This window comes from Chryseobacterium sp. FG46, assembly GCF_057809135.1.
Window position 1 is genome coordinate 1 of sequence record NZ_JBMDJJ010000009.1, and the last position, 57671, is coordinate 57671.

Consider the following 57671-nt stretch of genomic DNA (forward strand, 5'->3'; position numbering starts at 1 on the left):
AATATTGAATATCTAAAAACAAAAAGTCGGAAGAAAAATCTTCCGACCATGACTGGATCGAAACCCGGCTTTTGTTATATGACATTTTAAAAATATTGTCTTTATGCTTTTACTCCTGATCAAGCTGTCTCTGAAACTCTTCCAGATATTTAGCAATATGAATTCCGTCTGCCAACCCATGATGTGCCTCAATAGAAACCGGAAGATATTTTCTTCCTTCACGAATATTGAACCTTCCAAAGGCTATTTTAGGAACCGATTCTGTGGTATTAAAATCAGTAGGATGCAGTATTGCACTGAAAGAATTCCAAGGAATAGCAGTATGTCTTACATGATCTTTCCCCAGCCTTTCATTGCTCAATCTCAACCCTGTACTTTCATGTACTCCTTTTATCTCCTCCTGTAGAGCAGCATTGAATGTTTCAAAATCTTCTGAAAAAGGAGTAAATGAAAAACCGAAAGTACCATCCGGTCTCCCAATTGTACTGCCGGCATGAACTCTGTCAAACTGTATTACCTGTCCATCAATGATTCTGAGTTTTAATTCATCTACTGTATTAACCGCCACCATGGATTTGTGATAATAATAGGCAAAAAATGAATATCCTTTCTCTTTTGCTGTATCGTACGCTTTTGTACAGTCTACCTCCGTTGTAAACCCAAAATAAGGACTTGCCATGTTAGAAAAAAATTCGAAGTGTTCTTTCCTGTTCCAGTTGTCTATATCTACAATCTTCATTAATTCTTATTTGATGCAAATTTCAACATTTTTATGGATTTATTCCTTAAATTCCTTTTATTCAAAGATTACACTGTGGTTTTCAGGAATAAAAAAACAAGAGACTCATTTTTCTGGTTTGGGAATACCAGTTTATGAACCTCCTGCTTTATATTTCAAAATTGTTAATACTATATCTCTTTCATCATTCTTTAATGACTTTCTGGGAAAGAATCAGGCTTTTGTTTTCTTTTACATTCAGCAGATAAGTACCCGCCGGATAGTTTTTAATATCGACCTTTATGACAGAATTATTCAATTCAAATCTGGATGGAATCATCTTTCCGGAAGCATCATAAATTTCTACATTAACATCCTTTGAAAAATCCTTTTTTCCATTGATAAAAAACTCCCCCTCTGTAGGATTCGGATAAATACTGAAACGTCGCTCCTCTGCTTTCACATCTGAAAGGTTAAGAGTTCCTTTGCTGAGTGTCCAGGTAACATTGGTAACATGAAGTGTACTGTGATTATCTACTCTCACAAGCGGACTGTTATCCACTACAGAAAACATCAAAGTATTATTACCGTTGTTGAGCTGTCCCGGAGTAATAGTAACGGAATTTCCTGTTGATCCTCCCAGCACTGTTCCGTTTAAAGTCCAGGTATTGACTAATGTATTTGGGATAGGAAGAACTTCATTCACTGTGAAAGTAACACCAGATGTAGCATCTAACGAAGTATTGTTTGCCGGTGTATATGAATCTACAGGAGATACTAAAGAGTGAATCTTCTCAATAATTGTCTCCTTACAAACGGAACAGAACTGCCGGTCAAGATACCTCATCTCGCAATTTTCATGGGGTCTGAACCATGTCGGGCTTTCGGCATGGGGATAGATTCCTACATTGTTAGTACCTACCCAGTTTTTCCATTTGATCGTTGATGGGTTAGAATTCTGTGTTTTATTTGCGGATTCAAGCGAACCGGGAAACCAATACTCATCGGCCAAATTACCAAATGAGTGCCCCAGCTCATGCACTACAAGTTCATTTGAAGAACTATTGAGTGAAGCAAAAGCATAGGTACCTCCACAACCTCCGTATTCTGTAGAATTACCCAGTACATAAGTAATATCATAGTCTGGGACATTCGCCGCCAGAACTTGTCCTACTTTATTTGGAGTATTGGTATGAATACATCTGTGCACACCAATATCAAAACTTGCACCCAAATAATTATTTGGATTTGAGATAGGTATAACAGGTTCTATAACGTCCGTTGCCGTTCCTGGATGCTTAACTCCGGATTCCTGAGAAATTACTTTTATAGCATAAGCATTAAAATAATTTTTATATTCACTATAAGGACTCTTTGTAAAAAGATAATTAACTGTCGACTGCGCTGATGAGACAAAAGAAGTTTGCTGTGCAGCGGTAAACCCATCGCCCAAAACAGCAATTACAATACGTTTATCATTGCTTCCGTTCTGCAATAAGGTAACTTTTTCAAATGTCTGTCCAAAACAATTGCTTCCTACAAGAAGAGATAATAAAATCTTTTTCATAATTATAGTTTTTGAGTGAATAATAACTGTACTCCGGAATCTGTGGCTTTTTCAATTTTTACCCACTGAATGTTGTCAGCATACGAAAATCTGATATTGAACTCTGCACTTTGAAGAGAAGCTCTGTGTCTGGAGATTCCTTCTTTTTCGTAAACTTCCAGCTCACGATTCAACGGATCTTTTACCAGCTGCCTGGCTCCTTCTTTTCCATCAGCCTCAATGACCGTAATAATAAGGTCTCCTTTCTGCACTTCATTCCTGTCAAAGAAAGGTGTTGATTTCAGTTTCCCATCCGAAATTTTAGTTTCATGAAGAGTGATTTTTTCATTCCCGGAGCTGTCTTTGTCTGCCTTAAAAAATAAATAAAGAATACGTTCACTCTTTTTTACCACATTTTCTACTCTTATAGATCTTTCTGAAGCCGATTCGCTTTTTTTTTGAAAACTGCAAAACAGAAAGACAGTAACAAATAATAAATTTTTCATTTTTCTTTTTTTTATAAAAATAATCAATTACACATTAAAATATTAATATTGTTTATTATTTAATAAATTAAATATTTTTTATTGAAATTTTAAGTAAATAATAATAGATATATTTAAAATAAATATAAAAATCAAATAAATAAAGAAAATAAAAATTAACTACTGATCCATTTTTAGACCTTAGCCAACAAAATAATCACCTGTTTTTTACATCACTGATGGCTTCCCTTATCTATAGGTAATAAAAATCGTTATTTTTCAAACTTTGGTTAAGTTTTTGAAGCATATTCTCTAAACCAGTAATACCATTGAAATTAATCACATTTACCAAAAAAGGAATTTACTGTCCGCAAGGGAAATTCTATATAGATCCCTGGAGGCCCGTTGATATGGCGGTTATTACCCATGGCCATGCCGATCATGCCCGTTGGGGAATGAAAAAATACCTTTGCCACCACTTTACAAAACCTATTCTGCATCAGAGAATCGGGCCGGATATCGAATGCCAGAGCATAGAATATGGAGAAGTAATTACCATCAATGGTGTAAAACTTTCACTTCATCCAGCAGGGCATATCATTGGTTCTGCCCAGATAAAGCTTGAGTATAAAGGATATGTAACTGTAATTTCGGGAGATTATAAAGTTCAGGAAGATGGACTGAGTACACCTTTCGAGCTGGTAAAATGCAATGAATTTGTTACAGAAAGCACCTTTGGCCTGCCTATCTACAACTGGCTGGAAGTTCAGGATTTAAATAAAAAACTCCAGAACTGGGTACTGAAAAATAAAGAAAACAATAAAACCTCTGTGTTTATTGGATATTCTTTGGGAAAAGCCCAGCGTATTATGAAGGCAGTGGAAGAATTGGGAAAAATATATGTCCATTATTCCATTGGAAAACTGAATGAAGCCTTTGAAACAGCAGGAATTGATCTTCCTGAATATACAATAGCAGATTTCAGAGAACGCCCGAAAGAAATGGAACATGAAATTGTTATTGTGCCACCCGCCTTACTCGACAGTAATATCATTAAGAAAATTCCAGATCCGGCCACAGCAATATGTTCCGGATGGATGCAGGTGCGCGGTGCAAGAAGGTGGCGGAGTGCAGATGCAGGATTTGCAATGAGTGATCATGCAGACTGGAAGGGATTGCTGCAGACTGTAAAAGCAACCGAAGCAGAGCTGGTACACGTCACCCACGGACAGACGGAAGTTTTTTCAAAATATCTGAATGAAACAGGAATTAAAGCAGATGTTGTAGAAACACTTTACGGTGATGACGAAGAAGAATCTGAAAAAGAAAACCCTGAAAATCCGGAATCATGAGACATTTTGCAGAGCTTATCAACGCGTTGGAAACCACCAATAAAACCAATGCTAAAATTGATGCCATCATTGATTATCTGGAACGCGCTACTGATGAAGATAAAGTATGGTTTATAGCCTTATTTACAGGAAAAAGGCCTAAGAGGAATGTCAACACCAATTACATGAAAGAATGGGCGCTGGAAATCACAAAACTCCCTTACTGGCTTTTTCAGGAATCATACTCTTCCGTAGGCGATCTCGGAGAGACATTATCATTAATTCTTCCGCCTCCGGAGGAAAAAATAGAACGTTCATTATCAGAATGGATGAATGATATTACCAACTTAAAAGGCAAAACAGATGCAGAAAAAAAAGAATTTGTCCTGCAAACATGGAATGGGCTGGATTATACGGAACGTTTGATTTTCAACAAATTAATTGGCGGAAGCTTCCAGATTGGAGTATCAGACAAAACATTAATCAATGCACTGACCAAATTTTCAGGGCAGGAATCCATTGCTCTGATGCACAGTTTAATGGGTAATTGGCTGCCGGATGAAGTTTCTTTCAAAGAGCTTATTGATGTGGAAAATGTAAATCCTGATAACTCAAAACCCTATCCCTTCTGCCTTGCTTATCCTTTGGAAAAAGAAACTGAAGAATTGGGAGATCCTGATGGATGGATAGTAGAATACAAATGGGACGGAATACGCGGACAGATCATTCGCAGAAACGATGAAGTCTTCATCTGGTCAAGAGGTGAAGAACTTGTGACCGAGCAATTTCCGGAAATTACAGAAGTTATAAAAGCCATGAAAGGCAACTTTGTCATAGATGGAGAAATACTTGCGGTAAAAGAGGGTAAGGTTTTAAATTTTAATGAATTGCAGAAAAGATTAAACAGGAAAACTTTAACTAAAAAAATGCTCTCGGAAATCCCCATAGAAGTCTTTGTCTACGACTTGCTGGAACTGGAAGGCAATGACCTGAGAGAAAAACCAATCTCTGCAAGAAGAGCCTTACTGGAAGAATTATTATTGAATGAAAATCCGGAACGCATCAGTATTTCCAAAAGTCTGGATTTTGAAAAATGGGATGAACTGAATTCACTTCGTGAAAACTCACGGGATGTAAACAGTGAAGGACTTATGTTAAAACAAAAAAACTCCCCTTATCATTCAGGAAGAAAAAAAGGCGACTGGTGGAAGTGGAAAATCAATCCGTTTACCATTGATGCAGTCCTGATCTATGCCCAAAAAGGAAGCGGTAGAAGAAGTGCCTACTACACCGATTATACTTTTGCAGTGAAAAACGGAGATAGTCTGGTAACTATTGCTAAGGCTTATTCCGGTTTAACAGATAAAGAAATCATGGAAGTGAGCCGGTTTGTGACCAAAAATGCTATTGAGAAATTTGGTCCTGTAAGAACCGTAAAAGCAGAACTGGTGTTCGAAATTGCTTTTGAAGGCATAGGTTTCAGCAACCGTCATAAAAGTGGTGTAGCCCTGCGGTTTCCAAGAATTGTAAGGTGGCGGAAAGACAAAACAGTAGATGAAATCGACTCTCTTGAAGAAATTAAAAAATTAATACAATAAAACCTTTGCTGAGTGAAACGCCTTTGCGGTCGAAAAAATAAATAATATCATATAAAACCCTAGCGTCTTTTGCGTTAAAAATTTAAATCAAATATAAATTGGCAGCTTTCGAACATACCAACGGATTAAAGATCATTCAGCAATGGATGACCAATAAAGGTATTGCCCCTTTTAAATTTCAGCTGGAAACCTGGAAGAAATTTGGAAACGGATACAGCGGAATGGTAGTTGCCCCGACAGGTTTTGGAAAGACTTTCTCTGTTTTTCTAGCCTTAATTTCAGATTTCCTGAATCATCCCGAGCAATACAAAAAAGGGCTGAAAATGATCTGGATAACGCCACTCCGGTCTTTGTCCAAAGATATTGCGAAAGCCATGCAGGAAGCGATTGACGAAATCGGACTCGATTGGGCGGTAGGCGTAAGAAACGGAGATACCGATCCCAAAGTAAGACAACAGCAAGTCAAGAAAATGCCCGAAATTCTTGTTGTAACTCCTGAAAGTCTCCACTTGCTTCTCGCTCAGAAAAATAATGAACGTTTTTTCACTGATATGAAATGTGTGGCTGTGGATGAATGGCATGAATTACTGGGTTCAAAGCGCGGTGTTATGGCAGAACTCGGGATTTCCCAGCTTAGAAAATATGTTCCGGAGACTAAAATATGGGGCATCACCGCCACCATTGGGAATTTGGATGAAGCTATGGATGTACTTATTCCGTATGACTGTAAAAAGACAAAAATTACAGCCAAAGAACAGAAAAAAATAGATATTCTCCCGGTTTTTCCGGATGAAATTGAGATATTGCCCTGGGCAGGACATCTTGGAAATAAACTTGCAGATAAAGTGGTTCCGATTATTCTGGAGTCAAAATCCACCATCGTATTTACCAATACCAGAAGCCAGAGTGAAATGTGGTATCAGCTTTTACTGGATGCTTATCCTGATTTTGCGGGTCAGATCGCCATCCATCACAGTTCTATTGATGCCCATTTGAGAATCTGGATTGAAGAAAATTTAAGTTCCGGAAAATTGAAAGCCGTAGTTTCCACATCATCTCTCGATCTTGGAATCGATTTTAAACCTGTTGACACCGTCATTCAGGTAGGATCAGCCAAAGGAGTTGCGCGTTTTCTTCAAAGAGCGGGACGCAGCGGCCATTCTCCTTTTGAAACCTCAAAAATCTATTGTGTTCCTACCCATTCTCTGGAACTGATTGAAGTTTCAGCTTTAAAAGAAGCCGTGAAACAGAAAGTGGTAGAGCCCAGAGAGCCACAGGTATTGTGTTTCGATGTGCTGGTTCAGTTTCTGATGACATTGGCAGTTGGAGATGGTTTTTATCCTGACGAACTATATGAAAGAATCAAAAAAGTATATGCCTTTCAGGAAATGCTGGACGAAGAATGGAAAAGCATTCTGGAATTTCTTACCATTGGTGGCAGCGTATTGAAGAACTATGAAGAGTTCCATAAAATCGTCATTATGGAAGACGGCCTTTATAAAGTAACTTCAAGAAAAATTGCTATGCTCCACCGGATGAATATGGGCGTGATTGTGAGTGATGCGATGCTGAAGGTGAAATTTATTTCCGGCGGCTATATCGGAATGATTGAAGAATATTTTATTTCAAAACTGAAAAAAGAAGAAAAATTTATTCTGGCCGGACGTACACTGGAAGTCGCCATGATTAAGGATATGACGGTCTATGTAAGAGCAGCCAAAGGAAAAGCTTTAGTTCCGAGTTATCTTGGCGGAAGGCTTCCATTAAGCAGCAATCTGGGACATTTTTTAAGAGAAAAACTCTCACATGCTTTAAATCCGAAAGCTTCGGAAAAAGAACTGAAATTTCTGCATCCTCTTCTGATCAATCAGGAAACAAACTCACATATTCCCAGAGAAGATGAATTTCTGGTGGAAATGATCAAAAACCGTGAAGGATATCATTTGTTCATGTATCCTTTTGAAGGGCGTCTTGTGCATGAAGTAATGGCCGCTTTGATTGCCTATCGGATCTCAAAACTGGCCCCTATCTCCTTTTCTATGGCGATGAATGATTATGGGTTTGAACTGTTCAGTGATAAGGAAATTCCCTTAAATGAAAATAATCTGCAAGAGATTTTAACAAGAGATAATCTAATGAACGATGTGATCGCAAGTATCAATTCAGCAGAAATGGCAAGAAGAAAATTCAGAGATATTGCAGTGATTTCAGGCATGGTGATTCAGAATTATGCAGGACAGCAACGCTCCAACAAGTCATTGCAAAGCTCTGCCGGACTGATTTTCAAAGTACTCGAAGACCATGATCCCAATCATTTTTTAATCAAACAGGCTTATACTGAAGTATTTAATATGCAGCTTCAGGAACAGCGATTAGTAGAGGCATTTAAAAGAATTGAAAAATCTGAAATTATTTTAAAACATTCCCGTTCCTTCACTCCGCTCAGTTTCCCGATCAAAGTAGACAGCTTAAGGCAGACTCTTTCCAGTGAAGGACTGGATACGAGGATTAAAAGAATGCTGAAGCTATCCAATATAAGTGATCTTTTATAATCAATTAATGTGTTTTCTGGAAGAACAGATATGCCGATAAATATTTGTTTACCGCAAAGACGCAAAAAATTAATAATAATAACGTTTTAAGGTACAAAGATTTTATCTCCGATAAAATTTAGTCCCGTTAATCTGGCTAAAATCTCACATTGAGCTAAGTCGAAATGTTCTTGCGCCATAAATAAAAATAGATAATATAAAATTTGCGCCTTTGCGAGATTCTAAAATTTATAAAATCAAATAAAAAGACCTATCGTTTTAACCTTATTCTCAGCCTTATATTCTCCGTTAATTTTCTTGATAAACTTAAATAATCATCGTAACTTAGAGTATATCTTCTTAGAATTTTAATAAAATTTAAATAATGGAAAAATTTCATGTAAGCCGGAAAGTTGGCTGATCCTATTTATTTAAATAGTTTAACTTTAAACCTTCAATTTTTCAATCTATCAAGTGTTTATAGCAACTAAAAATATTTCCATCGGAAATGAAACTTTCATTCTGACCAATCAGCGGGCAGCATTCTGGCAAAAAGAAAAAGCATTGATTCTTTCTGATCTGCACATCGGAAAAACAGCTCATTTTCGTAAAAATGGTATTGCACTGGCCAATCATATTATGAAAAATGATCTGGAAAGATTATCAGCGCTGATTGAATATTTTCAGCCTGAAAAGTTTGTAGTGGTTGGAGATTTACTTCATGCCGGAGACAATTCTGATGTGGATGAATTCTGTACCTGGAAAAATCAGTATCCTGATATACAGTTTTATCTTATTGAAGGAAACCATGACCGGATTTCAGAAACCCTGGAAAAAAAATTATGCTTTCATCACAAATCTGAATGGCTGGAAATAGATGATATTACTTTCATTCATGATTTTGATGCATCCAGATCCGGATTTCAGATTACAGGACATATTCACCCGGGAATTGTGCTGAATTCTGCGGTGAAAAAAATCAGGCTTCCGTGCTTTGCTCTCAGCAGCAATCAATTATTATTACCTGCCTTCAGTGAATTCACAGGACTGGATACGAAAAATCTGCCCCAAAAAAGTACGTTTTTTGTGTTTACAGACGCAGAAATCTATGAAATTTTATAGTTTAAGGGTTTATTTAAGAAGCTGTTCTCTGTTTTCCAAAAAGATATAATACCTTACAAAAGAAGCCAGATGTTTAGGAGGCGAAATCTGCATCCATCAAATTTACGTAAAACTTATTTATTGAAAAGAAATCAAGCCCAGGTACCACAATTTATTCCCTTTTGGTCAGGTATTTGAATGTTTTAATGAATACCAATAACTAAAATATTATATTATGTCAACACAAAATCTTACCCACCTGGAAGCAATCAAAAAGATCAAAGAACTCTCGGAAAGTGCAAGAATATGTATGTTCTGTACAGAATTGGAAACTACTCCTATTAATTCAAGACCTATGACTTTACAGGAAACAGACGACAGCGGAAATCTCTGGTTTATCAGCAGCGGAACCAGCAATAAGAATTTTGAAATAAAAGAAGACCGAAGAGTACAATTGTTTTTTATGAACAATAGTGATTCCCAATATCTTTCTGTTTATGGAAAAGCTTCTATTTATAAAGATAAAGCAACTATAGAAGATAAATGGTCTCCTCTTGCTAAAGCCTGGTTTGACGGAAAAGACGATCCAAATGTTACCATTATCCGTGTAGAGCCTAAAGAAACCTATTACTGGGATACCAAAGCAGGAAAACTGGTAAGCCTGTTTAGTTTTGTAACGGCCGCAATCACAGGAAACAAAACCGATAATTCCGACGGTGTGGAAGGAAATGCAACGATTTAAAAATATTAAATAAAGAACACACCTTCTCACAGATTAAGCAGATTTGCACTTAATTGTCAGAGCAGTTTTTGTGATCTGCGAGAGAAAAAAATGAAGCTGTCTCACAATTGAGACAGCTTTTTTTATATTTCATTGTTTGGAGGGAATTGTTTTCAAAGTAAGGGAAAGCAAATATTCTTATGCAATTCAATCCTAACGAAAATAGTGTGATGAACTTACTGTATTTTTTGAATTTCCTCTTGAAATCCGAAGAATCAGTGTATCTCGCTTTAAAAGAAACTACAAAAATGGACAATGTTTATCCAAAATTTATTGTTCTTAACCGATTTATGCGTATTTAAAAAAGGCTCAGATTATAAAATCCAAGCCTAACTTTTTTACTCACACGCTTCGCGGGAAAGTGTCCAGAAAATAATTCTGCGCTTTTTTATTCTTTATCCTGAAGATACTTTTTGAAAGAATGAAGTAAGCTGGAAATGTGAATCTGTCATTCATCATTGATAACGCTTAAATCATCATTATTCTAAAGCATTTTAAGGTTGTTTACTTCCAGTTCTGTAAGGATTCTCCAGTGTCCTCTCTTGATATTCTTCTTCGTTAATCCCGCAAACATCACTCTGTCTAAAGATTCTACTTCGTATCCTAATCTTTGGAAAATTCTTCTGATAACACGGTTCCATCCGATGTGAATCTCAATTCCGATTTCATTCTTAGGCTTTCCTTCAATATATGAAATCTGATCAACCACAGCTACTCCTTCATCAAGACGTATTCCTTCAGCAATAAGGCGTAAATCTTCACCGGTAAGCTTTTTATCCAATGTAACATGATAAATCTTCTTAGCATCAAAAGATGGATGTGTCAGCTTTTTAGTCATGTGACCATCATTGGTCAATAAGATCACTCCTGTTGTGGAACGATCCAGTCTTCCAACCGGGAAAAGCCTGTAAGGAGAAGCATTAGCCACAAGATCCATTACGGTTTTTCTTGCTTTATCATCTTTTGTTGTAGAAATATAACCTTTTGGTTTATTCAAAAGTACATATACAGGTTTTTCAGGAGTAATGCTTTGTCCGTCAAAAACTACTCTGTCTGTTTTCTGTACCTGATAGCCCATTTCAGTTACCACCTTTCCGTTTACTTCTACCAATCCCTGAGTAATCAAATCATCAGCCTCTCTTCTGCTGCAGATTCCGGAATTAGCAATATACTTGTTAAGACGGATGCTGTCTTTATGAACGTCTTTTTCAATTTTGTTCAGCCTTCTTTTCTGTACAAAAGATCTTGTTTTGTCATCATTTCTTTCCTCTCCGTTAGAAGGTCTTCTTCCGTATTTCAGGCTGCCTCTTTCGTACTTATCTCTTGTATCGAAGTTTTTCCCGCCTCTCTTAGGTTTTCCAAAAGATTTCTTCTCATAGCTCTCACTTTTGTTCGTGATATAAGGTTTTCTTTCAGATTTTGATCCTGATTCATCGTTGGAATTCTCGAAACTGTCGGTATTTCTTTTGAAAGGTTTCTTTTCAAATCTTGAATTGGATCCTTTATGTTCCGGGCCTTTTTTTCCTCCATCTTTAGAGAAAGGCTTGTTAAAAAGTTTTGATCCTGAAGAATTTCCAGATCTGGAAGCACGAGAATCATCAGAACTTTTCTTGGTTGAAATTCTTGGTCTCTTTGGTCTGTCTGAATTATTATTATCTCTGCTCATTCTAAAAATTTCTGCAAAGATAGTAATTTAGTTACGAGTTAAAAATTAAGAATCATAACTTTGCACTATAGTTTACATTTTAACTTTATATAAAATAGAAGATGATAACAATATTAAACGATAATTTCTCTCAGCTCAACGAGTTTCTTCACGAAAAAACTTTCAGTAAAATTTTCATTCTTGTAGATGAAAACACTCATGAATACTGCCTTCCTGTTCTTTTAGGAAATATGGTAACGGATCTTGGGTTTGAAATTTTAGAGATTGAGGCTGGAGAGGAAATGAAAAATATTCAGACAGCCAATCAGCTTTGGGAAATTCTTACAGAAATGCAGGCAGACAGAAAAGCACTGGTTATTAACCTTGGCGGCGGTGTGATTACGGATATGGGAGGATTTGTTGCATCTACTTATAAAAGAGGAATACAGTTTATCAATATCCCTACTACCCTTTTATCAATGTGTGATGCTTCCATAGGCGGAAAAACCGGGATCGATCTGATGCACTATAAAAATATGGTGGGAACTTTTGCTTTTCCTGAGCAAATTTTTATTTTTCCAAAATTCTTAGAAACACTGCCTTTTAAAGAATTAAGAAGTGGCTTTGCAGAAATGCTGAAACATGGATTAATTGCTGATAAAAATCATTGGGATAAGCTGATTCAGATCCGCAAACTGGAAGTGGAAACAGTGTTTCCTCATATTCAGACCTCTATGAATATTAAACATAATGTTGTAGATCAGGATTTCCATGAGCAGAACATCAGAAAAACACTTAATTTCGGGCATACAATAGGACATGCGGTAGAAAGTTTATGTCTTCAGCAGGAAAATCCAATCCTTCACGGTGAAGCTGTGGCTATGGGAATGATTGCTGAAGCTCATCTTGCTTATCTTGAAAACCTTATTTCTGAAGAAGATTCAAAAATAATCATTGAAAACATTCAGAGATACTATCCTTACCTTGATATCAGTGATTTTAAAGATGAAGATATTACGGCTTTATTACTCAATGATAAAAAGAATACAGACCGTAAAATCAACTTTTCCCTGCTTTCAGGAATAGGTTCATGCCACTATGATCATCAGTGCAGCCAGGAAAACATTCTTGAAGCTATATCTTTTTATAGAAAATTGAATGATGCTTAATAATTTTCACACAATAGTTTCATTTCTTAATACAACTTTTGACAAAATTGTCAATTTAGACAACATCTAAACAAATGTTTATTTAAAAACACAACAAATTGACAATCAATTACATAAAACAAAAATCACTTAAACACTAAGTGATTTTTTTATTGATTTTAATCATAAAAAAAATTTTTGGCAAGCAATTTGAAAGATACTCTGCGTTCAACTGAAAATGCTGAACAGTAGTAAAATTTAAAATTAAGAAAGAGTAAAATTAAAAAATTAAAGTTATGAAAAAGTTAATTTTAGGATTAGCGTTAACTGCAGGAACATTCGCATTCGCTCAACAGACAGGAAATACATCTTCTAATCCGGTAACATTCGGGGTAAAAGGAGGAATGAACGTTTCTTCACTTTCTAACGGTGCAGATTTAAGTGATTCTAAATCAAAAATTGGTTTTAATGCAGGAGTTTTCGCCAACATCCCATTAGCAAGTTCTTTCAGTGTGCAGCCGGAAGTTCTTTATAATGACTTAGGTTCAAAAGTAACAAGAGAATATTCAGTACTTGGTAATAATTATAAGAGCGAATATTCAAGAAATTTAGGATACGTTGCTGTACCGGTAATGTTCCAGTATAATGCAACACCTGAGTTCTTCCTTGAAGCGGGTCCTGAATTTGGATTTCTTGTAAGCGCTAAAGATAAGTTAAAAAGTTCAACAAACAACAGTAATAATACACAAGTTGCCACTCTTGACAAAGATGATTTCCAGACTTTTAACTTTGGTATAGGTATTGGTGCAGGGTATTACTTCATTCCTAATTTAGGAATTACAGCAAGATATACTGCAGGTCTTACTGACATTTACAAGAATAATTCTGGTGATGCTGTAAAAAACAATGTATTCCAGGTAGGATTAGCTTATAAATTCAAATAAGCTACACATTCACTAACAAATTTTATATTCAATAGAAAAGATCAGATTAATTTTTTAATCTGGTCTTTTTTTATGTTAAAATAATATGGAGTTAATAATTCACTATAAATACATCCCAAATAGTTGATTTTTCCATTCGTTAAAAACACATAAAGTCTTTATTCATGAGGGTTTACGGCATGTTGTTTGTTGCTTTTCGAACGTTAAACAACATAAAAATTAAACTAATCTATGAAAAAGATTTTTCTAGGCCTGGCCATTATCGCAGGTACTTTCACTTTTGCTCAGAGCACTTCTGAAGCTACTACTCCATCCACATCTTCTAAAATCAAATTCGGTTTGAAAGCAGGTCTGAACATTTCTACCCTTTCCAATATGGATATGAAGTCAAAAGCTGGATTCTATGGTGGTGCTTTTGTAAACATTCCTGTTTCTAAGGATTTCTCTGTTCAACCGGAAGTATTATATAGTGCTGCGGGAGCAAAGGAGAAAGGCGGCAATAATGCAAAACTTAATTTAGAATATCTTTCTGTACCTGTAATGTTCCAATATAAAGCACTTCCAAATCTCTATGTGGAAGCAGGACCACAATTTAACTTTTTAATTGATGCCAGATTAAAGAAAAGTGCTTCTACCGGTGCTTTAAAAAATGCAACTCAATCATTTGATTTTGGAATCGGATTGGGAGCTGGCTACTATTTTACCAAAAATATTGGGATAAATGTGAGATATAATGCAGGTCTGTCTGATATTGTAAAAACAAAATATCAATATGGATATGACAGAGAAGGATCTGTAAAAAATGGGGTATTCCAGGTAGGAGTAAACTACAAATTCTAAGATTTTATAAAGCTTTTCTCAGTAATTTTTTATAATTAAAGTGGAGTCGGATTAATTTTAATCCGGCTTTTTTTAATACAATAGAAATATTGTTCTTCAAGAAAACACAGTAAATTCAGAGTATATTTTAACTTTGGCACGCAGTTTGATCCTTAATGAAATGTTAAATAAAACTTAAAAACTATTAAAATATAAAACTTATGAAAAAGATTTTTTTAGGTCTTGCGTTAGTAGCAGGTACTTTCGCTTTCTCTCAGAAGACTTCTACTGCTTCATCTTCTCCAGTTAGATTTGGTGTAAAAGCAGGTCTTAATATCTCTACTATTTCTGATAATGACTTCAACTCTAAAGCTGGATTTTACGGAGGAGTATTTGCTAATATTCCAGTGGCTAAGGACTTCTCTTTCCAACCAGAAGTAATGTATAGCGGAATGGGCGCAAAGTTTAAAGCAGACAGCGATGCTAAAGCAAACCTAGATTATATCTCTGTTCCTTTAATGCTTCAGTACAATGCTCTGCCTAATCTATACCTGGAAGCTGGTCCACAGTTCAGTTTTCTTGTGAATTCAAAATTAAAATATAAATCAAGCTCTACAGATGCCAAAGATGTTTTCAAATCATTTGACTTCGGAATTGGTCTTGGAGCTGGATACTATTTCACCCAAAACATTGGAGTTACGGCAAGATATGTTGCAGGTTTAACAGATGTAGCGAAAAACAGACCAGACCTATCTGAAGACAAAGCTAAAAATGGTGTATTCCAATTTGGTTTAGCTTATAAATTCTAATAAATCAATTTAGCTTTTAAAGCAAACCACTAATCAATACAAGCCGGATTTAATATAATTCGGCTTTTTTATTGGTCTTGATATTTTTGGCAAGAAATTTGCCTGTAAATTATTTGATTGTACTCTATCCCGGAAATTTCCAACTTATGGTTCATGTTTTCACAATGAGTATACTTTGATCCAGTTGATATTCGATTGAATATCAAAATTAAATCTAACTATTACCATTAAACTTTAACGTGAACTATGCCAGCCAGAATGGCAATTAGAGTATACAACAGAATACTGAATATATTTTGTTTATCAATAAGATACATTTTGATTTCAATAGAAAAAGTCAGGTTAATTAATTTAAGCCTGACTTTTTCGCTTACCGCATGATTTTTATCACTTCTCCCCTTTATGGCAGATAATTTGCCACAAACAAAACAAAACAAAAAAATTAAACTTCAATCATGAAAAAAAATTTTGCAGTACTAGCAATTATGGTTGGCCTCTCTGCCAATGCACAGGAAAAACAACAGCCAAAATCTTCTTCTCCTATCTCTTTTGGTGTCAAAACAGGCTTTAATGGTTCTACACTTACCAGAGGAGATGGTTATGAGTATGATAATAATGAAAAAATGAAAGCGGGTTTTCACGCCGGAGTGTTTGCGAATATTCCTGTTTCTGATAAATTCAGCATCCAGCCGGAACTTCTTTTCAGCCAGCTGGGATCAAAAACAGACTACAATTACAGAACAAGTTCAGGAAACTACAGAATAACACAACACTATGATTACAGTACGACATTAAATTACCTTTCTCTTCCTGTAATGGTTCAATATAATATTCTTCCTCAGCTTTATGTAGAAGCAGGACCTGAATTCGGATATCTGCTGGGAGGAAAAACAAAAGGAGATTTAACAACTATTGAGACTACCGGAAATTCAGTTACAGTTGATCGTACGGAACATATTTCAAAGAATATTTCAACAGGGCTTTTTAACCGCTTTAATATGGGATTAGGTATTGGTGCCGGATATTATTTTACTGAAAACTTTGGCGTAACGGCAAGATTTACGGCTGGTCTTACTGAAGTTTACAGATACAACGACGGTGATAAAGTACGAAATAATGCACTTCAGATTGGAGTTGCATATCGATTTAAATAGAGATATTTATTATTTTCAAAACCGATGCCGGGCTTTAATAGCCCGGTATTTTTATTTTTTTTGAAAGGAACAGCGTGGATAGCTTATTATTTTTCAAAGAAAAATATTTCGTGATTTATTTTTTATCAATTCAATTATCAACAAAAAAGCATTTTCAACATTAAACTCTTTTCAAAAATATTGATTTTGGCGACATATTTATTCATCAAAAAGAGATAAATGATTAAAAAAAACCTTTCCAGAAACGATGCAAAACCCTTTATAAATAAGCATTTTTCAACTTTGGCAAGCAATTTGCAAAATAATTCGGGTCTGATTGAGAGATCATCCGACACACAAATAGTAAAATTAAAAAATAAAATTATGAAGAAGTTATTTTTAGGATTAGCATTAACTGCAGGTACACTAGCTTTTGCTCAGGAAACAGAAACAAAGACAGAAACTAAAACAGTCAATGCATCACCACTAAAAAAAGATGTTCAACCCATTAGATTCGGAATTAAGGCTGGAGGAAACTCAGCTTATTTCAGTGAGCAAAAGTTTGGAATCAACACGCAACAACTAGGTTTCCACGCAGGTGCATTCGTTAATATTCCACTTTCAAAACATTTCAGCTTACAGCCAGAGGTATTATACAACCAAATGGGAGCGAAAGATGTAATTTCATCTACAGAAACTGATAATGGAGTTACGAATGTAAAAACTAAAGAAGAAGGTAGAGTAAAAATGAACTATATTTCAGTTCCATTAATGCTTCAGATGAGACCTACTGAGAAATTTTACGTTGAAGCCGGACCTGAATTCAGTTATTTCATCAACGGAAAAACTAAAGGAGAAACAAGTGTAGCAAGCACTACAGGAGGTGTTACTACAACCACTACAAGTTCTAATACTGAAGATATCGACAAAGATCAGATCAATAAATTCAATTTCGGATTGGGTCTTGGTTTAGGATATGATATTACATCCAACATCGGTATCAGCGCAAGATATGTAAATAGCTTGACAAAAATTGATAAAAGCAGACCTGCTGCTGAAAATAACAATAGAGTATTTCAGTTAGGCCTGAACTATAAATTCTAATTAAGAACCAATTTTTTTAACCGAAGTGCACTAACCTTGCACGCATAAAATAGCCGGAAGATTTTCTTCCGGCTATTTATATTGCAATATTACCGCAATAAGTTTTATTCGAATATTCTCGGATCATCGCTGATGATGCCATCTATTCCCATCTCTTTTAATTCCTTTAATCTTTCTTTGGCATTCACGGTCCATGGGATTACTTTCATGCCCAATGAATGGCATTCTTGCACTAATTGCGGGGTCACAAGACTATGTTCAGGACTGTAAATAGTAGGGGTAAAGCTCAGGAACTTCATATCTCCGGCTACTCCATTCAGGTGATTGGGATACATTTTGAACTTTTCTGCCGGAATATTTTTAAAATAAGCCTGCTGCTGAGCCAGCTTTTTATCATCTACCTTTTCCACAAGTAAAGCAGTCATTATTTTAGGATATTCTTTATGAAGGATTTCCAGTGTTCTTGGATCAAAAGACTGGATGATCACTCTGTCCTGTATCTTTTTTTCTACAATAATCTTCATCATCAGATCCACAAATTCTTTTGGTTCCGGATGAAGAATGTTATCAGAAAAAGGACGTGTCTTTGTTTCTATATTGTAAAAAGGCAGTGGTCTTTTCAATTCACGGGCATAGGTTTCACAAGTGTCTATTACATCTGAAAAGAGAGGTTTCTGAGCTTTCATTTTCTTTTGATCAGGATAGTTATTCAATCTTTTCAATCCGACATCAAAGGTTTTGATCTTTGCGTAAGGCATTTCATAAATTTTGTAATAAAAACCTGAATCTTTGGGAATGTAAGTTCCATCCGGCTTTGTAGCCAGTTCCGGTGAGAGAAAAGCATCATGAGAAAGAATGACTTTTTTGTCCTTCGTTATGGCCAGATCCATTTCCAGGGTTGTTACATTCATTTTCAGAGCATTTTTCATAGCCGGGATTGTATTTTCGGGGTAAAGGGATTTTCCTCCACGGTGTGCCTGATTATCAAAAGTTTGTGAAGAATAAAGGTGGGTAAATACCAGAAAAATACCTGTAAAAAGTACGTGTTTCATATCCTGAAGTTTTAATCTGACAAAATTAAAGCTCCATTGTATCCTGAATAATACAGGAATATTAATCTTTTGCTACATTTATAAAGCAAAAGAACCAGGTTGTACACCCGGTTCTTTTAGTATTTCAATAAAGAAATTAGTTGAATAAATCCACCTCTTCTCCTTTTCCTACAGGATATTCTTCTGTAAAGCACCCGAAGCAGTGGTTGGCTGATCCTAAAATGTCTTTCAGATTGTCTATACTTAAAAACTCTAAGGAATCTACTCCCAGATAATTCTTAAGTTCTTCCGTAGTCATATTCGCTGAGATAAGATCATCTTTAGACGGAGTATCAATTCCCAGATAACATGGAGCAATAATTGGAGGAGAAACACTTCTGAAGTGGATCTCTTTTACGCCTGCATCTTTTAAAATTTTAACCAGTCTTTTGGATGTTGTTCCACGAACAATAGAATCGTCAATAATGACTACTCTCTTGTCTTTCATTTCAGAAATGATCGGGTTCAGCTTAAGGTTCACTACTCTTTCTCTCATTTCCTGTGTAGGAACGATGAAACTTCTTCCGATATATCTGTTTTTGATTAAAACAGGGCGGAAAGGTATTCCTGAAGCCTTTGAGAAACCAATAGCAGCCGGAACTCCGGAATCCGGAACTCCAATCACCAGATCAGCTTCTACAGGAGCCTGTTCCCAGATTTTCTCTCCGGATTTTTCTCTGATCTCGTATACATTGATGTTTTCTAAAGTAGAGTCAGGTCTTGCGAAATAAATATATTCGAAAGAACAGATTCTCTGCTTACCTTTTGTTTCATCCATCATATAAGAATGAAGCTTTCCAGGTTCGTTTTCATTGGTATAAATGATCTCACCCGGAAGAATATCACGTACATACTGAGCGCCTACAGCATCTAAAGCTACAGATTCTGAAGCCACTACATAGGATTTCTCATCAATAGCTCCCAACACTAACGGACGGATACCGTTGAAGTCTCTGAAGGCAAAGAATTTATTCCTGGTCATCCCAACTACGGAATAAGCACCTTCAATCTTTTCCATGGTTGCTTTGATCGCTCCACGAAGACCCAAATCAAGGTTTTTCTGGATCAGTCTCAGGATTACTTCAGAATCGGAAGTAGCTCTGAAAACTACGCCTTCAGCTTCTAATTCTGCTTTTAATTCTTTGGCATTGGTAAGGTTACCGTTGTGTGCTATAGAAAGTATAATCTGGTCATATTCGTTTTTCGCGAAAAATGGCTGGAAGTTATATTTCTTTTTATCTCCTGCAGTGGTATAACGGGTATGCCCAATTGCAGAATTTCCCATAAAAGTTTCAGGTTCCTGAATTTCTTTATAAACATCCAAAACCAGTCCTTCGTCTTTCATGTTTGTGATTCTTCCATCCTTTAAAACGGAAATACCACAAGCTTCCTGTCCTCTGTGCTGTAATGCAAAAAGACCAAACTGTGAAAGAGAGAAAGTATCCAGATCATTATCCGAATACATTCCGAAGATCCCACATTCTTCATTAGGAGCATCCAGTCTTTCCTCTTCCTGAGTTCTGAAAAGATTCCTTCCGTAAGTCTGGGTTTCAAACTGTTTTAAATATTCACTTTTATGAATGTCTAAACTTTTCATTTCTATTTTTTCTAAATTAAAAGATTAAAAAATTTAATGATTAAAAAGATTACAGCCTGTTTAATTTTTAAATGGTTTAATCTTTAAATAAATTAAATCTTATTTCTGTAAAAGATTTTTAAGACGGTTGTAGATTTCAACATAAGCCTCAGTAACTTCTCCCAAGTCTCTTCTGAATCTGTCTTTGTCTAATTTCTTCATGGTATCTTTATCCCAAAGTCTGCAGGTATCAGGAGAGATTTCGTCTGCTAAGATGATTTCACCGTCTGAAGTTTTACCTAATTCGATTTTAAAATCTACCAGGATGATATTGATCTTGTCGAACAGATCGATAAGGATGTCATTGATATCTGAAGATAGCTCATACATCTCGTCAAGTTCTTCGTAAGTAGCTGCTCCTAAGAAAACGGCATGGTGGTCATTGATAAGCGGATCTCCCAACTCATCTTTTTTATAGCAGATATCGAAGATCGTTACCGGAGATTTAATTCCTTCTTCTACTCCTAATCTTTGTGCCATACTTCCTGCAGAGTAGTTTCTTACTACCATTTCCAGAGGAATGATAGAAACCTTTCTTACCAGCTGCTCTCTTTCGTCTAATTTTTGGATGAAATGAGTTTTGATCCCTTTTTCATTTAAATATTCAAAAATAAGAGTTGTGATCGCGTTGTTCATTTCCCCTTTAAGATCTACCTGACCTCTTTTTTGAGCATTAAATGCTGTAGCATCGTCTTTGAAACGTACTACTACTTCATCAGGATTATCGGTTGCAAATACTTGTTTTGCTTTCCCCTCGTACAACATTTCTTTCTTTTGACTCATAATTTTACTTTCTAAATTGTAGTTAGATTTATTGATTTATTTTATTATTATTCCTGTTAAGACAGCCAGTCCGAAACTCAGCAGCGTACCAATTAATACATATTCTGTAAGCTTTCTCTGTTTTGCCTGTGCAAGGTCGCTGAATCTGAAAACAGATTTGGCAGCCACCATGAAACCTACGCCTTCCCAGTGATTCACCATGATAAAAGTGAAAACCAGCAGACGTTCTAAAATTCCGATATATTTTCCGGCACTTGATAAAGATTCGGTTTGAATAGTATTGGGGCCATCCGGAGCGGGTGTCCATGATGACAATAAGATTTTGATAAAAATAGAAGCAGGTGTCGTAAGAAATAATGCGGCCATGATTATCTTTAAAAATTCCTGATTCTGTAAAAAATCAAAGCTGAATTCCTGGAAATAAAAAGAAACTCCGGCAATCACCAGAACATGCAGCAGCTGATCAATGAAAAACCATCTTTTCTTAGTCTTTACATTCTGGAAAGTAAGCTTGGCTGCATCAATAATAAAGTGTGTGATTCCCACCAATACAGCAACCCACCAAAGCTTCAGATCCCAAAGAAAAATAAGACTTAAAATAATGTGAATCAGAACATGAATATATAAAAGTTTACTTTTCAGTTTAGAGTTCTCCTTATCTGCAACCCATGAATTTGGCTGAAGTATAAAATCTCCGAGTAAATGTGCCAATATGAGTTTGATAAAGATCATGCCTATAATTCTGAAATTTTCTTTCTGAAATACTGATTGGTTTCCACGATGAGCTCATAGTTGGCTCGTTTCAGCCTCTGGCTTACAGAAGACTGTGAAATAGCAAATCTTTTGGCAAGATCTTCCTGAGTGATATCCTGATTCATGATCATTTCATGAATGATCTCCGCCGTCGCCATTGTCCAGTTATCAAAATCCTTGGACGACCATTTCAACAGGATATTAAGGTCCCTGTCTACCGGATCACTGGATGTTTTGATAGCAACGGTATGACCGTCATTTTTAAGATCATTAAGCAGTCTCCCGGAATTCACGTAAGCTGTACCGTTGGATTCAGTGATTTTCTCAGAAGAGAAACTTTCCTCACCAATACCTATAGCCATTCTTACATCCAGATTTTCGACACTTTTAATAAGAGATTTTATGGCTAGAAAACGCCAGAAAACTTCATCAATATTGCACTTGAACTGAAACTCATCCCCTCTGTAGATTTCCCATGTGTGAGGAGCTCTTCCCCATTTTTCGAGAAGATGTTTAAGCCTGGTGATCCAAACTTCAGTGTCCGCATGCTGTGAATTTATAATATCACCGGTAATAACCGCTATCATACTGCAAATATAAGCATAATTACTTATATATAAAAAATATAAGCAGAAACACTTATAGATATTCATTATTAGCGAATCAGCTTATATCAATGATGCAGTAAACATAAGGTTTGTAAGGCTTTATACAGAAGCGCAAAATAAGAAAAAAGCAAAAAAATATTCAATCTTTTGTTATTGCATCGACTTTAACTCTAGTTTTTTATAGTAAGAAGCTGTTCCTGCTATCCGCTCATACTCCTCGCTCCATCGCTCTCCCAACTCAAACCCATACACGCTCAAACCCAACTGCGGGGTAACCGCTGCTATCAGGGCTAGAACAGTCATTGCGAGCAAGGCGAAGCAATTTATTGAATCTTTTCTACATCATATTAAAAATAAACCTAACAGGTTTTAAAAACCTGTTAGGTTTGGCTTGTCATAAAAATTATGGTATTTAAATCCGGTTTTATTTACTTTTTAATAAACTGATACGCTTTCTCATCAAGCTTTAAGAAATATATTCCTGTAGGAATTCCCATCACCGGAATACTTTTCTTATTTCTAAACGGATCTTTCTCCGTATAAATCACTTTTGCTGAGAGATCTATGATTTCGGCTGTTTTTACTTTTGCTGTTTCTCCGTTTACATAGAGATTGTCATCAACCGGGTTCGGATATATTTTCCGTAAATTGTCTGTAGAAGTGATAAGCTCTGAAGTTGACAAAGTTCCGCCAATGTTCTGGCAATAATCCATTGGATAAACATCCCATTCATTAAGATTGAAAGTATTTGTTGGCTGACTGACAGAAGTTTTTCTATATAAAGAAACATCTTTTAAAGCAGTGGAATTATTCTGTCCTACAATACCCAATGCATCTACTGTAGTAGATTTATATCTTAATTCAAGATAATTATATCCATAAAATGTCATTTGAGGAGCTGCCGTGATAAATTTTGCCTGATCTTTGGTAAAACATGAGAAATTAGCAGATGGGTTCAACACTACAAATGTTTCATTATTTTGAATGATTCCTTCCATTTCAAAGGGAGCAGGAAAATAAAGACTGTTATTTTGTCCCTGCAACTGAATAGATAATCTGTAATTATTTAAATCTACCGAGTGTCCTGTTTTATTGGTGATTTCAAGAGCTCTGTTCTCATTGGTTGATCCTTCCAGATATTTTGAAATAAAAAGATCTTTAGCATAAGTATCAGTAGCTAGTGTTGTTACGGATACTGGATTACTGTCAGTAGATTGAAGATATCCATTATCATATGCTTTTACAGTGTAATTATAGATTGTAGATGGAGTAAGATGATCTATACTGATAGAAGTCTCTTTTGTAGAAGCCACTAAAGTGCCGTTCTGATACACTTTATATCCGATAACATCAGCATCAGAACTTGGAGTCCAGCTAAAGCTTACAAAATAGGCACTCGTTTGCGTAGAAGTAAGATTGGCAGGAGCCTGTGGAGCAATTGTATCTGGTGTCTGGCTCCAGATTGCATTTACCCACCCTGGATTATCTATAAAAGGGTTTCTGTTTTTCTGAAGAGCATACACTGCATTATTCCTATTGGTTTCTCTTGAAGAAACGGGATCCTGCTGATGCCATTGGATTAACATAGCAAGATAAGCTGGTTCAAGCGCTCTTTCTTCAGTTCCATCAAAAGGATTGGTATCTGAAACAGGGTTAGTATTGGCATTGTACTTAAATGTCCCTAATTTTCCTTCATATCTTAAAGCAAAATATAATATGGATCTTGCTACATCTCCCTTAAATTCATCAATAGGTTCGTATACATATCCTGTATAAGAAAGGTTAGGAATAGCACTCTTCCCTATTTTAGAAGTATTTGTAAATGTAGCCAAAATGTTAGCAGGAACTGTACTGGAAATTCCATAAGGATAATTACTCCTTGACTGATTAATTTTAGCATCAGCAGGAATCACACAGAACAGATCCGAATACATTGGATAGTTACTGTAAAATGTACTTTGAGGCATCATGTGTTCCCTGTTGTATCCTGTGCCCTCTGCACTACCTCCTCCCAACTGACCACTTGTATATTCATAAGCATCTGGTCCATTAGGGATTTCGGAATAAATATCTAAAAGAATAGTTGTGTTATTAGCAGGAGTATGACCGTCATAGTATACATCAAGATCAGTTTGGCTATAAAGATTTGGAAGGTGAGTATTATAATTCCAGCTTATAGCCTTTTTAGAGATAATGTCGTGAAGCTTGGATTTCAGTGCATATCCCGTCAGCCCGGCTGCCCCATCATAATATCCCGCAGGTACCTGTGCAGAAATGCAAGAAGAAATTAAAATGATAGGAAGGAGATTTTTTTTCATACCGCAAAAATTGGGGAACTAAATTAGTGAAATAAAAACCGCAAAAGACTGAATATTTTATTAAGAAAGTATTAATTATCTAAATATAAAATTTTGATAATTAAAGGGATTACCCTTTACATAGTATGAATGAAATAATTTATTTTAGCATTCCATCAATTTGGTTATCTTTGGGAATTAACTATTATTATATGAATACAGAGACTATCGACAACATCAAAATGATAGCGGAAACAGCTAGAGAATTCGCAGAAAAGAACATCAGACCCAATATTATGGAATGGGATGAAAGCCAAACATTTCCAAAAGACTTATTCCACCAATTAGGTGAAATGGGTTTTATGGGAATTGTAATTCCTGAACAATATGGAGGTTCTGGCTTAGGTTATCATGAGTATGTTACTATTCTGGACGAAATTTCTCAGGTTGACCCTTCTATTGGTCTTTCTGTAGCTGCACACAACTCACTTTGCACCAACCATATTTATGAATTTGGAAATGAAGAACAGAGACACAGATGGCTTCCTCAACTGGCTTCAGGAAAAGTAATCGGAGCTTGGGGACTTACTGAACACAACACAGGTTCAGATTCAGGAGGTATGTCTACTACCGCTGTAAAAGATGGCGATGATTGGATCATCAACGGAGCTAAAAACTTTATCACCCACGCTATTTCAGGAGATATTGCCGTGGTAATGACAAGAACAGGAGAAATAGGAGCTAAAAATAACTCTACAGCTTTTGTTTTGGAAAAAGGAATGCCTGGTTTTACTTCCGGGAAAAAAGAAAATAAATTAGGAATGCGTGCTTCCGAAACAGCAGAATTAATTTTTGATAATGTACGCGTACCGGATTCTCACCGTTTAGGTGAAGTAGGTGATGGCTTCAAGCAGGCAATGAAAATATTGGATGGCGGTAGAATTTCTATTGCAGCATTAAGTCTTGGTACAGCTAGAGGTGCTTACAAAGCTGCTTTAAAATACGCAAAAGAAAGACATCAGTTCGGGAAACCTATTGCAGATTTCCAGGCGATCAACTTTATGTTAGCGGATATGGCAACAGAAATTGATGCTGCTGAACTTCTTATTCAAAGAGCATCTACTCTTAAGAACGCAAAACAAAAAATGACAAAAGAAGGAGCTATGGCAAAACTATATGCTTCTGAAGCTTGCGTTAGAATTTCAAACAATGCGGTTCAGATCTTCGGAGGATATGGATATACAAAAGACTTCCCTGCTGAAAAATTCTATAGAGACTCTAAGCTTTGTACTATAGGTGAAGGGACTTCTGAGATCCAGAGACTGGTAATCGGAAGAGATATCACGAAATAACATTTTAAAATCCCAATACAAATGATTAAACAGGCACTTTTAGGTGAATTTCTGCATGAAGCTGAAAACACCAGAAAAATTTTACAGGCAATCCCCGACAGCGCACTGGATTGGAAACCGTCCGAAAAAAATTGGACCACCGGTCAGCTTGCCTCTCATATTGCTGAAGTATACAATTGGTATGAATCCACTTTCAATAAGGATATTTTTGATATGGGTACGTACAGGTATGACAAAGGAGACATTTCCAAAGCGGAAAATATCCTTGCAAAATTTGAAGAAAATGTTGCCAACGCACAGAAAGTTCTTGAAAACTCTGATGAAAGCACTTATTTCAATGAGTGGAAAATGGAAATGGACGGAAATGTACTTTTTCCTCCTATGCCAAAAATTCAGGTGATAAGAGCTTTTCTTTACAATCATTTGTACCATCACAGAGGTGAGCTGGTTGTTTATTTAAGATCAACCGGAAATAAAGTTCCCGGACTTTACGGCCCTACTGCTGATGATAAAATGTAAGTAAGAATTACATCAATATAGTAAGCTGTTTCATTTAGAAACAGCTTTTTTTGTAGACCAATACAGAGCAATACAGTAAACTTGATTTATCAACACTATTTATATATCATTAAATAATTTAAAGATTGTATTGTCTCATTTTAATCTAAAGAATTCCTCGAGGCTCTGCCTCGGGGTAAAAAGAGGAAAAGTTTGAAAAACGGATGGTTTTTCAAAAGAATAAAAAAGATGTAGCTTTGATTTATGGACGACCATATTTTGAAAAGACATAATAAAACCTTACTTCTTTACCATATTGTTTTTCCTATTAAATACAGGAATTCGGTTATTAGTGAAGAAGTTGGAATTGGTTTGAAAGAAATATGTATTGAATTGTCTCATCGCTATGAAATTCATTTTTTAGAAATTGGTTATGAAGATAACCATGTTCATTTTTTGATACAAAGTGTTCCAAATTTGTCAATTAGTGAAATTTGTATGAAAGTAAAAAGTATCACAGCTAAAGAAATTTTCAAACGTTTTCCTGAAGTTAAAGCAAAGCTTTGGGGTGGAAATTTTTGGACAAGTGGTTATTACGCAAATACAGTAGGTCAATATGGAAACAAAGATGTCATTAAAAAATATATAGAAAATCAAGGAAAAGAAAAAGAATATCAAAAAGTGCATGAGGCTCAACTTACACTTTTTGACTTTTAATACTTCGGGGCTCTGCCCCGGGGTAGTTTATTAAATAACCAATTAAATCACCAGTATTTTATTTTTTTAAGAATAAAACACATTTAACCAATTTCACTTTTCTTTTATTAATGAGCTTTTTCAATTACATATAATGCATTACATAATATATTACATGTAAAGTCCAAATATCTCTTAAAAAATTTTGTTTTTCGTAATATATTTTTTATTACATTTGATATTCCACAATCAAATTTAATATTTAATATGAAAAAACAATTAACGCTGATTGGAATGCTCCTTATTTCGGGTATTTCTTTCGCACAGACTGACCGTCTTTGGTCTGAAGGTTCAAAAAAAACTTCATCAGAGATTTTTGAAAACAAAACCAGCATCAGCAATCCTAAGGTATACAACCTGGATATCAACGGATTGAAAAACATCCTGGCAAAAGCTCCCAAAAGACTGGCTGCAGGCGAAAAATCAGAACTCATTATCTCTTTTCCGAATTCTGAAGGCAGAATGGAAAATTTTAAAGTGAGGGAGAATTCCAATTTTGCCCCTGAGCTGGCAGCAAAATATCCGGATATCAAATCCTATGTAGGACAAGGTCTGGATGATCCTAATTCCACAGTCTATTTCAGTGTTTCTCCACTAGGACTGTCATCCATGGAAATTTATGGTGATAAATCGGCTGTTTTCATCGAGCCTTACACCAAAGATCTTTCTTCTTATATAGTATACAGAAAGTCTGACAAAAAAGATGATCTTAATAAGTTTGAATGTACCGTGGTGGATGCCGCACAGAAGGGAGTTTCCAATTCCGCTCTTGCAGCAAGGCCTAATGCTGATGATGCCAAACTGAGAACGTTCAGACTGGCACTTTCCTGCACAGGAGAATACACCACTTATTTCGGAGGAACAAAAGCTCAGGCTTTAGCAGCAATGAATACCACCATGACCCGTGTAAATGGTGTTTTTGAAAAAGATTTCGCTGCAAGAATGGTTCTTATCGCCAACAATGACGCTGTTATCTACACCAATGCTTCTACGGACCCTTATTCTGCTGCTTCAGGAATGAGCAGCTGGAACTCTCAGCTACAAAGTACTTTAACGTCTGTAATTGGTGAAGCTAATTATGATATCGGACACTTGTTCGGAGCTTCAGGAGGCGGAGGAAATGCTGGGTGTATCGGCTGTATCTGTACAAACGGATCAAAAGGAAGTGGATACACTTCTCCGGCAGATGCCATTCCTTCAGGAGACAATTTCGATATCGACTACGTGGCTCACGAAATGGGACATCAATTTGGTGGAAATCACACTTTTTCTCATGGAAATGAAGGCACAGGCGTTAATATGGAACCAGGTTCCGGATCAACAATCATGGGATATGCGGGAATTACCGGCCAAGATATCCAGCCTCATTCTGATGCGTTCTTCCATGCAGTAAGTATCCAGCAGATCACCAATAATATTAAAGCGAAAACCTGCTCTGTCAATACCAATACAGGGAATGCAATTCCTACCGCCAATGCAGGTCTGGACTATACAATTCCAAAAGGAACGCCATTCGTACTGACAGGAACAGGAACGGATGCAGACGGAGATTCTTTAACCTATATCTGGGAACAAATGGACAATGCTTCTTCTTCCCAGACAGGAGCAAGTTCAGCCGCAAGCGCTACAAAAGCTTCAGGACCAAACTTCAGATCATGGACTCCAACCACTTCTCCGGCAAGATATTTCCCAAGAATGGCTTCAGTTCTGGCAGGAGCTACCACTACTGCAGGTTCTGAAATCACTGTAGAAGCACTTTCTTCAGTTGCCAGAACATTAAACTTCAGATTTACCGTTCGCGATAACAAAGCAGGAGGCTCAGGAAATAATTCCGATGATGCTGTTATCACTGTTAACGGAACTGCAGGACCATTCAATATCACTTCACAGAATTCTGCAACAACCTACGCTGGAGGAAGTTCTCAAACAGTAACATGGAATGTGGCAGGAACTACAGCCAACGGAGTAAACACAGCCAATGTTGATATCCTTTGGTCAACAGACAGTGGAAATACATGGACTACCCTATTGGCAGGAACTCCAAATGATGGTTCACAGGCAGTAACCATTCCTAATGCCAATACAACAACAGGAAGAATTATGGTAAAAGGATCAAACCATATTTTCTTTGATGTTAACAATGCTAACATCTCTGTAAATGCAGGTTCCGGAACTCCTGACACTGTTGCACCTACAGCTCCTACCCTTGCTGCCTCAGGAACTACAGCTACCACAACAAATCTTTCATGGTCAGGGGCTACAGATAACGTAGGAGTTACAGGATATGACGTTTACCAGGGAGCTTCACTAATTGGTTCTACAGCTTCTACTACGTATACTGTAACAGGACTTACTCCTGCTACTACATACTCTTTCTCTGTTAAAGCAAAAGATGCAGCAGGAAACGCTTCTGTTTCCAGCAACACCGTAAGTGTTACAACTCTTTCAGGCGGAACTGTTACTTACTGTTCTTCCTCAGCATCGAATACTGCGGATGAAAGAATTGGAAATGTAACATTCGGATCTATTAACAATACATCTACAGGAACTGCAGGTTACGAAAACTTCACTTCAGTTTCTACCAATGTTACCAGAGGAAACGCTTATACAATTTCAATTACTCCGGTGTGGACTTCTACAAAATATAGCGAAGCCTACGCAGTGTATATAGATTACAACGGAGATGGGGACTTCACAGACAGCGGCGAACTGGCATGGACAAAAGCAGGCTCTACAACCAGTCCGGTTACCGGATCTATCACTATTCCATCTACAGCTACGGTTGGATCAACAAGAATGAGAGTAATGATGAAATACAGCTCAATCCCTACTTCCTCATGTGAAGCATTTACTTATGGACAGGTTGAGGATTATACTCTTAATATTGTTTCATCAGGAAAAGGAGATCTTCATAATACAAAAGATCTGATTACAGATGTGAAGCTTTATCCAAACCCTGTGAGAGATATACTTAATATTTCCAATACAACTACAGAAGATTATAAAATCTTCGATATGGGTGGAAAACTAATTGACTCAGGAAAACTTCAAAGAGGTTCTGTGAACGTAAGCAATCTTATCAAAGGTGCTTATATGATCCAAATTGGAGAATCTTCTAAGAGATTTATTAAAAATTAATACCTAATAAACTTTTTAAAATTAAACGATGTGAAAAACCGTTCTGCACAGAACGGTTTTTCTTTTTTTAAAAAATTTTATATAAACTTTCAGTTTATCATCTTTTTTCTTGTTGGGATGGAAGGAAAAAAAACATGAGCTTGTTTAAACTTTTATATTCATTTTTAACCACAAAAGGCACAAAAGTTTTAAACACTTAAGTTTTTTCAGAACCAAGCCTTATGTGTAATAAGTATACCCAAGTTTTATAAAAATCTTTGATTTTCGTCTTATGTGAACTTTTCTGTGGTATCATATTAAACTTACTTTAAGTGAACTCAAGTGTTTTCAAATGAAACCTTGTGTGACTTTTGTATTTTTGTAAAGTTTAAATAATTTTCACATATAAAGAATACATTTTCAGTAAGTTTTTTACTATTTTTGCCGAAAATACATGTAAGTGAAAAAAAAATTATTGATAACGGGAATGCTCGCATTGTCGGGTATTTCTTTTGCACAGACCAATTGTTTATGGACTTCCAGCTCCATCAAAATATCCTCTCCTGTTTTTGAAAACATGTCAGCTTTTGAAAATCCGCAGCTTTTTCATCTGAATATAACCGGATTAAAAAATGTATTAGCAAAAGCTCCAAAAAGATTAGCGGAGAAATCTGAAGTCATTATCTCTTTTCCCAATTCAACAGGTAAAATGGAAAATTTCAAGGTAACGGAAAACTCTAATTTTGAGCCGGAACTGGCCTCTAAATATCCGGATATCAAATCTTATATTGGTGAAGGTGTGGAAGATCCAACTTCAAAAGTTTATTTCAGTATTTCTTCTTTAGGGTTATCTTCTACGGAAATTTATGGAGATAAATCTGCCGTTTTTATTCAGCCTTATACTAAAGACCTTTCCACTTATATCATTTATAAAAGGTCTGACAGAAAAGACCATCTGAACCAACTTGAATGTACAGTTTTAGATGTTGCTCAAAAAGGCAATTCAAATGTCTTAACTCATAAAAATGCAGATGATTCTACATTAAGAACGTTCCGGCTTGCTCTTTCCTGCACAGGAGAATACACCTCTTATTTTGGGGGAACAAAAGCTCAGGCTTTAGCAGCTATGAATAATACGATGACCCGTGTGAATGCTATTTTTGAAAATGATTTTGCAGCAAGAATGGTCCTGATTGCCAATAACGATAACCTTATTTATACCGATGCCGCTACAGACCCTTATTCTCCCTCTTCACAAATGAAGAGCTGGAATCTGGAGCTGATGAACAATTTGAGTTCTTCCATTGGAAATAATAATTTTGATATAGGACACCTTTTCGGCAGAGACGGCGGTGGCGGCAATGCTGGATGTATCGGATGTATTTGTGACAATGATATGTCTACTTACCAAAGTCAGGGTATAACCTACCCAAGCAGCTATAAAGGAAGCGGATACACTTCTCCGGCAAACGGTAATCCTTCGGGCGATACTTTTGATATAGATTTTGTAGCTCATGAAATGGGACATCAGTTCGGTGGAAATCATACCTCTTCTTACCGCGATGAACCAGGCTTAAAACCTGTAGAACCAGGTTCAGGATCTACCATTATGGGATATGCCGGCATCACCAATTATGATGTTCAGAATAACTCAGATCCGTTTTTTCATGCCATAAGTATTGAGCAGATCACCAATAATATCAAAATAAAAAACTGCTCTGTAAATACCAATACCGGAAACTCAATTCCTACAGCCAATGCAGGTCTTGATTATATTATTCCTAAAAGTACTCCTTTTATGCTTACCGGATCTGGAACTGATGCAGATGGTGACCAGCTTAGTTATATCTGGGAACAGATGGATAAAGGAACTTCTTCTGAAACGGAAGCTAACTCTGCAGCACAGGAATCAAAAATTCCAGGACCAATATTCAGATCGTGGACGCCTTCAGCTTCCCCGGTAAGGTATTTTCCGAGAATGTCTTCCATTTTGACAGGTGCTCTCAAAACCGCAGGAACAGAAATAGATGTTGAAGCACTTCCTTCTGTAGCCAGAACATTAAATTTCAGACTCACTGTTCGTGATAATAAAGCCGGAGGTGGAGGCAACAATTCCGATGACATAAGACTAACTGTGGATCCAGCAGCCGGGCCATTTATGATAACGTCACAGAACACAGCCGTTTCCTATATAAAAGGAAGTTCACAAACGGTTACATGGGATGTAGCAGGCACCACAGCAAATGGTGTAAATACAGCCAATGTAGACATTCTGTGGTCAACAGATAACGGTAACACATGGACGACACTTTTGACCGGAACTCCTAATGACGGTTCGGAGAGTATTATAGTTCCCGACACTTTAACCAACTCCGGAAGAATAATGATCAAAGGAAGCCATCATATTTTCTTTGATATCAATAATGCCAATATTTCTGTAAAAAATTCTAATGAAGATGCTGCTCCTTCCTCTACAGAAATCAAACTGTATCCCAATCCTGTAAAAAATATTCTTACCCTTACGAATACCGGTAATGAAGAGTATAAAATCTACGACATGTCCGGCAGGCTTGTAAGTGGAGGAAACCTTCAAAGCGGAACGGTCAATGTAAATAAACTAACCAATGGAACTTACGTAATCCAAATCGCAGGATTTACAAAACAATTCATTAAAAAATAAAAAAATAGAATTTAACCAATAAGCTGCTCATTCGGGCAGCTTTTTTGTTTATCTGAATGTAAAATATTAGCTTAAATATATTTATTAATAAAATTAATTTCAAAATAATAATTTATTTTAGACAAAATAACTAGTATTTAAGTTTTTTGATTTAAATTTATTGCATAAAAATATTTTATTGTACCGTTTACCCAGATTGTATTTAAGGGAGCTTCAAAGCCGTTTTTGACATCTCATGCAGCCGCTTCTTTTGATTCTATTTTGACGTAAATTTATATTTCTACACTTTACTGCCAGAAAAGTGTATTATTAAAACAAATTCCAGCCTCAAAAAGTCCTCTTACTGAACAGAGAATCATTACGAATCCTCATTTCAGTAATTCATTCAAGATCTTCGTGAATAATATGATGTTTCAAAAAGGTAATTCCCTCTAATACCTCTACAATTTTAAAACAATTTAAAATTTTTATATGAAACATTTATTTAAGTACCTCTTTTTTTTAGCTATTACTTCGTTCTCGGTTGCCTGTAATTCAGACAGAGATGATGAACCAGACACCAATCCTGATGTCACCACTGTATTCTACAAAAATGCGGATGAACTGGCCGTAACTTATGACTCTAATAATTCGGTAAGTCAAGCAGTCAGAAATCAAGCTTACGATCTGTATAAAAGAGGTCAATGGAGTGAACTGGAAGCACTTTTTAAGGCTAATAATTTAAATGGAGGCTGGCCGCCTGCCAACGGAGGTTACAATATCGTTGACGATGTTCCTTTACAGGTTGGACAAAAGTTCGACAGATACAGCGGAGCTGTGGGCAGTTATAACGGAACCGGAGTTCCGACACTGGGAGGAAGTTTCACAAGTCCTATCATTAATGGATACACCTACACCTTTACACAAAGAGCTTTAAACCAACCGGAAGACAAATACGATTTTTATTATGAAATTGATGTTTTGAATAATTCCATGCAGTTTAAAACACAGACAGCAGACATTATTCCTTGGTTCAGCCAGGCAGGAAAAGGAAAACAAACTATGTGGAAAATCCCAATTGATATCAATACAGGATACCAGAAAACATGGAATAAGCTGGCAGAAGAAGGTTATATTAAAATTACCATTAAGAAAAGTCCCAGCGGAAAATATCCTAACTTAGTAGGCACGGTTATCCAGCCATAAATCAACTCAAATGTATTCAATTTCAGAAAAAATAAACATTACCGGAAAAGCTCGTGTTGAAAAAAGTTCCTTTATCAATGATGAGGCGCTCCCATCAGCAGCAACAATTTTCACCTGCTCTCATTGCGGAAACAAAAATAGAATTACAATAGCTCCTTACGAATCAGGATTTCCTGTTCTGCAATTATATCATGAAGATAAGGTGTTACCTAAAAGTGAATTGCTAAAACATGGAATGGTCAGCGAAACCTCTCAAAGAATGTTTCATTTCGGCGAATTGACCGTTAATGATCTGCCAACATTATACTTTGGTACCCATTGCACTTCCTGTCAATCAAAATATATAGCCATATTCAGCTATGGGGAAAAGCAGCCCGGATTGATGATACTGACCATCTCCGGAGTCTGGAAATATGAGTAATTAAAAATATACCCAAAGATTCATCACAAAACCACAATTTTCAAGTTGTGGTTTTTGATTTTTATAGATTAAATTTTTCCCACAGACAAGGCAGATTTTCACAGATGTTTGGGTTTAAATAATTTTATTCTGAAAATGAAATGCTGCAATTTATTATCTGTGATACTGTAATCATTATATGCTCTCTTCCTCTTTATTCATAGATTTCTCCCTGTACATTTCACATTTTACAAATCCTTTTCTATCTTTGTGGGAAATAAAAAAATTCATGGATAAAATTGATAGTCTGAACCAAGTAGCAGAATTCCATACTACTTTCAAAGCCCCTATTTTAGATACCCCACAAATTCCTTCTCCTGAAAGATGCAGCCTGAGAGTAGAGCTTTTACAGGAAGAATTAAACGAACTGAAGCAAGCGATTGCAGATAATAATATCGTAGAAATTGCAGATGCATTATGTGATCTTCAGTATGTTTTGAGTGGTGCGGTACTGGAATTCGGACTTGGCAACAAATTTGTAGAACTATTCAACGAAGTTCAGCGCTCCAATATGTCGAAAGCATGTGATAATGAAGAGCAGGCAAAGGAAACCGTAGAATTTTACAAAGAAAAGGAAGTAGAATCTTTTTATGAAAAGTCCGGAGAAAAATTCAATGTTTACAGACAGGCAGATCATAAAGTATTAAAAAACAAATACTACTCTCCTGCTGATTTAAAATCAATTATCGAAAAATAAAATATGAAAAAATTTATTACCAATATTGTTGCCTTTTCAAGCTTGTTTTTGGCTGCACAACAGCTTACTGCACAAAAAGTTGTGGTAAACCGTGAAGTTGAAACTCAGAATGACGGCAAAATGCTTTTGGGAAACCAGTTGAAAGAGCAGTTTTTGAAAGCTCCTTATGCAGATTGGTATGTGAAAGAACATGATGAGTATGTTCTTGACCAAAAAGCAGTCAGTGATTTAAAAAAAGAAAAAATCGGAACTTATGATATTATTGTTTTCATAGGAACCTGGTGTGAAGACAGCCACAGAGATTTTCCAAGACTGATGAAAATATTGGAAGCCGTAAGTTATCCGGACAGTAAATTGAATATTATTGCTGTTAACCGTAAGAAAGAGTCTCCTACCGGAGATGAAAGTCTTTACAATCTTCAGAAAGTCCCTACTATTATCCTGAAAAGATATGGAAAAGAAGTAGGCAGAATTATCGAAATGCCTACTACAGGATATATTGAAATGGATTTGGTTCAAATTCTAAAAAAGAATGATTCGTCTGTTATCAAAGAAATTTTTAAATAGATTTTGAGAAATTATAGAACAATATTATCCTTTGCAGCGGGTGCCGGCGCGATGGTGGTGCTGTTTTTTGGTCTGAAATCCTGCCTGAATCTTGGAAGTAAAACTGAAAAGTCAGATTATTATATTCTGACCAATCAAATCTCCAAGATGAATAAAATGGTGGTGATGGAACAGAATACATCCAGCATGCAGAAAACCAAAATGGGTTATGAGGTTTTTGGGAAAGAAGTTTCCAGCAACAGCATCATTACGTATACAAAGACTAATGCACAGGTTTCTTATGATCTCAACAAAATGAAGATCGAAGTAGATTCCATCAACAAAAAGCTTATTATTACTGAGCTTCCTGATGCTGAGATAAGAATTACTCCAAGCGTTGAGATTCAGTCTTTGGACGATTCTTTCTTTAACAGAATCTCGGAAAAAGACATTAAAAACGTTACCGCTAAAGCTAAGGAAACCGCAGAAAAATCAATTGACCAGAATCAGTTGAGAACCGAAGGCCGCAAACAGCTGATGGAAAACCTGAATAATGTTTTTGTTCTGGCGAAGGCTTTAAATTATGAAATAGAGGATAAAACCGGAAAAATTGGTATTCTGGGACTTTAGAAGAAAATATTTCTGTTTGGCAAACCCTTTGAATGATATGATCCATATTGTTGACATTTAAAATTCAAACTCATGGATACAAAAGGAAAAAACCATAAGAAAGAATCTGCCAATACCGCAGAAAACCAAAAGCAAAATCAGGATTTCCAGAATATTCCTGCAGCATCAAAAAAGACCAATCCGCCTGATATTGATAAAGAAGATGTTCAGAAGTCTTCAAAAAACCAATCAGGAAAAACGGATAATACAAAAAGATAAAAAAGCTCTAAAGGCTTTATTTATAATGAAAAACGAAAAGTTCCGCATCGTATGAGGCGGAACTTCTCTTTCTAACTATCTAACTGAACTTTTGTTTCTACACAATGGTGGATTTTCCGATCTTGATATTTTCAAAATTGTAATAGGACTTTTCGGAATATCTGATATGATCAGCAATAAAGCTACCCACTTCACTTGTGGAGTAATACTGCTTGGTATTAAGATCAATCGTTACATACTTATTCTCAATAGCATGTTCTACAGACTGTCTTAATTTATCTGCAGCATTCTGTAAGTTAAGATGATCCAGCATCATGGCAACGCTTAAAATAGATGCAACAGGATTGGCAATTCCTTTTCCTTTTGCCTGTGGATAAGAACCATGAATAGGCTCAAACAAAGCATTTTTCTCTCCTACTGAAGCAGAAGGCAATAATCCGATAGAACCTCCTATTACACTTGCTTCATCAGAAATAATATCACCAAACATATTTTCCGTTACAATAACATCAAAATGCTTAGGATTAAGAATCAGCTGCATGGCTGCATTGTCTACAAACATATAATCAAGCTGTACATCAGGATATTCCGGTGCAATTTCCTGGCAGGTTTTTCTCCACAATCTTGAGGTATCCAGAACATTGGCTTTATCAATAAGGGTAAGCTTTTTCTTTCTTTTCTGAGCTTCCTGGAATGCCATGTGGGCAATCGGAATAATATCTTCGCGGCTGTATTTGCAGACATCATAAGCGTAATTACCTTCCGGATCTGTAAATTTTTCACCAAAATAAATCCCGCTCACCAGTTCTCTGAAAATCTGGATATCGGCACCCTCAATAATTTCTCTTTTGAGCGGACTCTTATCAATCAGAGATGCATAGGTTTTCAAGGGACGGATATTGGCAAACAATCCTAACTCCTTACGAAGTCTTAATAATCCCTGTTCAGGTCTTACTTTCGCTTCCGGATTATTATCAAAAACCGGATCGCCTATAGCTCCGAAAAGTACTGCATCAGACTCTTTACAGATTTTCAGTGTTTCTTCAGGCAAAGGATTTCCTGTTTTAAAAATAGCCTCTGCACCAATTAATCCATAATCAAAATGGAATTTACATTGAAAAACTTCAGCAATAACATCTAATATTTTAATGCTTTCACTGATGATTTCAGGGCCAATCCCATCTCCGGGAAGAACCGCGATTTTAAAATAACTGTCGCTCATTTGCTTTTTGTGTTTTTAATTCAAATTCTGTGATGGTCTGCTTTCTGCTGATTAAAAAATCAATATCATCATAACCGTTCAGCAGGCATATTTTTTTATAGGAATCAAGTTCAAAGGTTTCCGTGGTATCTTTAAAGCTGACAGACTGCAGCTCTACATCAATGGCAATTTCATTATCAGGATTTTCATTAATTCCTTCCAGGATCTCTTTTAAAAATTCTTCTGAAACTTTTACAGGAAGAAGCCCGTTATTCAGGGCATTTCCTTTAAAGATATCTGCAAAATAACTTGAAACAATTACCTTGAAACCATAATCCGTCAATGCCCACGCTGCATGTTCACGGCTGCTTCCACAACCGAAATTATTTCCCGCCACTAAAATTTCACCCTCGAATTTTGGATTGTTTAAAACAAAGTCCGGATTAGGTTCTCCCGTATGGATATTGAACCTCCAGTCTCTGAACAGATTTTCTCCGAACCCTTTTCTGTCTATACTTTTCAGGAATCTAGCCGGAATAATCTGGTCTGTATCTATATTTTCTGCCGGCAATGGAACTGCGCGGGATTTTAAAACAACTAATTTTTGCATGTGTTCTACATTGTTAGACTTTAACCACAAAAGTTTTTTTACTTTATTAAAAGAATCCACATAAGAAGTTCGCATAAGAATGAAAATCAAAGATTTTCAAAAAAGCTTAAGTGTTCTTTTCATGTAAGTAAATAATAACTTCTTCTTACATTAGCATTGCCTTCTTTTGTGTCTTTGTGGTTAAAACATAATTTAAAATACTTTTAATTTAAACTTTCAAAAGCTGATATCTTACCTTCTATGGCTGCTTTTGCTGCAGTAAGCGGACTGGCAAGAATTGTTCTTGAACCTTGTCCCTGCCTGCCTTCAAAGTTTCTGTTGGAGGTGGAGACACAATATTCTCCTTCCGGGATTTTATCATCATTCATGGCCAGACAAGCTGAACATCCCGGCTGACGGATCTGAAATCCTGCATCACTGAATATTTTATCCAAACCTTCCTCATAAATTTGTTTAACCACCTGTTGAGATCCGGGAACAATCAGTGCTTTTACAGCATCAGATTTACTTTTCCCTTTAATATATTGGGCCGCAGAGCGGAAATCTTCTATTCTTGCATTGGTACAGCTTCCTATGAACACATAGTTAACCTTGATACTGTTAACTGTCTGTCCGGCTTCCAGCCCCATATATTTCAAAGCTTTCTCTTCTGATTCATTTTGCGGTGCCGGAATAACTTCGCGGATTGAAATACCCATTCCCGGATTGGTACCATAAGTAATCATTGGATAAATATCCGAAGCATCAAAGCTGAGTTCTTGATCAAAAACAGCTCCTTCATCTGTTTTCAGAGTTCTCCAATACGCTACTTTTTCATTCCAGTCTTCTCCTTCCGGAGCAAATTTCCTTCCCTTTACGTATTCAAAAGTAGTTTCATCCGGAGCAATCATTCCGCCTCTGGCACCCATTTCAATACTCATGTTGCAGACCGTCATTCTTCCTTCCATTGACATTTCTTCAAATACATTCCCTGCATATTCACAGAAATATCCTGTTCCTCCGTCTGTTCCTATTTTTGAAATGATGTAAAGAATCACATCTTTAGGCTGAACATTTTCATTTAATTTGCCATTGACTGTAATTCTCATTGATTTCGGCTTATTCAGCAATAAACACTGGCTGGCAAATACCTGAGCCACCTGGCTGGTTCCAATCCCAAAGGCAATAGATCCAAATGCGCCATGGGTAGAGGTATGACTGTCACCACATACAATGCTCATTCCCGGCTGGGTAATCCCTAATTCCGGAGCGATAATATGAACAATTCCCTGATATTGATGTCCCAATCCGAAAAGTTCAATATTATTTTTCTTACAGTTTTCCGTAAGCTGTTCTACCTGATTTCTTGAAAGATCATCTTTAATAGGCTGATCCTGATCCAAAGTAGGTACGTTGTGATCTGCAGTGGCTACAATCTGTTCCGGCCTGAAGATTTCCAGATTTCTGGATTCAAGTTCTGCAAAAGCCTGAGGACTGGTTACCTCATGAATAAGATGTTTGTCTATATAAATGATCTGAGGTCCGTCAGGAATGGTTTCTACCACATGGGCGTCCCATACTTTATCAAAAAGTGTCTTTTTACTGTTGTTCATTTTTTACTTTATCTTGATTTTAAATCAAACCTATCCTATTTTTCTGGTGAAAGAATCCATCATAACACTCAGATCATCGTTGTCTATTTCTTTTTTAAGATCAGCGATCTTCAAAAATTCCTGATATAAGTAATCAAGCTCATTCTTAGTTACTTCATAGCCTATATGTTTGAAACGGTAAGCCAATGCTGAACGTCCGCTTCTCGCAGTAAGAATGATTGAAGAGGCATTCACACCTACTTCTGCAGGATCTATGATTTCATATGTTTCCCTGTTTTTAATCACACCATCCTGATGAATTCCTGAGCTGTGAGCAAAGGCATTAGCACCTACAATGGCTTTGTTAGGCTGTACGGACATTCCCATCAGATCAGAAACCATCGCACTCATTTCATTCAGCATTCTGGAATTCACATCGGTATGCAGATTCAAATCCTTATGCTGTTTTAAAATCATGACAACTTCCTCCAATGCTGTGTTGCCAGCTCTTTCTCCTAATCCGTTGATGGTACATTCTATCTGGCGCGCTCCGTTGATTGCTCCTGCAATAGAATTTGCTGTAGCCAGTCCGAGATCATTATGGCAATGACATGAAAGCACTGCTTTTTCAATTCCTTTTACGTTTTCTCTCAGGTACTTTATTTTCTGACCATACTCTTCCGGAAGACAGTATCCTGTGGTATCAGGAATATTCAGTACAGTTGCTCCGGCTTTAATGACCGCTTCACACACTCTTGCCAGATATTCATTATCCGTTCTTCCTGCATCTTCAGCATAAAATTCTACGTCTTCCACATATGTTTTTGCATATCTTACCGCATCAGCTGCCCTTTCAATAATATCTTCTCTTGTGGAGTTGAATTTGTATTTAATATGAGAATCCGAAGTCCCGATTCCTGTGTGGATTCTTGGTTTCTTTGCAAACTTCAGTGCTTCTGCCGCAGTATCAATATCTTTTTTATTGGCTCTTGTGAGTCCGCATACCTTCGCATTTTTCACCAGTTTTGAAATTTCTGAAACAGATTCAAAATCTCCGGGGCTGGAAATTGGAAATCCCGCCTCGATAATATCAATTCCTAACGTATCAAGCCTTTCAGCAATAATCAGTTTTTGTTCCGTATTCAGTTTGCATCCCGGAACCTGCTCCCCATCTCTCAGTGTCGTGTCAAAAATTTCAATTTTTTCGGAATTCATAAGTGAAGTTTTTTACTTAATTTTGGCTCAAAACTACAGCTTGCGTTATTTTTTCATTTTCACTTTTTCTGAAAATTACAATATTCAATAGCTTAGAAAACAATTGTATTTATTTATTAATCAGTAATTTAATTCCCAAAAATTTACAATGGCAGAATTGCAGAAAGATTTTTTGTTTGTATTGGTAAAGTCATTGACGACCTCTGAAAAAAGACAGTTTAAACTCTACGTAAACCGGCTCGGAATTAACGTAGATGCCAAATTTCTGCTGTTATTTTCTGAGATGGACAAAATGAAAGAATACGATGAAAGTATTATTATTGAGAAAAAAATATCTACAAAACAACAGCTTTCCAACCTTAAAGCCCATCTTTACAAACAGATTCTTGTAAGTCTCCGTATGAACCCGAGTCATCAGAACTACAGAATCCAGCTTCGTGAACAGTTGGATTTCGCCAACATTCTGTATCAGAAAGGGCTTTATAAACAGGCTTTAAAAATATTAGACAAGACCAAGCAGACGGCACTGGAACTGGATGAAAAAAGTATTGCATCGGAGATCATAGACCTTGAAAAAGTAATTGAATCACAATTTATTACACGAAGTATTGAAGGCCGTGCGGAAGAGCTTATCAAACAGTCCCGGGAGATCAGTAAACAAAACCGTTATACCACAAAATTATCTAATCTTTCTCTGAAATTATACAGCGAAATGCTTACCCATGGTTATGTAAAAAACGATGCAGACCGACAGGAAGTGATGGATATCTTTAATGCTGAGATTAAAAATATTAACCCTGAGAAACTGAATTTCACAGAAAAATTATGGTATTACAAAGCCCATGTCTGGAAAAACCAGCTCTTACAGGATTATAAATACACCTTAAAATATGCCTATCAGTGGGTAGATCTTTTTCATAAAAAGCCTGAAATGATCTACAGCCATCCTGTTTGGTATATCAAGGGGAATACTTATTTGCTGAAAATCCTGTTTTTATATGGAAATATTGATATTCTGGAAGAGCATTTTCAGAATTTCAATACAATGGTACATACGGAGAATTTTGTTCAGAATGAAAATCTCCAGTCTCTTATTTTCCTTACCCATTACAATACCCTTATGAATATTCACTTTGTAAAGGGAGAATTTTTTACAGGAACCAAGCTTATTCCTGAAGTGGAATTAAAAATGGAAAAACTCAGAGAAAGGATTGATGAACACCATTTTATGATTCTCTACCTTAAAATGGCAGCCATGTGCTTCGGCAGCAAAATGTTTGAAAAATCCATTGGATATTCCATGAGGGTCATCGAATCCAAAGGAAATGTGCAGGAAGACCTGTTGTTCCATACCCGGATTCTGATCTTAATGGCAAAATATGAGTCTGGTAATGATGAAGATTATGATGAATTTATTGCTTCTACTTTGAAGTTTGCTAAGAAAATGAAGAAGCCGGAAGAATTCCATTTTGAAAGCATTCAGTTCTTCAAGAACCTTAATAATCAGGTACCGGATCAGAGACAGAAAGCATTTGAAAGTTTTGATAAAAAGCTGGAAGAGTTTTCCAACAATGAGTATTACCGACGCTCCTTATTCTATATTGATATCCATGGATGGATCAAATCTAAAGTTCAGCATGTGGATGTGATTGAGATTATCAAGCATAAAGTAAAGTACAAAAGAAAACATTAAATAATAATGTGTAAAATTCTATTTTACAATATTTTAAAATAATTTATTTCATGTAAAATAAAACACAAAAACTGTTTTGTTTTTAATATAGTCTCACAGACTTAGGTATTAACAGGTCGCTCCTACGGAGCTTTATCTCTATGGGGATTTTTTTCTACCAACAGTAGATCCCGATGGGAGCGACCTGTTTAATTATGCTTTGATTTAATCAGACAGAAATGTTTTTTATTGATACATATTCTCTATGAAATCCAATGCATTTTTATGACTGATCTTTTCTACCAATTCTGAAGAGAAGCGCTTTTCAATTTCTTTATTGATGGCATTAAAAACGGATGCATCATCATATCCTTCGAAGAAAATAGGATATCGGGATTTATCCGGGTGGTTTTTCCAAAAGAAAAAATCAGCTCCATATGCAATTGCATCTTCTGCTCCTAAATCAAGACCGTACTGAATATGTTCATACAACATTTCCGGGTTGGTATCATCAACACAATTGCGGATAAAGTTGAGTCCTATTAACCCTTTTCTTTTAATGACTTCTTTTGCCAGTTCATCAGGAAGATTTCTTTTTTTGTCGTGGACCTGTCTATAGTTAGAATGACTTGCTAAAACAGGAATCTTATAATTTCTCTGATCGATATAATTAAGAATTCCATAAGCAAGCTGATCACTGGTATGAGCCAGATCAATAGCAATATTTTTTTCTGAAAAATAGTCAAGCAGGACTTTTCCGTCATCTTTCAGTCCGACTTCAGAATTGTTTCCTCCTCCAAATCGGTTTTCAGTATGATGGGTTATTCCAAGATAAAGAACTTTCTGTGTTTTTTCAATGATCGCTTCCAAATTTTTAAAGCCAGCATCCAGGGTATCATTTTCACCACAAAAGCCAGATGCATTTTCAATGGAAGCAATAACCCCTACCTTATCTGTGTTCTCAGGATTCTTATAGTTGTCACCATCAAATAAGAAAAAGCTTTCATTTTGAAGGAGATCTGAAAATATTTCGCTCTGCTTTGCTCCATAAACAGTGCTATTTTCATCTGTTGCTGAGTATATAGCCATCACCTGAAGCTTTACATTTCCTTCCTGTAAATATGGAAGTGAACAGCCAAGCTCTTTGTCATCTGTTAATGACCCCGGCCGCAGTAAATAGCATAATAAATCGCAATGCAGATCAATATTAATAGGATTCATATTATTGTAATTTTAAAGTTTTTATTTCTTTTCTTTTTTAAGTTCATCATTGATAAATTCTACAGAACTGTTTTCAAAAGCTTCAAGCAGTCTAGGCACGAAATCTCCGAATGTTTTATATTTTTTTCTGTTAGAATTGTATTCTTTTAATTTTTCTTCTAATAGGGGTATAAAAATGAAATTATTTTTCAAATGATATTCCTGAAGTCTTTTTACTCTTTCTTCATCTTTCTGAATTCTGGCAGTTTCAATCTCACCCAATCTCACCAGATGTTCCGCAACACAGGTTTGATAATCCCCATAACCTCCTGTTTTAATCATCACTTCTTTTAATTTTGACTTTTCAAATAAATCTTTAAACCTGGCTAGCTGATCTTTATTTTTATATATTTCTTTATTCACAAAAGAGTGTCCGAATTCATGAACACTTAAAAAACGTGCCTGAAACTGATTGTCATAGCCAAATTCTGCAGGTTTCTGTACTCTCACGAACGGACTTGCAATCTCATAAATATTTTTTGCTCCTGATTTCAAAACGACTTCTGCAGCAATTCCTCTTCCTTCATTATCTTCAATAGGCCACATCATCATAGGAGAAATAATAATGGTATAGGCATTAAAGCTTTCGCCATAAAACCGCTCCATAGCAGCCGTAAATCCGGCAGGAATCTGTTTGTTGTATTCCTCTATCCCACCATTATAGAAGCTTTCATTCTCTTTAAAAAACTGCCCTATATTCTCCTGAATATAGAATCTTGAAAGATCAGAAATATAATTTTTAATTAAATCTGTAGCTTCTTTATTTTGTTCCCTGGTCAGATTATTGTTTTCAAAATGATAATCATTGAGCCAGTCTACTGCCGGAAATTCCTTATGATACATAAGAGGTTTCATGAGGACATCATTTCCGGAACCATATTTTTCCATTAAAATATCATTCAGTTCTGCTGTAGAAACAGCAATTTTTGAATTCTTCAGCCGGCTATATTTCTGTAAAGCTTTTTTTACAACAGGCTGGTAAACAGAGCACTCTTTTATCTTATAAAGTTCAAAGTCTTTATTGTTCCTTCTATGCTCTGCGGAAAGAATTTCTGCAAGAAAATAGGTTTCAATATTTTTGTTATAAGTAACAGAAAATGGAGTGTTTTTTTTCTGTGAAAAGCTACAAACTGAACTCAGTAATAGAAATACAACCAGTATCTTTTTCATTTTAAATATTAATTCTCATTCTAATTATAGGCTAATATAGTATTTTATCTAAAAATTCCGTATTTTTGCCTCTTAAAATTTCTTAGTAAACAATGATAAAAATTACACTTCCAGACAATAGTGTCAAAGAATTCGAGGGAGCAGTGACTCCTCTAGATGTGGCAAAATCTATAAGCGAGGGATTGGCTAGAAACACCATTTCCGCAATTGTTAATGACAAACAAGTAGAAACGACCACACCTATAACCACGGATTCTACGGTACAGCTTTTGACCTGGAATGATGATCTTGGAAAGAAGGCTTTCTGGCACTCTTCTGCCCACCTTCTGGCGCAGGCAATCCTTGAGTTTTATCCTGATGCTAAGTTGACCATCGGTCCTGCAATTGAAAGCGGATTCTACTATGATGTAGATTTCGGGGATGAAAGCTTATCTGAAAAAGATTTTGAAAAGATTGAGAAAAAGATCTTAGAAAATGCAAAGAAAGGTTCTACCTTCTCTTTGTATCCGGTTTCCAAAGAAGATGCTTTAAAAACGTATGCAGACAATCCTTACAAAGTGGAACTGATCTCTAATCTTAATGATGGAGAAATCACTTTTGTAACACACGATAACTTCACAGATTTATGTCGTGGCGGTCACATTCCAAATACAGGAATCGTAAAAGCGGTTAAAATATTAAATGCTGCAGGAGCTTATTGGAGAGGAAATGAAAAAAATCCTCAATTGACAAGAGTATATGGTATTTCTTTCCCTAAGCAGAAAGATCTTACTGAATATCTTGAAAGACTGGAAGAAGCTAAAAGAAGAGACCACAGAAAACTAGGTAAAGAACTTGGAATTTTCGCATTTTCTGAAAAAGTAGGTGCCGGGTTACCACTTTGGCTGCCAAAAGGTACTGCTTTAAGAAGAAAACTGGAAAATTTCCTTTCTGATGCCCAGAAAAAAGGAGGTTACGAATTTGTAATGTCTCCACACATCGGGGCAAAAGAATTATATGTAACTTCAGGACACTGGGATAAATACGGAGAAGACAGCTTCCAGCCGATTAAAACTCCGAATGAAGGAGAAGAATTCCTGCTAAAGCCAATGAACTGTCCTCACCACTGTGAAATTTACAAAACTTCACAATGGAGCTACAGAGATTTGCCTAAGAGATATGCAGAATTCGGGACTGTTTACAGATATGAGCAAAGTGGAGAACTTCACGGATTAACGAGAGTTCGTGGATTTACTCAGGATGATGCTCACCTTTTCTGTACTCCGGATCAGCTTTCTGAAGAATTTGAAAAAGTAATTGATTTAACGCTTTATGTATTCAAATCTTTAGGTTTTGAAGATTTTGTAACTCAGGTTTCATTAAGAGATCCTGAAAACAAGCAAAAGTACATTGGTTCTGATGAGAATTGGGAGAAAGCAGAAAGTGCAATCATCAATGCAGCTCAAAAGAAAGGTTTAAAAACAGTAATAGAATATGGAGAAGCTGCATTCTACGGTCCTAAGCTTGACTTCATGGTGAAAGATGCTTTAGGAAGAAAATGGCAGCTTGGAACCATCCAGGTGGATTATAACCTTCCGGAAAGATTCGATCTTCATTATATCGGAAATGATAATGAAAAGCACAGACCCGTGATGATCCACAGAGCACCATTCGGTTCTATGGAGCGTTTTATTGCTATTTTGCTGGAGAATACTGCAGGTGATTTCCCACTATGGCTAAGCCCGGATCAGTTTATTATTCTACCGATCAGTGAAAAATATGTAGATTATTCAAAAAAAGTTTCACAATTTTTGGAAAATCACGATATTAGCGGTCAGATTGATGACAGAAATGAGAAGACCGGTAAAAAGATCCGTGATGCTGAATTGAATAAAATTCCTTTTATGCTTGTCGTAGGAGAAAATGAAGAAAAAGAAGGCACGATCTCTGTAAGAAGACGCGGAGAAGGAGATCTTGGAGTGATGAAGATGGAAGATTTTGTAGCTTACTTCAAAAAAGAAGCAGCAATATAAATTAAAGATTGAAGGATTCAAAGATTAAAAAAATTAACAGAATCTTTAAAATTTGAATCAATTAAATTAAGTAATTAACCAATAAAATTATAATACAATAGCACAAAGATTTAACAACAGGGGCCCACAAAGACGTCCGGTACAAGAGGACTTACACTTGATCAACGATAAAATTCGTGTGAGAGAGCTTCGTTTGGTGGGCGATAACGTAGAGCCAGGAATTTATCCAATTGACAAAGCAAGACAGATTGCTGCGGAACAGGAATTGGATTTAGTAGTAATTTCTGACAAGGCAGAACCTTTTATTGCAAGAGTATTGGAATATAAGAAATTCTTATACGAGCAAAAGAAAAAACAGAAGGAACTTAAAGCTAAGCAGGTAAAAGTGGTTGTAAAAGAGATCCGTTTCGGACCTCAGACTGATGATCACGATTATGAATTCAAAAAGAAGCATGCTGAAAAATTTCTTGAAGAAGGTTCTAAATTAAAAACCTACGTTTTTTTTAAAGGACGTTCGATTATCTTTAAAGACCAGGGAGAAATCTTGCTTTTAAAACTTGCTCAGGAATTAGAGCACGTGGGAAAAGTAGACCAGCTTCCTAAACTTGAAGGAAAAAGGATGATTATGATGATGAGTCCTAAAAAACCAGCAAAATAATTAAGTCATTATTTTACATATAAACCTCAAAGCAATTTGAGGTTTTTTATTGCCGGATTTCAGAAAACTTAAGATTGTTGATCCGGACTACTCTATCATCCGGATCAATGATCCAACTTTTATAAAAGGTTTATACAATCTTACTAACCTTCAAAATCACCGCAATCGTGCTCTGTAAAAAGGGGTAAAGCTTTTTGCGTGGTAAAATATCTGGATATCCTTTTGTTTTTTAATTCCGGTTTTTTGCCTTCTATCACGAGTTCGTAAACGGGCGCTTTATCTATCTGGATTAAAATATAGGTTCTTTCCGGTGTCTTCAAGATGGTTTTGTTTCCTTCATTAGAGTATGAAAAATCATCAGTTTCGAAAGTATCTTTTTCATCACAGACATTGGTCCATCTGATCTGCTTTTTTGTTATAGAAAGGCTTGCCAAGTCACATGAATAACAGTTTCCGGAGAACTCTATCCCATATTTATCATGTACATTAGTGCTTTTACTATTCAACACATCAATAGGAACTAACGTTGAAAAATCATCTGGTATTTCTACGGGTTCCGGATCGTTCTTCACAGGTTTCGGTTTAGATGCTGCAACTTCTTTTAGAGTATCCTGAGAGGTATTTGTTACTGCTTTTTTGTCTGCAGAAGGTGAACAGGATGCTAATAAAGCAGTCATCACTGAAAGGCTGATTATTAAGTTTTTCATTTTATAAAGTAAATTATAATATTGGGGTTATCGTTTTGTAAAATTCTCCAAAATCCATCGTTCAATACATCCCCGTTTTCAGCCATTTATTCCCTGTATCAGGGAGTTTTGTTGGCTACTGGCCTTAATACTGATACATTTGCTCAAAAATATAAAAAATGAAAGTCTTCAACCAGCTCTTCATATCATCTATGATTTTTCTTACAGGATGCAAACAGGAGAATAAAAAATCAGAAACTAACAAAACACAAACTGAGGTTAAGCAGAAAACAATAACCCTTGCTGATTTCAATAAAATAAAAGGGGTGGATAATATTCAGGAGGTACCGTTTCAATTATTTACAAAGCTTGATTCTGTACAGTTTTTTGTAACACCTGGTAAAGATGCCGCTCATTTGAAAATGCCTTACAATAAACTTGATAATTATTATGGATTTGAAGAGTTTGAGGACTTCTATTCTATTCACTACAGCATTAATAATGACATTTCAAATAGTATTGAAGCTTTTGTTCTGAAGTCGGAATTCACACCAGCATACGAACTTACTTTAAAGGGGGTTGATCTTTATGAGATCAGAAGCAGTACCTTTAAGGAATCGAGTGATTTTAAGAATAAATCTTTCAAAAAATTTGGGAGTATTGATGAAATATCAGAACATGAATTTAATTCAAGCTCAAAAAAGCAAATGGGTGAAAAGCTGGTAAAAAATCCCAGTATACAACTGCAGGCAGATAACTGGGTATACAAAGAAAATGGCAGAGAAGAAGTGATTACACAACATGAAAGCGTCTCTACGGAGACCGGACCGTTAGCCAATGAATATGTAGGAAGGTCATCTTACTTAAATCTGGAAGTATTCAAAGAAAATTCTGATGAAGTTGTAGATTCCTATTATTCTTTTTTCAGTGTAAAAAATGCAGTGATGTTTGAGCTGAGTACCGAAGGCTACCCACAAATTCTTCCTTCTAAAGGCTGGGTTACCTTTGTTTCATCCCATAATGATGTGGGGAGTAATTTTGTCATTTCTAAATACTTTCCTCAAACCAAAAAACAGGACAATCTTTTATATGTGAATTTCACCAACTTCAAAATAGCAGATGATAAAAAAGCATTCTGGACAGATAATGATACTTTCTACGCAGAAGTTTACCCTCTTAATTCTGCTTCATCCAATGGTAAAAAACAGAAAACGGCTTATATAAAAATCCAGTTGAAAGCTAATTTATTTTAAAAAAGAATAGTTGAGAATACAATTAAAAACCCCTGAAATCAGCCAGTGTATATGGGGATAAAGTCCAATATCTTTGCTGCAATTATTTAAAGAGATACAATGAAAAAATTAAGTTTGACCCTTCTTTTTTGTTTGCTAAGTTTTATGGCTTTCTCACAATCGTTAAAAGTTGTTATTAAACAGGATGGAAAAGTAATTGAACCCGTGAATGATGTTTATGAACTGAAAAAATCTCCTTTTTTGTTTGAAATTACGTCTGCCAATCTGGAAGGATTTCTAGTGGGTGCCACAACAAATAAAGACATCTACGCAGGAGCTTTGGGCGTCTTGAATACTGAAGTTCAATGGTTCCAGAATACAGGTATGGCCGAAGAGCTTTATAACAAGGATAAAGAAATGTTTCTGATGGATTCTGCGCCTTCATACTGGTATTATACAGATGCAAAAGATCACAGATTTGATAAAAATCCTAAAGGCAATGCTAAGCAATGGACCGCTACCCGTACGATTACAAGGTTTTATGATATTATGGCAGATCAACCCATCAATGTAAAAGATTTTGACGGCAGCGTTTTTATGCTGATGTACCAGCCGGTTTATAATGATGAATATGATTTAGTAGACAAAAAAAACCTGTTTCAGGCTGCGTTGAAATTCAAGGATTAGCCATACACACCCAAATTATTTGATTATATAAGAAAAAGGCTGCTCACATCATGTAAGCAGCCTTTTTCCGGATGACTATTTTATTCGATAATCAAGCCGTATTCTATGGCTAATTTTATAGCTGAACTCAGGTTGGATGTCTGAAATTTTTCAATAAGATTTTTTCTGTGGCTTTCTACCGTGTGCGGACTTATAAAAAGTTTTTCTGCCATTTGATTGGTGGTGAGTCCCTTCGCTGCTTCACCCAGAATTTCCTTTTCTCTTCGGGTTAATTTTGGAACCCGGTTCAGTCCGTCTGTTGATTTTTTATCCAGAACAGCCTTGGTTTGAGAGCATAAAAACCTGTTACCGGCATATACGGTGGTGATTCCTTCCAGGATTTCGGAAACCGAAGCATTTTTTTGAATGTATCCCAGAGCACCTTCTGCCAGAGTACTGTTGATGACGGGCATTTCATTGTGAACGCTCAGGATAATAATCTGAAGGCTGCTGTACTTTTTCTTTAATGGTTTGATGAGTTCAATGCTGTTGGTTTCTGCCAGATTGATGTCCAGAAGCAAAATGTCAACCTCTTGTTTTGCAAGACCTGCATTCATTTCTGAGACGTTTTTGAAACAATCTACCACATCTATTGTTTCACTATGTCCTAAAATATTCTTAAGTCCTTCCAATAGAAGCGGATGATCGTCTGTTATGGCTACTTTTATCATGTTTAATTAATAGGGATTTGAAGTTCTATACTTGTACCAATATTTAATTCGGAGGTAATATTCATGGTTCCTTTTAAAAACTGGACTCTAAGTTCAATGTTATGAAAACCTGCTGTTTTTCTAACGTCTAAGCCTGTATGATCAAAGCCTTTACCATTATCCTCTACGGTAAGGTTTAACAGATTTTCTCCTTCGCTTATCTGAATAATAATTTCGGAAGTATCAGCATGTTTTATAGCATTATTAACCAATTCCTGAATAATCCTATAAATAATCAATTGCTTTTCCTTCGCTATGGAATTGCTGTAATTGATAAACTCAGTATGGATTTCCAGGGCATAATTGGAAATTCGGGAAGCAAACTCCTGAATAGCCACTTCCAGACCGTATTTTGTTAATAAATCAGGCATTAAGTTATGCGCCACGCGTCTCAGCTCTTCTACAGCATCATCTATTTGTTCAATTGATTTTGAAATTCCTTCTTCTATATTTTCGGATTGATGAGGATTTAAATAAGACAGTTGATGTTTCGTTCCGGAAAGCAAGCCTCCCAATCCGTCATGGAGATCACGGGCGAGACGGCCACGCTCCTGCTCCTGCCCCTCCAGCAAGGCTGTAAGGGTAGAAATTTTCGAATTTTGTTTCTCTTGTTCCATGGCTAAAGCATGCAATTCATCTCTTCGCTTAATAGACTTGGCACGCTGTTTATAGGCATACAACAATAAGAGGATCAAAACAATGAAGAATACAATAAAAAAGATATAGTATGTATTAATCTTTTCTTTAAATGCCAACAGCTTTTTGTAGTTGTGGATATCATTATTTTTCTGTTGAGTTTCCAGTTTTGCCAGACGAAGCTGCTGTTCTTTTTTTTCGGACTCAAGTTCTGAAAATTTTAGTCGCTCCCTCTGGTTTTCTTCCACCAGTTTCAAGTTGTTGTAAACCTGTTCACGCTGTGCGCGCAAAATATTGATCAGTTTAATTTCCTGTGCTTTCTTGTCACTTTCAAGCTGTAGCTTGATGTATTTCTGTTCCTGCCGTTCTTTATCAAACTGAGATTCTAATCTTTTGGTAATATCCAGCTTTTCCTGATCGTAAACATTTTTGTATTGATCAACATAACTTTTATAATAGGTCAGGGCTTCTTTATAATTCCCCTGCTCTTCGCTGATCCTTGATAAAGATTCAAGAATGGATAATTCTATATTATGATCTCTCACCGAACTTTTTCCAATTTCCATGGAAGCTTTCAAAAAATAAGATTTGGCTAAATCATAGTTTTTATCCTGCAATGCAAGCTCTGCCAAAATTCCGAATGAAGAAGCAATATGAATAGGATCACCAATTTCCAGACTCACTGTATTGGCTAAATTTGCATATTGTATGGCCTTATCTCTGTCAAACCCGGTGTACAAATTCGCCAGATTGATGGCGGCATACGATAGGCTGCTCCTGTTGAGCATCACATTTTTATTTTTATTGAAAGTAGCAATAGCCTGTAAATAATATTGTTCAGCCTTATTTCTAAACTCCGTATCAGATGGGGTTTGGGTGTATTTTTGTTCATACACATAACCCATTCGCATATACGCATCAAAGGTAAGGTTTGGATCATTTTGTTTGGATGCCAACAATAAGAACTGCTTGCTGTATTTTTCTTCCAGCTGGTATTCATTGAGGTTAGAATAGATAGCTGACAGCTCTTTCGCTGCGTTGCCAAACCTTCCATACAATGTGGAAGTGGTTGGCGAGTTTTCATAATATTCAATCGCTTTTAAATAAGCAGCAACGGCTTCGGTCGTTTTATTATTACGTGCCAGAATCCAGCCTTTGGCATAGTAAAAGTAGCCTTTAGCTTCATTACTGTTTGTTTTTAAACTGTATCCTTTCGCCATATCAAGGCTTTTAAAAGATTCATGTGTTTTATTCTCAAGACGATAATTCATAGCCTGCACCGCATACAAAATTGCAGCATACTTCCCATCGCTCTGTTTTGCAGCGATGGAAATATTGATATTTAAAATCTGATACGATTTAGGTTTATGGTTATGGAAAAATAAAGCAGTGGCATACTTGGGAGCCAGATTCAGCTGCTCCGCTGTATTGTTTGAAGCATGGTTATATTCTCTTTCTAATCTGTTCAGAACATCCTGTGCCTGAGCAAAAAAAGGACAAACCAACAAAGAAAACGTGAATAATAACCTGTAAATCAAACCCTTATCTCTATAAAATTTTACTGCATTTAAGAATGTAAATATAAGTAAAATACCTGCTAATCGATTTTAGCTTGTATTCTTACCCCGAAAAATAATTTATATCTGTGCTTGATGTTGGATTCACATTTTTATTGCAAAATAATTTTCTCATACTACTTTTACAGCTTCTTCCTCACTCCATTTTATTTGGCTAGTGTTTTTACCCATAGTTTTTTAGTGTTTATTCGAAATAAGGATTTATCGTTAAATCGGGTGTGAAAAAGAAAGCTATAAAAGTTATAAATGAAAGATTTTAATCGTTTTATCTTTAGTGAATTTTGAGTCAAAGATAAAAATAGAACTGGTACAAAAACATCCCTGATAACAGGGGTTTTTAGTTTCCTTTTTTTTAGGATATACCGCATCATATGTTCTTTTAAGGCATATAGACTTCAGCCTGTTCAAATAGTATCATGTAACAATAGAATGCGGTTAAGACTACTCCGACAAGACCCGAAATAATAAATGTAAGAAGATAATACGTATCATTCTTATCCTTTTTTTGTAGAAAATTGATAATAAAAGTAATCAATGTGCACAAAAATCCAACTCCCAAAAATATAATTAAGACAGCAAGGAATAAGACTCTTTCAAGCTGTAAATCTGCAGATGAAAGCATAATGATTTTAATTTATAGGTTGAAATAAATTCAGAAGTCTGGCAGCTGAAGAAATCATCAGGCATAACTGAATTGTATGTATTACATTAATCTTCAATATTAGAGAGAATCTGAAAATACAGCAATTCCGATTATCAGCTATATTTGACAACATACAGAGTTTTTTCAAAGACCATGTAAAACTTATTTTGATCTTTTTTATGGGAGTTCTTCATAATATAAAGATTTTCAGCATATTTCAGTTTTAAAAACAGTATTTATATATCATTATTGTTCATAATTTTTTAATGAATTATTATCTTAGATCAAGATATTGTGAATATTTTCTATCTACATTTGTGATTATAAAAAATCAAATACACTTTTATTAATTATTAAAAAAAAGAAACAATGAGCACACTTACATTAAAAGACGGAACAGAAATTTATTACAAAGATTGGGGAAAAGGACAGCCGGTTTTCTTTCATCACGGATGGCCATTATCCAGTGATGACTGGGATGCACAAATGTTCTTCTTCTTAGAACAGGGGTACAGAGTAATTGCTCATGACAGAAGAGGGCACGGAAGGTCTGAACAGACTCCTTACGGACATGATATGGATACGTATGCTTCTGACGTAGCAGAAATTGTAGAAGCTTTAGACTTAAAAGATGTGATCCATGTAGGACATTCTACAGGTGGTGGTGAAGTTATCCGATATGTAGCGAAGCATGGTAACGGAAGAGTTGCAAAAGCTGTTCTTGTAAGCGCAGTAACTCCTATTATGGTTCAGAATGAGAATAATCCTAATGGAGTTCCAATTTCTGTTTTTGATGATATCCGAAACAATACGGCAAAACACAGACAACAATTCTTCATTGATATTACCTTCCCTTTCTACGGATACAACAGAGAAGGAGCCAAAGTTTCTGAAGGAATTCAGAGAAACTGGTGGAGACAGGGAATGAGCGGTTCTATTAAAGCACATTATGATTGTGTAAAAGCATTTTCTGAGACCGATTTTACAGAAGACCTTAAGAGCGTAGAAGTACCGGTATTGGTAATGCATGGTGAAGATGATCAGATTGTCCCTTTTGAAACCACAGGTAAAATAGCTGCTACTCTTCTTAAAAACGGGAAATTGATTTCCTATCCCGGATTCCCTCACGGAATGCCGACAACAGAAGCAGAAACAATCAACAAAGATCTTCTGGAGTTTTTCAAATCCTAAATTTACAGATATCAGATCAATTCTATTAAAAAATTACTGATAAAAGGCAGACCTGTTTGTATGCAGGTTTGCCTTTTCCTTTTTAGTGTTATTATTACCTCTGTTCATGCTTATTAAAAAAACTTTCGTGTATCACTTTTTTTCCGTACTTTTGCACACTATTATTCCTAATGTCTTTAGGAGTAGCCAAAACAGATATTGATAACAAAAACAATAAAAAAGCAAAACAATGCCAAAATTAAAAACGAAATCAGGTGCTAAGAAACGTTTTGCTCTTACCGGAACAGGTAAGATCAAAAGAAAAAACGCTTACAAAAGCCACATCTTAACTAAGAAAGAAACTAAGCAGAAGAGAAATCTTACGTCTACTTCTTACGTAGCTAAAGTGGATGAGAAAAGCGTTCAACGTCAATTAGCAATTAAGTAGTTTTTATAAATCTATATTCGGTTTATAAGAATTCAAACAAATTCACAATTTTAACCCTGAAACGGTGCCAATAAGAGCAGTAACCCTGCCGCCCTTTTCAAAAAAACAATTTAAATTATGCCAAGATCAGTAAATGCCGTAGCTTCAAGAGCTCGCAGAAAGAAAATTTTTAAGCACGCTAAAGGTTATTTCGGAAGAAGAAAGAACGTTTGGACTGTAGCTAAAAACGCGGTAGAAAAAGCAATGCAATATGCTTACCGTGGTAGAAAAGAGAAAAAGAGAAATTTCAGAGCACTTTGGATCACTCGTATCAACGCGGGAACCAGAGAGCACGGAATGTCTTACTCTCAATTTATGGGAGCTCTTAAAAAGAACAACATCGAACTTAACAGAAAAGTTTTAGCAGATTTAGCAATGAATCACCCTGAAGCTTTCAAAGCTGTTGTAGATCAAGTAAAATAATGTAGAATAGATTTTGTTATCAATATAAGTCCCGGGTTTTCCCGGGATTTTTTTGTTATATACTTTTTCATCTTTATTACCTTTCAAATCCTATTGTAATTGCTATATTAACAGTAAACCTTATTATACGAAACTGATAAAACATGAATTTCCTATTAAAAACTATCCATAATAAAGAAAAATTTACCTATATTTTATTCATTTATCGAGTTTTAATCTAAAGCAGCAATAAATTCAACAAAAGACACATTATTATTAATAAATCAAGCAAATAAGTACTATTCCAGTTTAAAATTAACAATAGATGATGATTTATTGCTATATTAGCAATCTCTAAAGAAAGTATCAAAAATGAAAAAAGTTGCCGCTTTTTTGCTCACTTCCATTGCACTGCAAAATATGAGTGCGCAAAGTTTTATTCAGGCTTACAAGGACAGAGCAGATATGGTTACCCAAACCAATATTAGTACAAACCTTCAGGAATTTGCAGGATTTGGGATTAAGAAAACAGGTACAACAGCCAATAACAATGCTCTGGGATGGCTTAAAAACAAATATCTGTCCTACGGATATACCGTAAGTAACATGTCTGAAGATTCTTTTACTTACGGAAGCAGCACTTCAAAAAATTTAATTATTACCAAGACCGGAACTGTATATCCTAACAAATATGTTATTATCTGCGGGCATTATGATACAATTGTAGGTCCCGGAGTAAGTGACAACGGCAGCGGAACTTCCATTATCCTGGAAGCAGCAAGAATATTGAAAAACGTTCCTACAGAATATTCTATCAAGTTTATTCATTTTTCCGGGGAAGAACAGGGCCTTGTGGGAAGTACTCATTATGTCAATAATGTAGCTTATCAGAATGGCAGTCAGGTTCTGGATATAAAACTGGTTTTAAATATTGATCAGGTAGGCGGACTTATCGGAAATAACAACAATACCATTACCTGCGAAAGAGATACC

The 57671-nt window shown here is 35.9% G+C and carries 50 protein-coding genes (1 of these 50 running past the window's edge); 31 read left to right on the forward strand and 19 right to left on the reverse strand.

Annotated elements, in window-relative coordinates; translation table 11 throughout:
* Window positions 1–109 precede the first annotated feature (109 nt).
* The 3 genes from ACODR7_RS08525 to ACODR7_RS08535 form a co-directional block, all read right to left on the reverse strand.
* On the reverse strand, window positions 110–739 hold the full coding sequence (locus tag ACODR7_RS08525; RefSeq protein ID WP_488838649.1) for a CatA-like O-acetyltransferase: 630 nt from the start codon (window positions 737–739) through the stop codon (window positions 110–112).
* Window positions 740–923: 184 nt separating this feature from the next.
* On the reverse strand, window positions 924–2285 hold the full coding sequence (locus tag ACODR7_RS08530) for a T9SS type A sorting domain-containing protein (protein WP_488838650.1): 1362 nt from the start codon (window positions 2283–2285) through the stop codon (window positions 924–926).
* Between the two features lie 2 nt (window positions 2286–2287).
* On the reverse strand, window positions 2288–2770 hold the full coding sequence (locus tag ACODR7_RS08535; protein ID WP_488838651.1) for a hypothetical protein: 483 nt from the start codon (window positions 2768–2770) through the stop codon (window positions 2288–2290).
* Window positions 2771–3078: 308 nt separating this feature from the next.
* Between ACODR7_RS08535 and ACODR7_RS08540 the strand changes: the two genes are divergently transcribed.
* The 5 genes from ACODR7_RS08540 (at window position 3079) to ACODR7_RS08560 (ending at window position 10052) form a co-directional block, all read left to right on the forward strand.
* Window positions 3079–4101 (forward strand): ligase-associated DNA damage response exonuclease, encoded by a 1023-nt coding sequence (locus ACODR7_RS08540; RefSeq protein ID WP_488838652.1) that lies wholly within the window; start codon window positions 3079–3081, stop codon window positions 4099–4101.
* Entirely contained in the window at window positions 4098–5678 is a 1581-nt protein-coding gene (locus ACODR7_RS08545) for an ATP-dependent DNA ligase (RefSeq protein WP_488838653.1), read from the forward strand. Before ACODR7_RS08540 ends, ACODR7_RS08545 begins: the two co-directional genes overlap by 4 nt.
* A 98-nt stretch (window positions 5679–5776) precedes the next feature.
* Window positions 5777–8230, forward strand: coding sequence for a ligase-associated DNA damage response DEXH box helicase (locus tag ACODR7_RS08550; protein WP_488838654.1), 2454 nt, complete (start codon window positions 5777–5779; stop codon window positions 8228–8230).
* A 453-nt stretch (window positions 8231–8683) separates the two neighbouring features.
* Window positions 8684–9331 (forward strand): ligase-associated DNA damage response endonuclease PdeM, encoded by a 648-nt coding sequence (pdeM, locus tag ACODR7_RS08555; protein ID WP_488838655.1) that lies wholly within the window; start codon window positions 8684–8686, stop codon window positions 9329–9331.
* A gap of 214 nt (window positions 9332–9545) precedes the next feature.
* The gene (locus ACODR7_RS08560) at window positions 9546–10052 is read left to right on the forward strand and encodes a pyridoxamine 5'-phosphate oxidase family protein (RefSeq protein ID WP_076594777.1); all 507 of its coding nucleotides are present in this window, start codon (window positions 9546–9548) and stop codon (window positions 10050–10052) included.
* Between the two features lie 523 nt (window positions 10053–10575).
* Here the strand turns inward: ACODR7_RS08560 and ACODR7_RS08565 are convergent.
* Entirely contained in the window at window positions 10576–11757 is a 1182-nt protein-coding gene (locus ACODR7_RS08565) for a pseudouridine synthase (protein WP_488838656.1), read from the reverse strand.
* A gap of 101 nt (window positions 11758–11858) precedes the next feature.
* Here ACODR7_RS08565 and aroB point away from each other — a divergent pair, with 101 nt between their 5' ends.
* The 6 genes from aroB to ACODR7_RS08595 all read left to right on the forward strand — a co-directional run bounded on the left by aroB (window position 11859) and on the right by ACODR7_RS08595 (window position 17693).
* The gene (gene aroB / locus ACODR7_RS08570) at window positions 11859–12905 is read left to right on the forward strand and encodes a 3-dehydroquinate synthase (RefSeq protein WP_488838657.1); all 1047 of its coding nucleotides are present in this window, start codon (window positions 11859–11861) and stop codon (window positions 12903–12905) included.
* Window positions 12906–13180: 275 nt separating this feature from the next.
* Window positions 13181–13828, forward strand: coding sequence for a porin family protein (locus ACODR7_RS08575; RefSeq protein ID WP_110008847.1), 648 nt, complete (start codon window positions 13181–13183; stop codon window positions 13826–13828).
* A 231-nt stretch (window positions 13829–14059) separates the two neighbouring features.
* A complete protein-coding gene (locus ACODR7_RS08580) occupies window positions 14060–14668 on the forward strand; it encodes a porin family protein (RefSeq protein WP_488838658.1) in 609 nt (202 codons plus the stop codon).
* A 200-nt stretch (window positions 14669–14868) separates the two neighbouring features.
* Entirely contained in the window at window positions 14869–15456 is a 588-nt protein-coding gene (locus ACODR7_RS08585; RefSeq protein ID WP_076594782.1) for a porin family protein, read from the forward strand.
* A gap of 455 nt (window positions 15457–15911) precedes the next feature.
* Window positions 15912–16610 (forward strand): porin family protein, encoded by a 699-nt coding sequence (locus ACODR7_RS08590; RefSeq protein ID WP_488838659.1) that lies wholly within the window; start codon window positions 15912–15914, stop codon window positions 16608–16610.
* Window positions 16611–16973: 363 nt separating this feature from the next.
* On the forward strand, window positions 16974–17693 hold the full coding sequence (locus ACODR7_RS08595) for a porin family protein (RefSeq protein WP_114820090.1): 720 nt from the start codon (window positions 16974–16976) through the stop codon (window positions 17691–17693).
* Between the two features lie 104 nt (window positions 17694–17797).
* Here the strand turns inward: ACODR7_RS08595 and ACODR7_RS08600 are convergent, their stop codons facing one another.
* From ACODR7_RS08600 to ACODR7_RS08625, 6 genes are all read right to left on the reverse strand, one after another.
* Window positions 17798–18745 (reverse strand): glycerophosphodiester phosphodiesterase family protein, encoded by a 948-nt coding sequence (locus ACODR7_RS08600; RefSeq protein WP_488838660.1) that lies wholly within the window; start codon window positions 18743–18745, stop codon window positions 17798–17800.
* A gap of 136 nt (window positions 18746–18881) precedes the next feature.
* Window positions 18882–20381 (reverse strand): amidophosphoribosyltransferase, encoded by a 1500-nt coding sequence (purF, locus tag ACODR7_RS08605; RefSeq protein ID WP_488838661.1) that lies wholly within the window; start codon window positions 20379–20381, stop codon window positions 18882–18884.
* A gap of 99 nt (window positions 20382–20480) precedes the next feature.
* On the reverse strand, window positions 20481–21203 hold the full coding sequence (purC, locus tag ACODR7_RS08610) for a phosphoribosylaminoimidazolesuccinocarboxamide synthase (RefSeq protein WP_047430685.1): 723 nt from the start codon (window positions 21201–21203) through the stop codon (window positions 20481–20483).
* Window positions 21204–21239: 36 nt separating this feature from the next.
* Complete coding sequence (locus ACODR7_RS08615) at window positions 21240–21935, reverse strand: DUF3307 domain-containing protein (protein WP_488838662.1); 696 nt, start codon at window positions 21933–21935, stop codon at window positions 21240–21242.
* A gap of 2 nt (window positions 21936–21937) precedes the next feature.
* Window positions 21938–22543, reverse strand: a complete 606-nt coding sequence (locus ACODR7_RS08620; protein WP_488838663.1) for a SatD family protein — start codon at window positions 22541–22543, stop codon at window positions 21938–21940.
* Between the two features lie 449 nt (window positions 22544–22992).
* Window positions 22993–24882, reverse strand: coding sequence for an endonuclease (locus tag ACODR7_RS08625; RefSeq protein ID WP_488838664.1), 1890 nt, complete (start codon window positions 24880–24882; stop codon window positions 22993–22995).
* A 191-nt stretch (window positions 24883–25073) separates the two neighbouring features.
* Here ACODR7_RS08625 and ACODR7_RS08630 point away from each other — a divergent pair, with 191 nt between their 5' ends.
* The 11 genes from ACODR7_RS08630 to ACODR7_RS08680 all read left to right on the forward strand — a co-directional run bounded on the left by ACODR7_RS08630 (window position 25074) and on the right by ACODR7_RS08680 (window position 37040).
* The gene (locus ACODR7_RS08630; protein WP_488838665.1) at window positions 25074–26213 is read left to right on the forward strand and encodes an acyl-CoA dehydrogenase family protein; all 1140 of its coding nucleotides are present in this window, start codon (window positions 25074–25076) and stop codon (window positions 26211–26213) included.
* 21 nt (window positions 26214–26234) lie between these two features.
* Window positions 26235–26732, forward strand: a complete 498-nt coding sequence (locus tag ACODR7_RS08635; protein WP_488838666.1) for a DinB family protein — start codon at window positions 26235–26237, stop codon at window positions 26730–26732.
* Window positions 26733–26975: 243 nt separating this feature from the next.
* Complete coding sequence (gene tnpA / locus ACODR7_RS08640) at window positions 26976–27428, forward strand: IS200/IS605 family transposase (protein ID WP_488838667.1); 453 nt, start codon at window positions 26976–26978, stop codon at window positions 27426–27428.
* A gap of 246 nt (window positions 27429–27674) precedes the next feature.
* Window positions 27675–30605, forward strand: coding sequence for a reprolysin-like metallopeptidase (locus ACODR7_RS08645; RefSeq protein ID WP_488838668.1), 2931 nt, complete (start codon window positions 27675–27677; stop codon window positions 30603–30605).
* A gap of 439 nt (window positions 30606–31044) precedes the next feature.
* The gene (locus ACODR7_RS08650; RefSeq protein ID WP_488838669.1) at window positions 31045–33264 is read left to right on the forward strand and encodes a zinc-dependent metalloprotease; all 2220 of its coding nucleotides are present in this window, start codon (window positions 31045–31047) and stop codon (window positions 33262–33264) included.
* Between the two features lie 471 nt (window positions 33265–33735).
* Entirely contained in the window at window positions 33736–34449 is a 714-nt protein-coding gene (locus ACODR7_RS08655) for a hypothetical protein (RefSeq protein ID WP_488838670.1), read from the forward strand.
* Window positions 34450–34459: 10 nt separating this feature from the next.
* Window positions 34460–34870, forward strand: coding sequence for a hypothetical protein (locus ACODR7_RS08660; protein WP_488838671.1), 411 nt, complete (start codon window positions 34460–34462; stop codon window positions 34868–34870).
* 268 nt (window positions 34871–35138) lie between these two features.
* Complete coding sequence (locus tag ACODR7_RS08665) at window positions 35139–35606, forward strand: pyrophosphohydrolase domain-containing protein (RefSeq protein WP_076594795.1); 468 nt, start codon at window positions 35139–35141, stop codon at window positions 35604–35606.
* A gap of 3 nt (window positions 35607–35609) precedes the next feature.
* On the forward strand, window positions 35610–36173 hold the full coding sequence (locus ACODR7_RS08670; protein WP_488838672.1) for a TlpA family protein disulfide reductase: 564 nt from the start codon (window positions 35610–35612) through the stop codon (window positions 36171–36173).
* 3 nt (window positions 36174–36176) lie between these two features.
* Window positions 36177–36782 carry a DUF4230 domain-containing protein gene (locus tag ACODR7_RS08675; protein WP_488838673.1) on the forward strand — a complete coding sequence of 202 codons (606 nt, stop codon included), beginning with the start codon at window positions 36177–36179 and terminating at the stop codon, window positions 36780–36782.
* A 72-nt stretch (window positions 36783–36854) separates the two neighbouring features.
* On the forward strand, window positions 36855–37040 hold the full coding sequence (locus ACODR7_RS08680; protein WP_488838674.1) for a hypothetical protein: 186 nt from the start codon (window positions 36855–36857) through the stop codon (window positions 37038–37040).
* A gap of 97 nt (window positions 37041–37137) precedes the next feature.
* Here the strand turns inward: ACODR7_RS08680 and leuB are convergent, their stop codons facing one another.
* The 4 genes from leuB to ACODR7_RS08700 form a co-directional block, all read right to left on the reverse strand.
* Window positions 37138–38262, reverse strand: coding sequence for a 3-isopropylmalate dehydrogenase (leuB, locus tag ACODR7_RS08685; RefSeq protein WP_488838675.1), 1125 nt, complete (start codon window positions 38260–38262; stop codon window positions 37138–37140).
* Complete coding sequence (leuD, locus tag ACODR7_RS08690; RefSeq protein WP_488838676.1) at window positions 38243–38851, reverse strand: 3-isopropylmalate dehydratase small subunit; 609 nt, start codon at window positions 38849–38851, stop codon at window positions 38243–38245. Before leuD ends, leuB begins: the two co-directional genes overlap by 20 nt.
* A gap of 203 nt (window positions 38852–39054) precedes the next feature.
* A complete protein-coding gene (gene leuC, locus ACODR7_RS08695) occupies window positions 39055–40443 on the reverse strand; it encodes a 3-isopropylmalate dehydratase large subunit (RefSeq protein WP_488838677.1) in 1389 nt (462 codons plus the stop codon).
* Window positions 40444–40473: 30 nt separating this feature from the next.
* The gene (locus tag ACODR7_RS08700) at window positions 40474–41637 is read right to left on the reverse strand and encodes a 2-isopropylmalate synthase (protein ID WP_488838678.1); all 1164 of its coding nucleotides are present in this window, start codon (window positions 41635–41637) and stop codon (window positions 40474–40476) included.
* A 148-nt stretch (window positions 41638–41785) separates the two neighbouring features.
* On the opposite strand from ACODR7_RS08700, the gene ACODR7_RS08705 reads away from it, so the two are divergent.
* The gene (locus ACODR7_RS08705) at window positions 41786–43330 is read left to right on the forward strand and encodes a hypothetical protein (RefSeq protein ID WP_488838679.1); all 1545 of its coding nucleotides are present in this window, start codon (window positions 41786–41788) and stop codon (window positions 43328–43330) included.
* A 225-nt stretch (window positions 43331–43555) separates the two neighbouring features.
* On the opposite strand, the gene ACODR7_RS08710 is transcribed toward ACODR7_RS08705, so the two are convergent.
* Both ACODR7_RS08710 and ACODR7_RS08715 read right to left on the reverse strand, forming a co-directional pair.
* Window positions 43556–44530, reverse strand: a complete 975-nt coding sequence (locus tag ACODR7_RS08710) for a dipeptidase (protein ID WP_488838680.1) — start codon at window positions 44528–44530, stop codon at window positions 43556–43558.
* Between the two features lie 21 nt (window positions 44531–44551).
* Window positions 44552–45739, reverse strand: a complete 1188-nt coding sequence (locus tag ACODR7_RS08715; protein ID WP_488838681.1) for a DUF4932 domain-containing protein — start codon at window positions 45737–45739, stop codon at window positions 44552–44554.
* Window positions 45740–45831: 92 nt separating this feature from the next.
* On the opposite strand from ACODR7_RS08715, the gene thrS reads away from it, so the two are divergent.
* Together thrS and infC are read left to right on the forward strand one after the other, a co-directional pair.
* Entirely contained in the window at window positions 45832–47751 is a 1920-nt protein-coding gene (gene thrS / locus ACODR7_RS08720) for a threonine--tRNA ligase (protein WP_488838682.1), read from the forward strand.
* Between the two features lie 157 nt (window positions 47752–47908).
* Window positions 47909–48409 (forward strand): translation initiation factor IF-3, encoded by a 501-nt coding sequence (infC, locus tag ACODR7_RS08725; RefSeq protein ID WP_027372223.1) that lies wholly within the window; start codon window positions 47909–47911, stop codon window positions 48407–48409.
* Window positions 48410–48552: 143 nt separating this feature from the next.
* Here infC and ACODR7_RS08730 read toward each other — a convergent pair whose 3' ends face one another.
* On the reverse strand, window positions 48553–49116 hold the full coding sequence (locus ACODR7_RS08730; RefSeq protein ID WP_488838683.1) for a hypothetical protein: 564 nt from the start codon (window positions 49114–49116) through the stop codon (window positions 48553–48555).
* Window positions 49117–49274: 158 nt separating this feature from the next.
* On the opposite strand from ACODR7_RS08730, the gene ACODR7_RS08735 reads away from it, so the two are divergent.
* The gene (locus tag ACODR7_RS08735; protein WP_488838684.1) at window positions 49275–50348 is read left to right on the forward strand and encodes a resolvase; all 1074 of its coding nucleotides are present in this window, start codon (window positions 49275–49277) and stop codon (window positions 50346–50348) included.
* Window positions 50349–50447: 99 nt separating this feature from the next.
* Window positions 50448–51014 carry a hypothetical protein gene (locus tag ACODR7_RS08740; RefSeq protein WP_488838685.1) on the forward strand — a complete coding sequence of 189 codons (567 nt, stop codon included), beginning with the start codon at window positions 50448–50450 and terminating at the stop codon, window positions 51012–51014.
* An 80-nt stretch (window positions 51015–51094) separates the two neighbouring features.
* Here ACODR7_RS08740 and ACODR7_RS08745 read toward each other — a convergent pair whose 3' ends face one another.
* On the reverse strand, window positions 51095–51724 hold the full coding sequence (locus ACODR7_RS08745; protein ID WP_488838686.1) for a response regulator: 630 nt from the start codon (window positions 51722–51724) through the stop codon (window positions 51095–51097).
* Window positions 51725–51726: 2 nt separating this feature from the next.
* On the reverse strand, window positions 51727–53937 hold the full coding sequence (locus tag ACODR7_RS08750) for a tetratricopeptide repeat-containing sensor histidine kinase (RefSeq protein WP_488838687.1): 2211 nt from the start codon (window positions 53935–53937) through the stop codon (window positions 51727–51729).
* Window positions 53938–54988: 1051 nt separating this feature from the next.
* Here ACODR7_RS08750 and ACODR7_RS08755 point away from each other — a divergent pair.
* The 4 genes from ACODR7_RS08755 to ACODR7_RS08770 form a co-directional block, all read left to right on the forward strand.
* The gene (locus tag ACODR7_RS08755; protein ID WP_488838688.1) at window positions 54989–55810 is read left to right on the forward strand and encodes an alpha/beta fold hydrolase; all 822 of its coding nucleotides are present in this window, start codon (window positions 54989–54991) and stop codon (window positions 55808–55810) included.
* 229 nt (window positions 55811–56039) lie between these two features.
* Window positions 56040–56237, forward strand: a complete 198-nt coding sequence (gene rpmI, locus ACODR7_RS08760; RefSeq protein ID WP_034694453.1) for a 50S ribosomal protein L35 — start codon at window positions 56040–56042, stop codon at window positions 56235–56237.
* Between the two features lie 117 nt (window positions 56238–56354).
* A complete protein-coding gene (gene rplT / locus ACODR7_RS08765; RefSeq protein WP_002979659.1) occupies window positions 56355–56699 on the forward strand; it encodes a 50S ribosomal protein L20 in 345 nt (114 codons plus the stop codon).
* Window positions 56700–57050: 351 nt separating this feature from the next.
* Window positions 57051–57671 carry the 5' portion of a M28 family peptidase gene (locus tag ACODR7_RS08770; RefSeq protein ID WP_488838689.1) on the forward strand. The gene runs 561 nt beyond the window's last position, so 621 of the gene's 1182 nt are visible here — the first part of the coding sequence; its start codon is at window positions 57051–57053; its stop codon lies off the right edge, out of view.

What these genes read in the sequence shown, in the direction of transcription:
- ACODR7_RS08525 (WP_488838649.1), bottom strand. Translation starts at nt 739, where the DNA reads ATGAAGATTGTAGATATAGACAACTGGAACAGGAAAGAACACTTCGAA.
- ACODR7_RS08530 (WP_488838650.1), bottom strand. Translation starts at nt 2,285, where the DNA reads ATGAAAAAGATTTTATTATCTCTTCTTGTAGGAAGCAATTGTTTTGGA.
- ACODR7_RS08535 (WP_488838651.1), bottom strand. Translation starts at nt 2,770, where the DNA reads ATGAAAAATTTATTATTTGTTACTGTCTTTCTGTTTTGCAGTTTTCAA.
- ACODR7_RS08545 (WP_488838653.1), top strand. Translation starts at nt 4,098, where the DNA reads ATGAGACATTTTGCAGAGCTTATCAACGCGTTGGAAACCACCAATAAA.
- ACODR7_RS08560 (WP_076594777.1), top strand. Translation starts at nt 9,546, where the DNA reads ATGTCAACACAAAATCTTACCCACCTGGAAGCAATCAAAAAGATCAAA.
- ACODR7_RS08565 (WP_488838656.1), bottom strand. Translation starts at nt 11,757, where the DNA reads ATGAGCAGAGATAATAATAATTCAGACAGACCAAAGAGACCAAGAATT.
- aroB (WP_488838657.1), top strand. Translation starts at nt 11,859, where the DNA reads ATGATAACAATATTAAACGATAATTTCTCTCAGCTCAACGAGTTTCTT.
- ACODR7_RS08575 (WP_110008847.1), top strand. Translation starts at nt 13,181, where the DNA reads ATGAAAAAGTTAATTTTAGGATTAGCGTTAACTGCAGGAACATTCGCA.
- ACODR7_RS08580 (WP_488838658.1), top strand. Translation starts at nt 14,060, where the DNA reads ATGAAAAAGATTTTTCTAGGCCTGGCCATTATCGCAGGTACTTTCACT.
- ACODR7_RS08585 (WP_076594782.1), top strand. Translation starts at nt 14,869, where the DNA reads ATGAAAAAGATTTTTTTAGGTCTTGCGTTAGTAGCAGGTACTTTCGCT.
- ACODR7_RS08590 (WP_488838659.1), top strand. Translation starts at nt 15,912, where the DNA reads ATGAAAAAAAATTTTGCAGTACTAGCAATTATGGTTGGCCTCTCTGCC.
- ACODR7_RS08595 (WP_114820090.1), top strand. Translation starts at nt 16,974, where the DNA reads ATGAAGAAGTTATTTTTAGGATTAGCATTAACTGCAGGTACACTAGCT.
- ACODR7_RS08600 (WP_488838660.1), bottom strand. Translation starts at nt 18,745, where the DNA reads ATGAAACACGTACTTTTTACAGGTATTTTTCTGGTATTTACCCACCTT.
- purF (WP_488838661.1), bottom strand. Translation starts at nt 20,381, where the DNA reads ATGAAAAGTTTAGACATTCATAAAAGTGAATATTTAAAACAGTTTGAA.
- purC (WP_047430685.1), bottom strand. Translation starts at nt 21,203, where the DNA reads ATGAGTCAAAAGAAAGAAATGTTGTACGAGGGGAAAGCAAAACAAGTA.
- ACODR7_RS08615 (WP_488838662.1), bottom strand. Translation starts at nt 21,935, where the DNA reads ATGATCTTTATCAAACTCATATTGGCACATTTACTCGGAGATTTTATA.
- ACODR7_RS08620 (WP_488838663.1), bottom strand. Translation starts at nt 22,543, where the DNA reads ATGATAGCGGTTATTACCGGTGATATTATAAATTCACAGCATGCGGAC.
- ACODR7_RS08625 (WP_488838664.1), bottom strand. Translation starts at nt 24,882, where the DNA reads ATGAAAAAAAATCTCCTTCCTATCATTTTAATTTCTTCTTGCATTTCT.
- ACODR7_RS08630 (WP_488838665.1), top strand. Translation starts at nt 25,074, where the DNA reads ATGAATACAGAGACTATCGACAACATCAAAATGATAGCGGAAACAGCT.
- ACODR7_RS08635 (WP_488838666.1), top strand. Translation starts at nt 26,235, where the DNA reads ATGATTAAACAGGCACTTTTAGGTGAATTTCTGCATGAAGCTGAAAAC.
- tnpA (WP_488838667.1), top strand. Translation starts at nt 26,976, where the DNA reads ATGGACGACCATATTTTGAAAAGACATAATAAAACCTTACTTCTTTAC.
- ACODR7_RS08645 (WP_488838668.1), top strand. Translation starts at nt 27,675, where the DNA reads ATGAAAAAACAATTAACGCTGATTGGAATGCTCCTTATTTCGGGTATT.
- ACODR7_RS08655 (WP_488838670.1), top strand. Translation starts at nt 33,736, where the DNA reads ATGAAACATTTATTTAAGTACCTCTTTTTTTTAGCTATTACTTCGTTC.
- ACODR7_RS08660 (WP_488838671.1), top strand. Translation starts at nt 34,460, where the DNA reads ATGTATTCAATTTCAGAAAAAATAAACATTACCGGAAAAGCTCGTGTT.
- ACODR7_RS08665 (WP_076594795.1), top strand. Translation starts at nt 35,139, where the DNA reads ATGGATAAAATTGATAGTCTGAACCAAGTAGCAGAATTCCATACTACT.
- ACODR7_RS08670 (WP_488838672.1), top strand. Translation starts at nt 35,610, where the DNA reads ATGAAAAAATTTATTACCAATATTGTTGCCTTTTCAAGCTTGTTTTTG.
- ACODR7_RS08680 (WP_488838674.1), top strand. Translation starts at nt 36,855, where the DNA reads ATGGATACAAAAGGAAAAAACCATAAGAAAGAATCTGCCAATACCGCA.
- leuB (WP_488838675.1), bottom strand. Translation starts at nt 38,262, where the DNA reads ATGAGCGACAGTTATTTTAAAATCGCGGTTCTTCCCGGAGATGGGATT.
- leuD (WP_488838676.1), bottom strand. Translation starts at nt 38,851, where the DNA reads ATGCAAAAATTAGTTGTTTTAAAATCCCGCGCAGTTCCATTGCCGGCA.
- leuC (WP_488838677.1), bottom strand. Translation starts at nt 40,443, where the DNA reads ATGAACAACAGTAAAAAGACACTTTTTGATAAAGTATGGGACGCCCAT.
- ACODR7_RS08700 (WP_488838678.1), bottom strand. Translation starts at nt 41,637, where the DNA reads ATGAATTCCGAAAAAATTGAAATTTTTGACACGACACTGAGAGATGGG.
- ACODR7_RS08705 (WP_488838679.1), top strand. Translation starts at nt 41,786, where the DNA reads ATGGCAGAATTGCAGAAAGATTTTTTGTTTGTATTGGTAAAGTCATTG.
- ACODR7_RS08710 (WP_488838680.1), bottom strand. Translation starts at nt 44,530, where the DNA reads ATGAATCCTATTAATATTGATCTGCATTGCGATTTATTATGCTATTTA.
- ACODR7_RS08715 (WP_488838681.1), bottom strand. Translation starts at nt 45,739, where the DNA reads ATGAAAAAGATACTGGTTGTATTTCTATTACTGAGTTCAGTTTGTAGC.
- thrS (WP_488838682.1), top strand. Translation starts at nt 45,832, where the DNA reads ATGATAAAAATTACACTTCCAGACAATAGTGTCAAAGAATTCGAGGGA.
- ACODR7_RS08730 (WP_488838683.1), bottom strand. Translation starts at nt 49,116, where the DNA reads ATGAAAAACTTAATAATCAGCCTTTCAGTGATGACTGCTTTATTAGCA.
- ACODR7_RS08735 (WP_488838684.1), top strand. Translation starts at nt 49,275, where the DNA reads ATGAAAGTCTTCAACCAGCTCTTCATATCATCTATGATTTTTCTTACA.
- ACODR7_RS08740 (WP_488838685.1), top strand. Translation starts at nt 50,448, where the DNA reads ATGAAAAAATTAAGTTTGACCCTTCTTTTTTGTTTGCTAAGTTTTATG.
- ACODR7_RS08745 (WP_488838686.1), bottom strand. Translation starts at nt 51,724, where the DNA reads ATGATAAAAGTAGCCATAACAGACGATCATCCGCTTCTATTGGAAGGA.
- ACODR7_RS08755 (WP_488838688.1), top strand. Translation starts at nt 54,989, where the DNA reads ATGAGCACACTTACATTAAAAGACGGAACAGAAATTTATTACAAAGAT.
- rpmI (WP_034694453.1), top strand. Translation starts at nt 56,040, where the DNA reads ATGCCAAAATTAAAAACGAAATCAGGTGCTAAGAAACGTTTTGCTCTT.
- rplT (WP_002979659.1), top strand. Translation starts at nt 56,355, where the DNA reads ATGCCAAGATCAGTAAATGCCGTAGCTTCAAGAGCTCGCAGAAAGAAA.